This is a genomic window from Clostridium perfringens (assembly GCF_016027375.1).
In the GTDB taxonomy this organism is placed as follows: domain Bacteria; phylum Bacillota; class Clostridia; order Clostridiales; family Clostridiaceae; genus Sarcina; species Sarcina perfringens.
This window is the reverse complement of the sequence record NZ_CP065681.1, coordinates 2,277,646-2,335,316: the sequence shown is the minus strand read 5'-3', so window position 1 is coordinate 2,335,316 and position 57,671 is coordinate 2,277,646. Positions and strand designations below refer to the sequence as shown.

The window sequence follows — 57,671 nt, the reverse complement described above, 5'->3', positions numbered from 1 at the left end:
GAATTATATGTATATGGAGAAAAAGTTTATCTTAAAAATTTAAGTGAAATAATAAAAATACCAGCTAAATAATAGTTTAGCTATTTAAAAATAAAACTTTTAATCTGCTTTGTTTAAATTTATTATTAATAAGAAAAAAGGGAGAGTGTTTTATGAATAAGGGGTATAGAGCTATCTTTTTTGATTGGGATGGTACTGCTGTAACTTCTAGGAAGGTACCAGTAGATGAAATAGTTTCGAGAATGAAGGGTTTACTTAATAAGGGAATAAAACTAGCAATAATTAGTGGAACTACTATTGAAAATATTGCTGGTGGAAGATTACAAGATTACTTTACTGAAAAAGAATTAGAAAATTTATTTTTAGGCTTAGGTAGAGGGGCATACAATTATAAATTTAATAAAAATAAAAATTTAGAGTTATTCAATAATATGATACCAGAAAAATCAGTTCTTTTAGATGTTCATAAGGCTTGTTTTGATATTCATATGAAGCTTTTAGAAGACTATGATTATAAGACGGATATAGTTTTTAGCAGACCTAATTATTGTAAAATAGATCTTATGGTCGATAATAATAGAGGAGAGCAACTATTTCTTCAAGAAAATGAGGTTGATATATTAAAAGAAAATTTAACTAGGCATGGATTTAATGAGGGGATTTTAGGACTTATTAAAATCTCTGAGGAAATAGGAGAGAAATACGGCTTAGATTTAGTAGTAACAACAGATGCTAAATACTTAGAAGTTGGAGTTTCTAGCAAAAGTGATAATGTAAATACAATTTTAAGGTATTTTAAAGATGAATTTGGAATATTACCAGAAGAATGTAGCTTTTGGGGAGATGAATACATAGGAATTGATGAGGGATTATATGGTAGTGATAGTTTTATGATTACTGATTCATCAAAAAGTGGAGATTTCTTTGATGTTTCTAATTTAAAAGGAAAAAGACCAGAAGAAGTAATAATTTTATCAGGGGGCGTTGAAAGATTCTTGGAATTTTTAAGTTCACAAGAAAATTTATAAAGTTTTGATATTTATAATTTTTTTATAAATATATTTTATAGGTCAAACTTTTAAATGGAGGGGTATTTTTGAATAGAAAAGGTGTATTAAGATTTATGTTTGTCTTTATGTTACTATTGTTGCTACCGTTTACTATTTCAAAAGCAAAGGATTTTCCAGCAAATCCAATTGAAAAAGCTGGATATAAACTAGATTTTTCTGATGAGTTCAATGGTCCTACATTAGATAGAGAAAAATGGACTGATTATTATTTACCACATTGGTGCAAGGATCCTGAAAGTGCTAAGGCTAATTATCGCTTTGAAAATGGATCACTTGTTGAATATATAACTGAAGATCAGAAACCATGGTGCCCAGAGCATGATGGAACTGTTAGATCATCTGCCATAATGTCTTTTGATAAAAGTTGGATACATAATTTTAGTGGAACAACTGATAATCATGAAAGAAATGAGTGGAGAGGTTATACAACTAAATATGGATACTTTGAAATTCGTGCTAAGTTATCTAACACAGGTGGTGGAGGCCATCAAGCTTGGTGGATGGTTGGTATGCAGGATGATACTAATGATTGGTTCAATTCAAAACAAACAGGTGAAATTGATATATTAGAAACTTTCTTTAGTAAAAAAGATACATGGAGAATCGCTGCATATGGATGGAATGATCCAAACTTCCAAACATCTTGGACTATTTCAGAAGATAAAGTTCCATCAGGAGATCCAACTTCTGAATATCATATTTATGCAATGGAATGGACTCCTACTGCTTTGAAATTTTATTATGATAATGAATTATTTAAGGTTATATATGGTTCACCAGACTATGAAATGGGGACAATTTTAAATATATACACAGATGCAGGTTCAGGTGTTCATAATGATGTTTGGCCTAAGGAATGGGCAATTGATTATATGAGAGTTTGGAAACCAGTAGATGGATATAAAGAGAGTGAAAGTTTAAATAATTACTTAATAAGAAATAGACAAACAGGAAAATTCCTTTATATTGAAGAAAATAATGATAAAGTGTCTTATGGGGACATAACTTTAAAAAATGAAAAAAATGCAAAATGGAGTAAAGAATATAGAGATGGATACACTTTATTAAAGAATAATGAAACAGGAGAATATTTAAATATAGAAAACCAAACTGGATATATAGAACATGGTAAGGTTCCAAAAACTTGGTGGAGTGCTCAATGGAGTGAAGTACCAGTAGATGGATATACAAGGTTTGTTAACAGATGGAAGCCTAATATGTCAATACATACAGAAAGTTATGAAGGCGTTTTACAGTATGGAAATGTTCCAAATACTTATTGGACAAGTCAATGGCAACTTATTCCTGTAGAATAAAAATAAAATTTTAAAAGTGTTTTATTAAAAAATTAAGTTTGACCTATATATTAATCAAAAGAGGGAGTTTTATTTTAAGTAAAGCTCTCTCTTTTGTTATTTTATACTCTCTTTGTAAGTATTTAATGTTAAAAATAAGAATATTTAATTTTTATAAGTTTCTAACTTTTCTGTGGCCACATGCTGGACATTTAAAGACAAGTTTATTTTCTGAATCATAGTCATATGCAAAAGGATTTTCATCCATCTCTTCTCCACAGATTTCGCAGATTTCTTTTATTTCAATTTTTTTATTATTTGGTGAATTACTTCTTTTCAATTTAATTTCTCCTTTTAAATATAAAGTTTAAAATTATAGGGTTAAATTAACCTATATAAAAACAATACATCTTTTTTATTTTTACTTCAATTGTAATTTTTTTAATAAAAGATATATAAAATATTGTGGGAAAAATATCAATATATATAATTAAATGTATATATGAAATAAGGGGGAGAGTCAATGACTATTAAAAAATTAAGGGAGTATTTAAAGAAAAATAAAGTAGTTGTTTTATCAGTATTATTAATAGCAAGTATGTTCTTTGGTATTTATAAAAGTACAAAGGTATATTTATATGAAAAAAGATTAGAGGAACAACTTAAGTACAATATTAGTAAATTTGCATATGCAACCTTAAATTCTAGTGGAGAAGAAAGGAATGAGGATGTTTATGCTAGTATGAAAGCCTGTAAGGAGATTGTTGGCCTTTGGGATGGAAGAGGGGGTTACACTGATAATGAAATAACCCTGTTAAGAGCTTTTTGTAATTTAGAGTATTATTGGAAAGTGGAGCGTGAAAGAATAGAGTTGTTATTGTCTAATAATGATTTTGGATGGCTTATATATGATATATCCATGAATTTAGAGAATAATAAGCATATTAAAGATTTTATTGATTTAATAAATGGAGATGTTAAACCAAAATTTTGATGTTTTTCATAAATAAAAATTATGTAGTGATTTCAGTTAACTGGTAAAGTTTTACTGTTTATGTTATTATATAAAATATAATAACAAAATGTTAACAAAAGTCATTTTATTATTGTGTTTTAAGCTTTTATTAAGGATAAGTATTAGTTTATATAATAGGAAAATTTGGTTATGGATAATAATATTATATAGTGAAATAAAAATTTTGATTAATAAACTATAAAACTTAATATTACTAAAGATTAAATATATTTAAAGAAATAGTATTTCTAGATGAAGGAGAGCAATAATGGGAGTTACTACATATAAGACAAAGAATGGAAATTTTATAATTGATTCTAAAAAACTAAATGAAAAAGTTACTGAGGTTTATAAAACTTATGGATTTGATCTTAATTTATATGAATTTGAAGATGAAGTAGATAAGGTTTTTTATCTTAGATATGCAGTTATGAAACTTAAGGAAGAATTAGTTGGAAGAAAGAATAAGTCTGAAAAGCAAAAACTAGCTGAAAATTGGTATGATATTATGTCAGAAAAATTTGGTGCTGACTGGGATAAAGAAAATGCTTGGTGTAAATATATTTCAGAGAAATATATATTAGCAGAAGTTACTCCTAATGGTAAAGAAGTTCCAGAAGCTTATTATGATACAAAGGTAGAGGCTATTATGGAGTTCTTAAAAATGGGAGCTTGTGATAACCTTAAGGTTTTTAGAGGTACAGTGGTATGCAAAGATATCTGTGGAGAAGAAGTATTAATTTCACTTAGAAAAAAAGATGATTATGTATTCCCTCCATTTCGTAAGGGATTTTAAAAATTATAAAGAGAGATAAGTTTAAAATAAGCTCATTAGGTGTAATGAAATATTATACCTAATGAGTTTATTTTTATTACTATAATTAACGTTATCAATGATTTATTAATAAACTATTAATAATGTTAATTATAATTTATGAAACAGCAAAATTGATATTTTTTAAAAAAATTAATATATAAGTAGGTGGGGGAATCAAAGTAATACTGCCTTTTAAAGGGATTTAATAGAATTTATTTACAAAAAGTTAATAAAAAGAACACTTTCAAAAAATTAACTAATAATGTATAATCTATTAAAATATAAATAAAGTGTTAAGAGAAATTAAAAGATTAAGGAATTAATGTAATAATTAAAATTCATTAGTTTCTATATAAAGCTTAAAATTTTTTTATAATATAAATATTTGGTAGGGGCAACTAAGTATTTATTATAAAAATTTTTATAAATAACATAATAAAAAGGGGGACAAATTTAATGAAGGAACAGAAAAAACAGATGAAGAGGTTTTTATCCTCAACGCTCAATGGTTTGGTGGTATTGGCTCTTATAATGCCTAGTAGTGTAGGAACTAATGTAATGGCAGAGGAAATTCAAAATGGGACAAGCCATACAGTAAGAAATTTAGAGAATATTGCTAGGGATGAACTTTATTTTAAGTATCAAAATCCAAATGAAGTAGTAAGAGTTATAGTTGAACTTGAAAAGCCAGCAGCTATAGAGGAAGCTAAGGCTGAAGGTGAGAAAAAACCATCTGAAGCAAAAATTCAAGAAGTAAAAGAAGAACAAAAAGATGCTAAGGATGAAGCAGAAGAAATTACAGGAGAAAAGATAAATAAAAGCTTTGGAACCTTAATAAATGGATTCAGTATCGATACAAAAGTAAAAGATATAGAGGAATTAAAGAAAATCGATGGTGTAAAAAGCGTAAAAGTTGTAAAGACTTATTATCCAGCTATGAATTCTGCTAAAGATTTAACACAGGCAGTAGAAACTTGGAAAGAGTTAGGCTTAAAAGGTGAAGGAATGGTTGTTTCTATTATAGATTCAGGAATAGATCCAAATCATAAAGATATGAAAATAACAGATTCATCAAAAGCTAAGCTTAAAAAAGAAAATTTAAAAGATGGACCAGGAAAATATTTTACAGAAAAAATTCCATATGGATATAATTTTGCTGATGAAAATGAAAATATTATAGATACACATCCAAAAGTAGATATGCATGGAATGCATGTAGCAGGAATAGTTGCTGCCAATGGAAGTGATGAAGAGGTTGCTAAAAATGAGGCAATAAAAGGAGTAGCACCAGAAGCACAATTATTAGCTATGAAAGTTTTTTCAAACAATCCTAATAGACAAGGAGCTGCTGAGGATGATATAGTAGCAGCCATTGAGGAATCTGTTAATCAAGGAGCAGACATAATAAATATGAGTTTAGGATCTTCTGCTGGATTCCAAAAAGAAGATGATCCAGAACAAATAGCAGTTAAAAAGGCTGTGGATGCTGGGGTAGTCGTTGTTGTGGCTGCTGGAAATTCACAATATTCAACGGCTCCATACAAGGTTCCAGATATAAAGGATACTGGTTTAGTAGGAGCTCCTGGAACTGCAAAGGATGCACTTACAGTAGCAAACTATCATAATAGTAAGATGTTATTACCAACAATAAGCTTTGAAGATAATGGTGAAGCAGTTAATATACCATTTATGTTATCAGGAGAAGAAAATAGTCTTAATTTAGATAAAGACTTTGATTTAGTAGATTGTGGACTTGGAAAGGTACAAGATTTTAAAGGAAAAGATTTAAAGGGAAAAGTTGCCTTAATAAAAAGAGGGGAAATTACTTTTATAGATAAAAATTTAAATGCACAGGCAGCTGGTGCTGAAGGGGTAATAATATACAATGGAGATGGTGATGAGTCATTTATAAATATGGCAACAGATCCAAAGGTTAAAATTCCATCAGTATTTGTTAAAAATTCAGATGGGGAAAAATTTAAAAATGCTATTAATAAAAGTTTAAAAATAAAGTTTACAAACAATAAAATATTAGTTGCAAGTAGTGATGCTGGTGATTTTGTTGAATCATCATCATGGGGACCTACTCCAAGCTTAGACTTTAAACCACAAATATCTGCACCAGGTGGAAATATATATTCAACTATAAATGATAATAAATATGGTATTAAGACTGGTACATCAATGGCAGCGCCACATGTTGCTGGAGGAGAAACATTAATAGTTGAAGGGCTTAAAAAGGAAAATCCAAATCTTAAGGGAAGAGATTTAGTAGAATTAGCAAAAAATACAGCAATAAGTACTTCTAAGATAGAGATGGATAAAAATAATCCTAAGATACCTTATTCACCTAGAAGACAAGGAGCTGGTCTTATGCAAATAGAGGAAGCTCTTAAAAATAAGGTTGTAGTATTAGATGAAAATAATAATTCTACTGTGGCATTAAAGCAAATAGGAAATGAGAAAGAATTTACATTAACATTAAAAAATTATGGAGATAAAGAAGCTGAGTATGATGTTGAAAATTTAGGTGGAGTTTTAACAGAAACTAGTGATATTTTAAAGACTATGTCTCATGATGTAAGAATTGAGGGGGCAAATCTTAAGTTTGATAAAAATAAAGTTATTGTTCCAGCTAAGGGTACAGAAACTTTAAAAGTGAAATTAACAATACCTAAAGTCGTTTCAGAGGATAGATTTGTTGAAGGATTTATTAAACTTACAGGAAAAGATGTTCCATCATTATCAGTTCCTTTCATAGGATATTATGGAGACTGGGGAAAAGATCAAATAATAGAAGCTATGAATTGGGATAGTAACAATCAAAAGTTCATAGTTCCATCAGAAGTATTAACAAATTTAAATGGAGCAATTGGGTACAAGCTAGGTTTAGGAGCAAAGGATGAAAAGGGAAATCTTAAAGTAGATCCTAGTAAAATAGCAATATCTCCAGATGGAAATGGAAATGGTGATATCATAGCTCCATATTTATATTATTTAAGAAATGCTAAGGTAACTGAATTAGAGTTATTAGATAAAGATAAAAAATCCTTAGGAGTTATAGGACATGAAGATTATATAAGAAAAGAGGAATATAGTGAACCAAGTGGAAGTGGAAAAGCTCCAAACTTATTTGAGAACTTAACTTGGGATGGAAAGCTATATAACCAAAGTACAGGAGAAAAGGAAGTTGTACCAGAAGGACAATATTATTTAAATATAAAATCAAAAGTTGATTATGATAATGCTAAAGATCAAGAGGTAGTTGTTCCAGTACAAGTTGACCTTACTGCACCTAATATTGAAATAACTTCAGGAGACAAAGTATTAGGTAATAAGGATGATAATGAAGTAGATTATAAATTAGAATGGACTGCTAAGGACAATGTTTCTATTATACCAGATATAGCTACAGTATATGTAAATGGTAAAAGTGTAAGAGCTAATATAAGTGAAAATAATGGCACTTATAGTTGTGACATAAAGTTAAAAAATAATGCTTTAAACGAAGTTAAGATAGCTATGAATGATACAGCATTTAACTTAGGGGAAGTATCTAAGAATATAAAGGTTGAATCTTCAGATCCATTAATAAAATTTGAAGGTAACTTTGGAACTGCTACTTTAAGTGTTGATAATTCTTTAGAATATCTAGTAAAGGGAGTAGTTTTAGGTCCAGTAAAAGAATTTAAGTTAAATAATGAAGATGTTAAGGTAAATGAAGATGGAACTTTTATACATAAAGTTTCTTTAAAAGAAGGTATGAATAAAGTTAATATTTATGCTAAAGATGAAAATGGAAATGTATTATATAATTATGCTAGTAATATATTATGTGATACTAAAGCACCTATAATAAACTTATCATCTCCAAAGATAGAATCAGATGGTATAGTTATAACTAATGAAGATAAAATAAATATAAAAGGTACTGTTGAGGATAACACATTAGGATATAAGTTCTATAAAAATGATACTATTCAATTAGAAGTTGAAGAGAGAGCTAAGCCAGGAAATGATAGCACAAGAAGAGAGTTTTCATATGAAGTTCCTGTAAAAGATGGAGATATTATAGTATTAAAGGCCGTTGATGTATTAGGTCATGAAACTCTTAGAAAGCTTACTGTTAAGGTTGATAAAAATGCTCCAGAAGTGACAATTGGAGGAGTATCAGATCAAGGAATATATAATAGTGATGTAACTCCGAAGGTAGTTTCTAATGAAGATGTAGAAATTAGTTACTTATTAAATGGAAAAGATTATGATGGAAAAACTCCTATTTCAGAGGATGGAAACTATGAGTTAATTGTAAAGGCTACAGATAAAGCTGGAAATAAAACAGAAGTAAAAACTAACTTTACTATAGATAAAACACCAGCAAATATTTCCGTTAATAATATTGAAGAGGGAAAAGTATATAATGAAGAAATTATTCCTGAAATAGCTAGTAATGAAGAAGCTACTTTTAAATATACTTTAAACGGAAAAGAATATGATGGTAAATCTAGTATAAAAGAAGATGGTGACTATGTTTTAAATGTACAAGCAACAGATAAAGCTGGAAATGTATCAAATAAAGAAGTTAAGTTTTCTATAGATAGAACACCTACTAATATATTTGTAACTGGAGTTGAAGAGGGTAAAGTTTATAATGAACCTGTTACTCCAATAATTGAGATTGATGATAAGGATGCAACTTTAAAATATACTTTAAATGGAAAAGAATATGACGGAAAATCAAGAATAGATGAAGATGGTAAGTATATCTTAAAGGTTGAAGCTTTAGATAAAGCAGGAAACCCATCAGAAAAAGTTATTAACTTTGCTATAGACAGAAGTTCCTTAAAAAATTCAGAAAAGGATGATCCAAATAACAATAAGAAATATAATGAACCTATTGATGAGGAAATAGTACAAAAGCCTGAAGTTAAAACTGATTCAAAAGAGGAATTAAATGCTAATAAGCTTAAAGAAGAGAATAAAGTTAGTGAAGAAAATAAAAGTAATGAAGAGAACTCAGTTAAAGATGAAAAACTTCTTAAGAAAGAAGGAACATTGCCAACAACAGGACAAGTTCTTGGAGGATCTATGCTATCTTTATTAGGAGCTATAATGGCTTCAGTTGGAGCTGTTTTCTTAAAAAGAAAAAATAAAAACAAGGAAGAATAGTTAATAGAAAGTATTTAAAATAAATTAATAAATTTAGGATATTTTAAGGGGATTATTTAAAAATATAAAGTAGATAAAGAGTTTTCTTATAGGGTAAACAAAGAAATTTGTTTATACTTAGGAAGGCTCTTTATTTTCTTACTAATAAAGATGATTATCTTATAAAAAATAGATTATATTAATAACTTTAGACTTTATTTTAGTGTAATAATAAATTTCTTTTTGCAATTTTAAGTATATATTTTTTATAAAAATGATGCTTTTTAAATAAGGAAAAAATACCATATTTATTCAATAGAAAATGTTTACATTAATAGGGTGGAGTAGTATAATAAAAGTGTAAAGAGAAAGAGGTATTACTACAAAATAAGGTTTAAAAATTTTAGAATATAAACCTAAAATGGATTATTTTAAAACTTGTAAACGTTTATAGAGTCCTGGATTTTGAATTTTGCTTTTTAATTAACAGTGATCTAATTCTCTTTTCATAAGATATAGCTTTAATGAAAATTTATGTGTTTTTAGGACTTTACATACTAATATGATTCATTTTATAAGGAATTTATGATTATTAAAAGGGGTGTTGTAATATGTTACACAAAGGCAATGAAAAAATAAAAATAACTTTTAATGAACATTTTTTAAGTAGAGTCGATTTTATGAGAGCTGTTGTTAGATACTTAATGAAAAATGATAGGGACTGTAAAGTAATAGATTTTTATCATTTAATAGTTGATGACAAAAAATATTATTTAAGAGATCAAAATTTAACACCTGAAGGTGCAAAATGTATTCAAAATGCAATTTTAATTCCAGTAGATGAGTAAAATTTTATATTTATATATAAATTAAAAAGATTAAGAGATTTAAAAATAATTCTCTTAATCTTTTTGATTTTTTATTTAGTTAATCTCATATAAGGTTAGTAGTATATAAGCAAATAGAGGGGTTTAAAAAAGAATATTTTCTAAGTTTATATATAATATTTTAAATTGAAAGAACCAAGAGACTATTGGAAGGAGATCTCTTGGTTCTTATAATAATTATAACTAAAATAAATAATTATAATTAGAAGGCATATTTAATTTATTGAAAACCTAGCAATAATCCAACTTGATATACAAGTGTTGATAAAACTAAGGCAATTACAAATGTATATACAGCAGAGAATATAGTCCATTTCATAGAATTAGTTTCCCTTTTTATTGCCCCTAAGGCTGCTAAGCAAGGAGTATATAAAAGAGTCATAACTAAGAATGAAATTGCTGAAAGTGGAGTAAATACCTGTTGAATTACATTTATTAAGGCTTCCCCTTCTTCAACTCCAGCATAAACCATACCCATTGTTGCAACTACTGATTCTTTAGCTAATATACCAGTTATTAATGATACACCAGCTTGCCATGTTCCATATCCAGCTAGTACAAATAATGGAGCAACAAAGCTACCAATCATACCTAAAATAGAGTGTTCACTATTTGGTTCAACTCCTAGTGGTAATACAGATAAGGCCCAAAGAACTATCATCATTGGGAATATAATCATTCCAGCTTTCTTGAAGAAAGCACCTGCTTTTTCCCACATTAATAGGAATACATTCTTTATAGATGGCATTCTATAAGCAGGAAGCTCCATTACAAAATATGAAGATTCACCTTTAAATAGAGTTTTGCTAAATATTTTTCCACTTATTAAGGCAACTATAATACCTAGCACATATAAACTAAATAATACTAAACCTTGATGAGTAGGGAAGAATGCTTCAACGAATACAGCATATATAGGCATTCTAGCACCACAGGATATAAATGGATTAATAAGTATAGCTATCATTCTATCCTTTTTGTTTTCTAAGGTTCTAGTAGACATTATTCCAGGAACATTACATCCAACGGAAACTATCATAGAGACGAAGGTTTTTCCATGTAATCCTAAACCTCTCATAAGTCTATCCATAACGTAAGCAGCTCTTGCCATGTATCCACTGTCTTCTAAAAGTCCTAATAAGAAGTACATAACCATAATTAATGGTAAGAAAGAAAGAACAGCACCTACACCACCAAATAGTCCATCATTTATAAATCCTACTAGTAATTCAGGAGCACCCATATTAGAAAACCATTCAGATACAATTACACCTGCTTTAGCTATAAGATCTCCAAACCATTCTTGAATTCCAGCACCAATAATAAAGGTTAATTCATATAAACAATACATAATAAGTGCGAAAATAGGGATTCCTAAATATTTGTTTGTAACTATTTTATCTATTTTTTCAGTAGTTGTTACTTTCTTTTCACTAGGTTTCTTTATTACATCTTCAGTAATTGATGATATAAAAGAATATCTTTTATCAACAATAGACATATCTGCTTCAAAGCCTATATTTTTTTCTATGGTCTTATTACTTTCTTCAAGCTTATTAAATATACTTGGAGAATTTAATTGTTTTACTTTATCTTTTATATATTCATCATTTTCTAAAAGTTTTAAAGCTGTCCAATTAACAGGGAACTCCAATTTATTTTTATATGCTTCTAGCAAAGAAGAAAGGTTTTTTATTTCATTTTCAATATCTTCACCATAATTTATATTAATAAGTTTTTCATTCTTTTTTGAATGTATAGAAGTTTCTATTAATTCTTCTATTCCTCTATTTTTTAAAGCTGATGTTTTTATAATAGGAACACCTAATCTTTTAGAAAGTTTATTTGTATCAATTTCTATATTTAAAGCCTCAGCTTGGTCAATCATATTAAGGGCAATAACCACATTTGCTCCCATTTCTATAAGCTGAGTAGTAAGGTAAAGGTTTCTTTCTAGATTAGTTGCATCCACAACATTTATAACCACATCAGGTTTGTCCTTTAATATGTAATTTCTAGCAACAATCTCATCTTCTGAGTATGCTCCTAAGCTATAAGTTCCTGGTAAATCAATTACCTTGTAGCTTTCACCTTTAAACTTTAAAGTACCTTCTTTTTTTTCCACAGTAACACCGGGCCAGTTTCCTATATGTTGTCTTGATTTAGTAAGCAAGTTAAAAAGGCTTGTCTTACCACAGTTAGGATTACCAGCTAACGCAATAGTTAACATTAATTTTCCCCCTTAATAAAGTTTTAAATTTAGTAAAATACCCAATACCAACTCTAAAAGATTTTTATTTAGTCTTTTAGATAAACCATTTATATATTAATTAAAAAATAAATTATTATATTAAAGTATGTTTCTTATTAATACATAAAACATCTCAATACACCATTTAAAATATAATAATATTCATTATCAATTAAAAACAAAAATATATAGCTTAGATTTCTTTAACAAAGATTTTATTTGCTAAAGTTTTATCTAAAGCAAGACGTGATCCGCTTATACTAATTATTAGTCCTGTAGTATCATTTTTAATTACATCTATAATATTTCCCTTTGAAATTCCTATTTCCATAAGTCTTTTTCCTAGGGAATCATTAATAAGCATTCTTTCTATCTGAATAGAACTGCCTTCTTTAGTCAAAGACATAGGTATCATAAAAAGTTCCTCCTTTTAAGATATTAAGTACTAAACTAAAATGCTTTTAGCCTCGTTTTTTCTTAGAGTTAACTTATATCCTCTTACAATAACTTCAATAGGATCACCAAGAGGAGCCTTACCTGTGATTTCTAAAGTAACGCCAGGGGTAATTCCCATATCTAATAATCTTCTTTTTACAATACTGTCTTTTTGAATTCCTTTAACAATAAGTTTTTCACCTACTTGTTTTTTTTCTAAAGTATCCATTTTGCATATCCCTCCTAATTATAAAAAACTTAATTTTATCTAATTAAAATTATTTTTGTAAAACTAGTAACCCTTTTTCAGTTATTTCCCAGCCTGAAATAGAATTTAAACTTTTAGAACTCCCACAACCACATCCACATGATGAGCATTGGTCTTGAGAGCAGCCAGATAAAGAGATTTTCTTTATATATCCCTTTTGTTCTAGTTGTTCTTTGTAAATCTCAACCATTGTTTCACTTATATTAAGCTCTTTAGCAATAGTAGAGGATGAGAATTCATTTGAAATTTTCATTATTTTTAAGATAGCTTTTAACATTATATCACCTCTTTACATATCTAAGAAACAAATGATAATTAATCTCAATTGCTATTATAAGGAATTTGATAATTGTTTTCAATTGAGTTTTGCTATAGAATATTTCTATTAGAGCAAAATAACTCCTTTAGAAATAGATATCCTAGTAAATACTGGTATTAACTTAGATTTTTATTTTAAAGGAATAAAATAAGTAGGAAATTAAGTTATTTAGGGATGATATAAAATAAAAGATATTAGTTTATGAGTGAAACTATTTAAATAAATTTTATTTGAAGTGAAAATAAAAAAAGTGAGAAATATATTCTCACATAATAGTAAAATAAATTAATTTAAAAATAAGTTTTGAAATGAGGTTACTAAAATAGCAATATAAGGTTTATACATAATTTTATTAAAGTGAATTTGCTGTGTAAGTAAATTTGTATGGAATTTAAATAAAGGAGATGTGGATAGTAAAAAAGTTTTTAGGTAAAACCATACTGTACAAAAGTAAGGAGGTGTTTATGTATAAACCTATATGATTATTTATATGTAATTTCTAGGTTTTGGTGAATAATTTTAAATATACTATTATATTTAAAATTTTGAATTAAGTTTAACATTATTTCGCATAATAACAAATAATATTTATAATTTATAGATTTAATTATATTAAGCAATAATCTTTATAGAAGGATTTAATTTTAAATCTAACAATTTGATTTTATGTTAATTATAATAAATAAAGTTTAAAGGAGGAATTAAGTTGGAAAATTCATTAATGTTTTGTTATCAATGTGAGCAAACAGTTGGAGGAAAGGGATGTACTAAAAGAGGGGTGTGTGGTAAGACGCCAGAAATAGCAAATCTTCAGGATTTATTAATTTACCAATTGAAGGGAATATCATGTTATGCAAAAGAAATCCTTGATAAAGGAGGAAATATTGATCAAGAGGTGGTAAAGTTTGTAGAAAATGGGCTATTTACAACCTTAACCAATGTAAACTTTGATCCAGAAGTTCATATCAATCTTCTGAAAAAATCTCAAAAAATAAAAGAAAAACTTAGAAAGATTGCTCCAAAAGGAGAATATCCAGAGCACGCTATATATAATTTAAGTGATAGTAAAGATGAGATGTTAAAAGATGCTATTAAAGCTGGAATAATGTATGATGATAGCTTAGATCAAGATATAAGATCTTTAAGATCAACAATTTTATATGGATTGAAGGGAATAGCAGCATATGGACATCAAGCTAGGTTTATTAACTTTATAGATAAGGAAGTAGATAATTTTTATTTTAAAGCCTTAGAAGCCACTACTAATAATAAACTAAGTTCAGAAGATTTAATAGAATTAACTATGAAAACTGGAAATATAGCTATTGCAGTAATGAAGTTATTAGATGATGCTAATACAAGTAAATATAAGAATCCGACTCCTCATAAGGTAAATATAACTTTAAAAAAAGGACCTTTTATAATAGTATCAGGACATGATTTGAGAGATTTAGAAATGCTTTTAGAGCAAAGTGAAGGAAAAGGAATAAATATATATACACATGGTGAGATGTTACCAGCTCATGGTTATGATGGATTAAAAAAATATAAGCATTTAGTTGGGAATTTTGGATCTGCATGGCAAAACCAACAGAAGGAGTTTGATGACATTCCAGGATGTATTTTAATGACAACAAATTGTTTAATGCAACCTAGGGAAAGCTACAAGGATAGAATATATAGTACCAGTGTAGTTGGTTGGGAAGGAATAAAACATATAAAAGCTGATGAAGATGGATATAAAGATTTTTCAGAGATTATAAACAAGGCTCTTGAACTTGGTGGTTATGATGAGGATGAAGAATATAAAGAAATTTTAGTTGGTTTTGGACACAAAACGACTTTAAGTAATGCAGAAAAAATAGTCTCTGCAGTTAATGATGGAAATATAAAACATTTCTTTGTAATAGGAGGATGTGATGGAGCAAGACCTGGAAGAAATTATTATACAGACTTTGCAAAATTAGTACCTAAGGATTGTATAATTTTAACTTTGGCTTGTGGAAAATATAGATTTAATAAATTAGAGTTTGGAGAGGTTGCAGGGTTACCAAGATTATTAGACATAGGACAATGTAATGATTTGTATTCAGCAGTTAAAATAGCAACAAGCTTAGCTGATGCTTTTGATACCAATGTAAATTCATTGCCTCTTAGCATAATACTTTCATGGTATGAACAAAAAGCCGTGGCTGATTTATTAGCACTATTAGCTCTTGGAATAAGAGGAATATATTTAGGACCATCATTACCAGCTTTTTTATCACCAAATGTACTTCAATATTTAGTTGATAATTTTGACCTTAAACCAATAAGCACTCCAGATGAAGATCTTAAAAGTTGTTTAAGACAAAATTTATAATAAAATATTAAGAAGTCATATCAAAAAGGAAGAAATGAGTTTTATTTAAATTATAACATTAAAAAATAAGAGAAAGTTAATTCTTTCTCTTATTAAGAGTGATTTTAAAAAGCAAGACCTAAGTCTATAGGTTTATACTTTTTATTTTGATTAAGATTTAGATTAGTTTAAAGGAGATTTTAGGGTAATATTATTATAGGAGTCTTTAGTTTATTATGTTTATACTTTGGTTAATTTCTTTTAAGCAATTCTTAGGTACTGGATAAATAAGATTACTTAAATATAAAGTTCTTTGGTTTCTTATTATTTAAATAGTTTATTCTATCATAAACTTTATGTAATTATGTAAAATGGATTAAATCCATAATTGAGCTTGTAAAATAAATGCGTAGCTAATTAGCAAAAAAGAATTAGAGGAGAGCATTAACATAGCTACACATTTAATTAACTATATTTTTAGTTGTGTTATTTTACATGTCTATATAAAATCAACACTATTTTGAAAATTGTCTATTAATAAAAATATAAACTATTTAGGTTTAATCTTTATAATATATAACTTTTATATCTTCATTAAGGATTATAGACATAGTTTTAGATTTCTATACAATTTACATAAAATAATTTTAAAATTTAAAAAGGATTATTATTACCTTAGTTTTTTTATTAATAAGGTTCTACCATCTTGCAAAAAGATTCTAGTGTTAGAAAAGCCATTGTATTTCCAAAAAAGTTCATTTCTTTTGTTAGTAGGGGTAAGTTCTATAGTTTTAGCACCTTCTTTTATCATTTTTTCTTGAAGCTTACTATATGCAATTTTACCTAAGCCTTTATTTCTAAATTCTTTGTTTATACAATACTCTAATATTATAGATTTCCCACTTTCATCAATGTATATAATGTAAGTTGCAAAACCTATTATTTTATCTTTCTCCTTAAAAAATATTATTTTTAGGGGGTTAAAATCTCTTTCAGAAAGTTCTAAAACAGAATCTTTATATTCTTTAGATAAAAAATATTCAAAGGTTTCTTTAGAGATTGGACTTGTTTTAAAAATATAGTTTATATAATCATGGAACATATTCCAAAATAGATTTAAATCTTTAAAGCTTTCAATTTCATAAATTTTAATACTCATAATTAAATATGTAAAGTTTATATTTAAATATAAACTTTATCAAAATCCTCCTTTCAAAATTATAAACCTATATATTAAGTAAAATAAATTAAGTAAAAAGTAGGGTTCTCTTAAATATAGAAGGAGATTTTAAAATGAGAACCCTTAATAAGTATGAGTTTTAAATTATATATTTATATATATGATTTTATATAAGGATATATTAATATATGGATTAAATTAAATAATTTTCAATTGGTTTGATTTACCATGACGAAAAATGGAGGTTTTATGGTATAATAAGGGAATAGGGGAAAGTTATTTCATAAACCTTATATTTCTATATAAGGTTTATATTTATGTGCCTAGAATTTCATTAAAAAGTTATTAATGAGAAGTATAGTGAGTTGTTATTTGGTATTATATTTGAATTTTATCTATAATTTAAAACAAATGGGGAGGTGAATGTCACTAATATTATAAAGTAAGTATTTAGAATACTTTATATTTAATGTATTTTAAGACATACTAGGATAAGTTGTAGTGAATTTTAATTAAATTACAATCTTATTTAAAGATTTTATTAGATTAGTGGCTAAATTTTTGAAGTTAATTTGGAAAGGGAAGTTTAACGGTGTAGAGGATCTTCCAATAGGTGAATTGCCTGAAAACGCTGTAAGGTTTGAAGAACCAGAATCAGCTGAGGAGCTAGCTAAAGAAACTAGAAGATTTTTAATACCCGTTGTAATATTTTTGCTTATAGTTATTTTTCTTAGAATAAAAACTAATGGATTTTTTGGAGTGAGTGATGTACTAAATATTTTTGGAATTATCTTAATACCATTTAGTATATTACCACATGAATATTTGCATGCTATATTTTTCCCAAAAGATGCAGAGGTTGAAATGTGGTATTCTATTAAGCAAAGGTTGGCTCTAGTTACATCTAATACAGCCATAACAAAGAAAAGATTTATATTTTTAAGTCTTTTTCCAAACATAGTATTTGGGTTTTTACCTCTTATAATATGGATTTTTATACCTAGTGATATGAGTTTTATATCAGGAATTTTATTTACTTTTGGTTTTATAAGTTTAACCATAGGGTCTGGAGATTTTATGAATATTTATAATACCATAAAACAAGTTCCTAAAGATGCTATGGTTCAAATTTCTGGGTTAAATTCTTATTGGTTTTTTAAAGAAAAATAAATTAAATGTATATATAATAAGTTTAGGCATATATAATTAAGAAAAAATTTAATATAAAAAGCAAGTAATTTTACTTGCTTTTTATTATTTTTTAAAGAAAAAATAATAAAAAAAATGATATAATAAGTTAAAGTTTTATTTTACTCAATGGATAAAAATTAGAATTAGGAGGAATTCACCATGAATTTTTTTAATAAAAATGAAGAAGAAAATAGTGCTGTAGAAGAGAAAAGTGCTGTAGAAGTTGCTGTAAATGAAAAGGGTAATGTAGAAAATGTTACTTTTGACAAAAGCGAAGCTGTGGCATATGGTGTTGATTTAGAAGCAGAATTAGAAGATGATAAAAAAGATGAAAAAAATAATGAAGTAGATGAACAAGGAGAACTTTTAAATCCAATACCTACACCAGTTAAGCAAGGTGAAAATATGTTAGACTATGTTGTTACTCTTTCAGATGAACAAAAAATTAAGTTAAATGAGCTTATACAAGCTAATGATTTTTCAGGAGTAAGTAGATTGCTTTCAGAGCATAAAAGAATAATTTCAACTCCTAAAGAGTTATTTAACATAGTTTTAAACTTTAATGATAGCAAAATAATTCCTTTTAAATCTGCTATGGTACTAGGATTAGATGAAATAGATGCATTTAATGTTTTAGCAAGACAATATCCTATATTAAAAGAACTTGAAAGAAATAAAATATCCATAAAGAAAATTAATAGGGTTCAACAATCGCAAATTATTCTTGTAGATGGAGAAATGAAATTATCTTAAGTTAATATTAGAAGATTAAATAATCTTTTATTAAGATATTAGATTATTTTTAATAGACAATCTTTAAAGGTTTAAAAAAGAGATTTTATGATTAGAGTTAAATCATAAAATCTCTTTTAACTTATATTAAATAATATAAGATTTTAATATTTAGTTTCTAAATATGTTTTTTATTTTGGCATGAAAGGATAATCTTAAAGATTACTCCTAGTATAAAAAAGCCAAAAAATATACTTAAAAGACTTAATGTGTATATGTGAGTTGATAACAATAAGTCAAAAAATAGACCCATGAACAATCCAAATATAACATAGGCTAAAATAAAAATTTTGTTTTGTTTATAAGTAGAATTTCTCATAAAACAACACCCCTTTAATCCCCTTTTATACTTTCATTATACAACAAAATATAGAATAATAGGTTATGTATGGAAGTTAAGTATTAAATATATAAGTATTTAGATATTTAATACTTTTATTTATAAGAAAGTCATTTTAATGTGCTTTATTTTGATAATTATGTAAAATTTATGGTGTTTTTTTAAGGGGTATAATAGGCTATTAAATAATGCCTTTTAAAAATAAGAGTATAATTTTATTAATAAAGTTATGTAAGTTAATTTCTGTAATATAGTACATAAATTCATACTAAATATTAGTTGTATTACAGTAGTTAATTTGCACTTATTTATAATTATTTTTTTGAAAAAGAAAGGATGATTATTATGATTAGCGAAAGGGTAGATTTATTAATTAATAACGGTGAGATTTTAGATGAGATTGAAGGGACTTCTGAGAGAAATATTGATAGAAAATATAGTGCCTTAAACCTAACATTAAGAAATGAAATTGCTAACATAGATAGAATAGAAAAAGCAATAAAACTTATAAAAGAAAATACTTCAGCTTTTTCAGAATATAGAAGCAGAAATTTATTGAACTTATCTGTAAATATATCCTTAGAAGAGGATATGGACAAAGCTTTAAGTGAAATAGAAAACATTTATATTAATCTTAAAAGTGAATTTTCACAAAGTAGATATTTAATGTTAGCAGCAGAAGAAATATTCTTCTCAAGAAATTTTATTAATGTTGAAGAAGTGATAATGAATACAAAAACTGCGTACAAGTATATGAAGAAAAATCATAGATTTGAGACTAAAAGAGAAGATCTTTGCTCAGCAGCAATGATTGCTATGACTTCAGAAAATCTTGAAGAAACCTTTGATGAAATCAATGAATGTTATGATATTTTAACAGATTGCGGTTTTTCAAAAAATAATGATTTAGAATTATTAAGCAATGTGTTATCAATAATAAATATGCCTGTTGATATAAAATGTGCACAAGTAAGGGATTTAGCAACCAATTTAAAAGAAAATAAGGTTGAGTTTAAGAAATCTTATCTTCCAATACTAGGAATAGCAGCCTTTGTAACTGATGATTACAATAAGTTAAGTAAAAATGTTTTAGATGTTTCAGAGACTTTAAAAGAAAATGAAGGATTTAGATCAGTTACTGTGGATGAAAAAGCTAGAAATATTATGGCTTTAATTTTAGTGGTTAAGGAATATTTGGATAATTTAAAGGATGATTCTAAGCTAAAGATTATAAAGAAATCTTCAGATAAATCCTTAGAGGATGTATTTGCAATTGCTTCATCTGGTAGTGTTACCATTGAAGAAGTTGATATAACTGTTACAGAATAATTAGCTTAAAATTTATTATATAATTAATTTATAAAGTAAAAAGTATTTTTAACAAAAATGGAATGGAAGTTTGTATTTGTGATTAAGGGCGATATTAAAATATGAAATTATTTTGATACACGCTCTTTTTCTTTTAAAATAAATTTTAGAATAAAAGTTATAAAATATTTAGCAATAAATGGTATAATTAACTGATGGAATAATTGGGATTTTGATTTAATAAGGAGGGAGAAAATGTATAGATATGAATATGTAGAAGCACAAGCAGAAGGGTTCTTTAATAGTGCTAATCATAGAGAAATTATTGATGAATATGCTGAGAGAGGATTTAAATTTATCACTGCAATACCTACTAGTTTTAGTAGCTATGGAAGTATAAAAACCTTTGATTTAGTTTTTGAAATAGAAATAGAATAATTATATTATTAAAATTATTGATAGCATAAGTAAGATAAAGGAATCTATAATAAACACTTTAATATAGATTCCTTTATTTGTATAACTACATCCAAGTTATTTTAGCTTCTTTTCTTGGTACAGTTCTTTTATATTTAACTTTAGGATAACCAATAACCATACAGTTTACTAAGGATTCATTCTCTTTTAAGCCTAAGAATTCATTTATTTTAGGGTTTACTTCAGAGGCTCTTTGTAAAAATCCACTAAAATATGTTCCAAGTCCTAAAGCATTGGTCATAAGCTCCATATTAGATGCTGCAAGAGAAGCATTTACAGTAGATTCTGATTTAACAATTATAAGTGCAGGAGCTTTAAAGAATAGTTTATCTTCACCATTTGGATCTTCTAAGAAATCATTATACATTTTAATCCACATATAACAATATCTCTTTATATTTTCAGGAGTAGTTTCTTTATTTAATAAATTTTCTCCTAGAGATTTTAAGGTTTCTAGGACTATTTTTCTAAGTTCTTGAATCTTATCTTTTACAACAACATAAGAAACATTTTGAAGATTACTACCTGTTTGAGTAAATCTTCCTGCTTCTATTATTTTTTCAAGTTTTTCATCTTCAACATCTCTGTTTTGGAAAAGTCTTGTACTTCTTCTGAACTTAATAAAATTTAAAAGTCTATCTGAATCAATATCAAAACTTTCTTTGTTATATTCTTGAATTTTACTCATATCGTAATCTGAATCTGAAACAGCCTCCTTAGGACAAATAGCAATACAGTGCCCACATTCTATACAACTTTTATTTTTTATATGGGCCTTACCATCTACCATTTCTATATCACTAACTATACAGTCTTGCATACAAAGAGTACAGCCTATACATTTACTAGTATCTACATTCATCATAATAAATCAACCTACCTATCTAATAATTTATATATCTAAATAAAATTATAGTAATCATGAATTTTTAAGACAAGTACGCAATATTTATTTAGTTACTTACAAAAAGTTAAGTATTGAAGTTAATTTTATTTAATTTAATATTATATAATTTATAATGGATTTAAAGTAAATAAGACTTTAGAAAAAAGTGGAAGATATTTGTATAAATGCTTTATTTAAGAAGAAGTAAAATAGACTATTAAGAAATATTATTATGTGATATCATTAAGCAGTAAAATAAATTTTAGGACCGGTGTTATATGAAAAAACATAATAAAAGGAAGATTAATGAAAAGCATATAGAACACGCTTTAAAGGTTTTAAGTGGTAAATGGAGATTAAAAGTTTTATGGGAAGTTTCTAGCTATGAAAGCATAAGATTTAATCAGCTACAGAAAAACGTTGAAGGAATATCTAGTCTTATGCTAACAAGAGTTTTAAAGGATCTTATAGACAATAATCTTATTATAAGAACTCAATTTAATGAAGTGCCTCCCCATGTTGAATATTCTTTAACTGATTTAGGGAGAAGTCTATGTCCTATAATAAGGCTTTTAGAGGATTTTGGCAAAAAGACATTAGAATAAAAAATATAAAAAGTCAAAATTTACTTAAAATACAGTTTAAAATTAAGGTTTAAAAGAGGAGTTTTAATATCCAAATTAGGTAGGAATATTAAAACTTCTTATTTTTTTATTTAATTTTCAATCTTTAAAATTTACTTATAAAATATAATTTGAATAAGAAATAAAATATGAACAAATTGTAACTAAATGTGGTACAATTTTTATAGAAGTATATTTAAAATAAGCAAATAAGAGTTTGAAAGAAGGAGAAAGCCTTGGAAGTAAATAGTATAAGAAAAACTTTAAAAAAGGCATTACCACCAACTATTTTATCTATGGTTTTACTTTTAGTAAATTTAAAGTTTTTTGGATTAAGTAATATAATTATTGCAACTTATATGACTTTAACATTTATAAGAATGAGGACATATCTAATAATTGAAAATAATATTTTTAAGCCCTTATTTATACAATTAGCCATAGGGGTATTAGCCTCTGTTGCAAGTATGGGAGGACTTTTAGAAGTATTAATAAACTTTTTTGGAATAATAATATTGGTTTATTTACTTACAGATGAGTATAATCCAGATAGTTATTTTCCTTACTTAATGGCCTTCGTTCTTCTTCAAATGTTTCCAGTAAAATTTGATCAAATTTCTAATAGGCTTTTAGGAATTTTTGTATCATACATAATAGTTTATTTAGCTTTAATGATTGTATCACCTAAGGGAGAAGATAATAAAATTCAAGAACTAATAAAAAGTGGATTTGAAAATATTCATTCTCAATTTAAAAATCTTTATTATGATGATATAGATAAAGTTAAAAGTGAACAGATAGAGCTTTTTGATATTTGCAGAGAGCTTAATAGATTTGTGTATTCAGGTGGAAGAAGAAAGTACTATCAAATTATGATTGCTTTTCAACATATAAATAATATTATACATGATCTAAAAAGTTCAAAGGAAATAATTGAGGAAAATAAAAAGGAATTTAAAAGGTTTTATAAGTTATTTAAATATCTTGAAAATAATTTTAATGATTATAAATTATGTGATGAAAAGTTAGAGGGATTTAAAAAAGAATTTAAATTTCACAATAAAAATCTCACTTTTTATACAAGTTTAGTTTTAAGATATTTATCAGAATCTATAGAACATTTGAATTATCATAGATTTAACTTAAGGAAGTTTTTAAACTTTAAAAATAACAAGGATTATTTTCAAGTTTATAGTAAATATAACTTTAAACTTAATGAATTTAAACTTAGATTTGCCATAAGAATGTCAGTTATAGTAACTTTAGCTTTTTTCGTAATTAGAAGATTTTCCTTACCAAAGGGATATTGGTTGCCAATGACAGTCTTTATTTTAGCTCTTCCTTTTTATGAAGATAGTAAAGCAAGGGTTTACGCTAGATTTAGAGGAACTATTTTAGGAGTTATAGTAGCATTTTTACTATTTTCTGTTTTTAAAGGACAAGAGATGCATTTTGTTATAATTTTAGTTACAACATTTTTTATGTATGCTTTTAAAGATTATGCAACAATGAGTATATATGTAACTTGCTATGCTTTGGCCATAACTACCATATCTATGAGTGATGGGGAAGCGGTTATATTAAGACTATTATACACAGGAATCGCTGCTATAGTAGTATTATTTGCTAATAAATTTATTCTTCCTAATAAAAATCATGTTGAACTTATAAATATGGTGAAAAGGTTAATTGATTTAGATAAGGTTATGATCACTAAAGTAAGAGAAGCACTAGAAAAAGATTTTGATGAAATGGAATTAAGAAGAATTATTTATTCTTCATATTTAATTAGTGGGAGAATACAAATGCATACAAATCCTAGTGATGAAAAAGAAGATAAAGAAATTAAAAAGTTTATGCTTTCAAATAGTGAATTTACAACTTCAATTATAAACTATGCAGTTGTTTTAAGTAATTCAAATAAAGGAGCCTTAGATTATGAGTATATAAATGAGGGTATAAGTTTGATTGAAGAAAAATTAAGGAGTTTTAAGGAAGAATTTTTTTATAATCCTAATTACATAGGAAGCTTTTGTAAAAACATTCAATTAATAGACCATGAGGATAATTATAAGAATTATTGTTTAATTAAGTGTGTAGACAGGGTTTATAACCTTGAAAAGAATTTAAATGTATTAAAGAAAACAATAATAAATTAAGATAATAATTTTAATATTCAATTTAAAAAATCCTTTATTTTAAAAATAAAATTAACTTTTTACTTAACTTAACATATTTAATCATTTATATGCATATATAAATAATAGTTGCTTAAATTTTATCTTTAGGTAAGACTTAAAGGAGGAGATGCTCTTTAGTTACTAAAAATGCAATCAAATATATTCTAATATTGTATAATATAATCACAAAAGTATGTCATTATATTAGTAAACACTATATACCAAAAGAGTTTGCGGAATTATTATTTATACACGAGTTTTAACTTCTGACCTAAAAGGTGATTTAAAAAATTAAATTGAATTTCTTAGATAATATTATAATGATAAAGGAATAATATTAGATGAAGTTATTGAGGCTTTAATAAAAGATTAGAGAGGATGAAGAAGTTGAAAAGAGCATATAAGATGGAGATTAATCCTACTGATGAACAAAAGTCTAAAATACACCGAACTATTGGCGTATCAAGATTTGTGTATAATTTTTATATTGCTCGTAATAAAGAAATTTACGAAAGAAAAGGAAAGTTTATTAGTGGGATGGATTTTTCAAAATGGTTAAATAATGAATATATCCCTAATAATCAAGAGGTAAAATGGATTAAAGAAGTATCTTCAAAAGCTACTAAACAAGCTATTATGAATGGAGATAAAGCTTTTAGAGATTTCTTTAAAAAAGCTAAAGGTTTTCCAAAATTTAAGAAAAAGAAAAACCAAGATGTAAAAGCTTATTTTCCTAAGAATAATAAGACCGATTGGACTTTAGAAAGACATAGAGTAAAAATACCAACACTTGGATGGGTAAGATTAAAAGAGTTTGGATATATTCCTATAAATTCAGTAGTTAAAAGTGGTACAGTTAGTCAAAAAGCAGATAGATATTATGTATCTATACTTGTTGAAGAAGATGATAAAAAAGTATATAAATCTACTAATGAAGGTTTAGGTATAGATTTAGGAGTAAAAGAATTTGCTGTATGTAGTGATGGAAGTAAGTTTAAAAACATAAATAAAACTTCAACAGTTAAGAAAATCGAAAAGAAACTAAAAAGAGAGCAAAGAAAACTTTCAAGGAAATATGAAAGCTTAAAAATAAGAAATAAAAATATAAAAGAAGGGAGAGCTACTGGTCAAAATATTCAAAAACAAATAGTCAAAGTACAAAAACTTCATCAGAGATTAACAAATATAAGAACTGATTATATAAATAAAACAGTATTTTCAATAGTTAATCAAAAACCAAGCTATGTAACTATTGAATATTTAAATGTTAAAGGAATGATGAAGAATAAGCATTTATCTAAAGCTATTGCAAGTCAGAAGTTTTTTGAATTTAAAACTAAGTTAACAGTTAAATGTAAAGAAAATCATATAGAACTTAGAATAGTTGATAGATTTTATCCATCATCAAAGACTTGTAGTAATTGTGGAAAGATTAAGAAAGATTTAAAACTATCAGACAGAATTTATAAATGTGATTGTGGATTAGCTATTGATAGAGATTTAAACGCAAGTATTAATCTTAAAAATGCTAAAGAATATAAGATAGCTTAAAATCAAAAGCACTTATATATGTACGGAGGGCTAACTTCGGAATTTAAGCCTTTGGAGAGCCATACAAAATCGTAGTAGCTTAATGCAAGGCGAGGTTCTATGAAGAAGGAAAATTCTCAATATGGATATGTTTGACCATATTTTGAGTAGCAGTAGAGATGGAGTTAAAGTTAAGATGCAATTATAAGGAAAGTAATGATGAATTAAAGCAAGTTGAAGAAAAAAATCAAAGTGCAGATGCTTTTTGTTTTAATTGTGAAAAAGGTTTTAGTGTAAATGATGGAGGATACTTCATGGTAGATGAACCATATTGCTCTTTAGAATGTGTTATAGAGGCAATAATAAAAGAAATAAATAGTGATCTAATGATTAAAAAGATGGATAGAGATAATATTGATCTAAAATATTTATATAATAGTTCAGCTAAGAAAAATTTACTTCACTTAAAAAATCATTATAATTTAGACTCTACTCAAAAGGAAAGAATAATAGAATTTACCAAAGAAAAGGGAGCAATATATTTAGTAGAATTTTTAGAAAAAGTTTTATATGATGATTAAATTTAAAATAATATATTGGTTTAAAGTAATGTTTTAAATTAGAGATAAGATAATATATGTATATAAAATATATGGATTAGAAAAGTGCGTAACTATTAGTTATGCATTTTTTTTATTAATTTTAAATTTTAAGGTGAAAATTAAACTAACAGGATATTTAATTAATTTAAAATCGTTAAGCTTGTGTAAAGGAAGTGGTGGTATAATAATTGGAATGCTAAACAACGGATGAAGATTTTGAAAATATAATTGAAATGATGAAAAGTTTAGAAAATGGTAGAGATATATAGAAATGTTTATATATAGAAATATTTATTTGTAACAAAGTATAAAAGAAAAAGATACTAAGTATATTAAAAAGCTACACATAAATGTGTAGCTTTTTCTTTTAGGAACATATAAAAATAAAATTACATATTATATAACTAAAGTATTTTTATAATAATTAATTATCAATTGATAATATAAATTATATATGTGCCTTGATTTTATATGTTTTATTTAAGTTTTAATATATTAATTGATAATATTAGGGGGATAAATATGGAGTCAAGATATTGTGAAGCTAATAAAGTAACAATTATATCTATATTATGGAATATAGTTTTAGCTATAATCAAAATATCAGCAGGTATAATAGGAAAGTCTAATGCTATGATAGCAGATGGTGCACATTCAGCATCAGATATTATAAGCTCTGTAGGAGTATTAATTGGAAATAAAATAGCAAGCATACCAAAGGATAAGGGACATAATTATGGACATGAAAAAGCTGAAACTTTAGTCTCTTTTTTATTAGCTATCCTACTAGTAATTTTATCTATAAAGATTGGGTATAATGGGGTTTATTCACTTTTTCATTTAAATGAAGTGCAAATTCCAACAACTTTTCCTTTAGTTGTATCAGTTATATCTATTCTTATAAAGGAATATCAGTATAGAATTACTATTAAGGTAGCTAAGAAGACAAATTCACCAGCATTAAAGGCTGATGCATGGCATCATAGGTCAGATGCATTATCATCAGTTGCAGCTTTTATAGGAATAGGTGGAGCTATTTTAGGGTTTAAATCACTAGATTCCATAGCATCAATAGTTGTTGCTCTTTTTATAGCAAAGGTAGGAATTGAAATTTTAATAGGTTCAGCAAATGAGCTTATGGATATTTCTATTGATGAGGAGAAGGAAAAGGAAATAAAAACTATAGTAGATGAAGTTGAAGGAATTAAGTCTTTAAGAGAGATTAGAACAAGAAAGTATGGGGCTATGGCTTATGTAGATTTAGTAATATGTGTTGATAAAGATATTTCAGTTTTTGAGGGACATAGGATTGCTAGTGATTTAGAGAATCTAATATTAAAAAAAATGAAATTTATTAAAGGTGTTACTGTTCATGTTGAACCTTTAATATAACTTTAAGATTTATATTTATAAAGTAATTTTAATAAGGATAGTTAAACTATCCTTATTTTTTATATTTATTTAATATGTGGTAACTAAAAAGTGCCTAATTGTTTAAACTAATACAAGTTGCTAAAATTAAATTAACTTAAGAGAGAATAATGTATTTTAAAAGAGATTTTAGGATGAATTTATATAAAAATTAATATTAAAAGTTTGGAGTGAGAAAAATGAATAAATATGAATATATTATAATAGGATTTGGAAAAGGTGGGAAAACACTTGCTGGTTACTTAGGAAAACTAGGTAAAAAGGTTGCTATAATAGAAAAATCAGATAAGATGTATGGTGGAACATGTATAAATGTTGGATGTATTCCTACAAAAACTTTAGTACATAAAGCAAAAGTGTCCTTATACAAAGGGTTAAATACCTTTGAAGAAAAGGCAAGAGAGTATAGAAAAGCTATAGAAGAAAAAAATTCTTTAATAGAAGCTTTAAGAAATAAAAATTATAATATGCTAAATAATAATGAAAATGTAGATGTATTTAACGGAACAGCTTCATTTATTTCAAATACAGAAGTCCTTATTAATAGTGAAAAAGAAGATATAATTTTAGAGGGAGAAAAAATCTTTATAAATACAGGGGCTACTACTATAATTCCTAATATACAAGGAATAAAAAGTAGCAGTAAAATATATAACAGTACTACCATAATGGAATTAAAAGAATTACCAAAACATTTAGTTATAGTTGGCGGTGGATATATTGGATTAGAATTTGCATCAATTTATGCAAGTTTTGGCTCAAAAGTAACAGTAATAGAGGATTTTGATAGAATTGCTGGTAGAGAAGATGAGGATATTTCTAAAAGTATAAAAGAGATTCTAGAGAAAAAAGGAATTGAATTCTTATTAGGATCAAAAGTTAAATCTTTTGAAGAAATACATGGAGAAGTTGAAGTTTCTTATGAAAATAGCTTAGGTAAGTTAAATAAAATTAAAGGAGATGCAGTTTTAATAGCTATAGGTAGAAAACCAAATACTGAAGAATTAAATTTAGAGGCTGCAGGTGTTAAAGTAACAGATAGAGGTGCTGTAGCAGTTAATAATAAACTAAAAACAAATGTCCCTAATATCTGGGCTATTGGAGATGTTAATGGTGGTCCTCAATTTACATATATATCTTTAGATGATTTTAGAATTATAAAAGACAATTTATTTGGAGAAGGAAAGAGAAGTACTGATGATAGAAAATTTATTCCATACTCAGTATTTATTGAACCAAACTTATCTAGAGTTGGATTAAGTGAAAAAGAAGCTTTAGAAAAAGGCTTTGAAATAAAAACTGCTAAATTAGATGTTAATACTATTCCAAGGGCAAAAGTTATTGGAGAAACTGAAGGAATGATGAAAGCTATAGTAGATGTAAAGACAAATAAGATATTAGGTTGCACACTTTTATGTGCAGAATCAGCTGAAATAATAAATATAGTTACCTTAGCCATGAAAGCTGATGAAGACTATACTTTCTTAAGAGATAATATATTTACTCATCCAACTATGAGTGAAGCTTTAAATGATTTATTTTCATTAATTTAGTAAAAAATAATAATTAAAATTTTAAGTTTGGTATTTAAAAAAGTGGATTCTTAAGGAATCCACTTTTAATTTTTTATAATTTCATACTAACTTAAAGATGTTCTTCCAATAGAAGTATTATCAGATTTTCTATCTCTTAAAGCAACAATTGGATTTTCTTTTGTTTCAAATCTATAATCTTCATTATTTTTTGAAATAAAGTCAACTATGACCTTATGACTTGGAACATCTTCAACATTTTTATTAACTTTATTTTGGAATTCATGGAATGATGAATCAGGACCTAATTTACTTACATCAACGTAATCATCTTTTATAGTTGTATTATTAACAGTATTATCTAATATATCTCTAACGTAAGATATATTTTCTCCAAGTGTTAGAAGTTCTGGAAATTCACCATTTGGAATAACTTCTTGCCATTCTTTATTTTCATATTTTTTAAGAAGATCACAAGCTTTATGTAATTGAGCAACTTCCTGAACGAAGCATTGTTCCCATAGTCCTTTAATATATGGATCAACTTCAGAGTTATAGCAAGAATAATATAAATATGCTTCAGTGTATTTATGCATAAGTAGATTTTCAAGCCATGTACAATTAGGATCTAAAAGACTTCCATAGTGAGAAACGTGTTGTTCTTCTATTAAGCCTATTTCTTGATAAAGATTTCTTCCAATATCACTAGTATAGAAACCTGCTATATTCATGTAATAATTCATAGTTTGTTGTTCTGCCGCAGTTATTATTGATATATCTAGTTTAGTAATAAGATCTGCTGTTTTAAAATCAACAAAGTTTCTTATGTTATCATTAGGGCATCTATGATGAGCGATAGTTGGTCTACCTGGCATAATTTCTGTATAATGTCCAACTAGATTTTCTGCTTTTGTTCCTTCTTCCATAAATAATAAATCTGAATATCTATATAAATGGTCAAAATCCTCAAGTAATGCAAAATCTAAAGCTTTTTTAACATGTTCATTAGGTTCACGCTTTGCAAGTCTAGCAGTTAAATCTACAGCTAGTTGTTCATAACTTATGGTAGTCTCTAAAATACTTTCATTAGCAGGTCTTAGTGAACTAATTAGCATTTGTTGCTGTTTATCTAATCTTCTAGCAAGGGCAAGTTCTCTTCTAAGTTCATTGTTATTACAATTTCTAGAGAATTGATGAGAAAACCAGTTTGCTTCAAATTCAGCTCCATTCATTAAAATTATTCTAGTTTTTGTATAAGGATCAACTTCGTTTTTATTATAAGGTTTTGCGTAAATATTTCTCCAGTCTGTGAAATGGTCTTGAATTTTTGAGCTTTTTTCTAAAAATGGATTCATAATAAATAAATCACTACCTTTCCAAATTTTAATATAATTTTAGTATTACAAAATCCTTTTTTAGTATTCATTAATTATGAAAATAATCATTTATTTGTAATCATATGGTACAATTAACTTAAGAAAAGACTATTTGGAAAGAAATATATATTATTAAGGGGGGACTTATTTGAGAATAATCGATATTATATTAAGCATAACTATATTGATTAGTAGTGCAGTTAATACAATTATTGGCAAAGATAATAAACTAATGAACTATTCAGAAGATAAATTAAATGAATTAGAAATATATAATTCTGCTAGTTTAGAAAAATTTATTTTAGAAAGAAATTTTGAAAGTTTATTAGATAAATCTAATAAAGAATTTAGCCATAATATTGAGAAAGACTTAATAGATAATAGTTCAAATGTGGAAGAAGATAATGCATATTTAGAAACTAATAGATTTAATAGAGAAAATCATTTAAAGGATTCTGTTATTAGAGATGGATATGGTGCTTATATTGAAGATGGTTACATAAAATTTGGAGAAAAAAATAAGAGCTTAAGAATTTTTACTAAAGGTAATTATGAAAATGGTGGAGTTAAATTAGAGGTAGCTGTCAATGATTATGATGATACTAGAGAGCTTGAAAATACTTATGGTTATTTAGTTGGAGAAGAACCAATTAGTCTAGGTGGTTTAGATAGTGGTTATTACTTTGAAACGGTAATAATAAAAGGGGTGATGGTTGAATATCCTAATATAGTTGTTTTAGATAAAAACTATCAATTAGATGATAAATCGGCACTTTCTTTTAAAAGTAAGGATGGACTAATCGAATTTTCTTTAATTAACCTTAAAAATTATAATGATGATGACAGTAAGTTTCTTTATAAAAAAGAAACTAGCTATGGAGAGGTATTAGAATCTATGTGTGGTGATGATTGGTTTTACTCATATACTAAAAAAAATGGTGAGATTATATATAGTTTAAAAGTTTTAGATGGAGATAGATTAAAAGGATTTTCTTATAAGTTTCCAGTTCAATATAAAGATGAATTTAAGCCTATTATAGAACGAAGTAGAAAAACCTTTGAAATGTTTAATGGTTTTCCAAAGAGTATAAATTAAAAATATATTTTAATAACAGTATAATTAAATATAAGTTTAATGTATTAAAAAGTTTAAGAAGATAGGGGTAATTTCATGTATTTATCTCTATCTTTAAATTTTTTATAATAAGGTTTAGGTAAAATAGTAATTAACTTTTTAGTTGAATTATTTTATAATATAGATTTAAAAGTAGAGTAGATAGTAGGTATAAGTAGGTTAGAATAATTTTATTGAAAATAAGGAGGGATATGCCTTTGAACTTAGATATTTTTATGAAGAACTTAGTAAGGCGAACTTCCAGTTTTACTAGAGAACAAGGTAAAAAGTTAATTAAGGAAGCATATGTTAAAGATGTTAAGGGTAAGAGCATAGATGGAATTTATCATATTTATGGGAATGTATTAAATGATGATAAAAACTGGGACTATAATACACATATAAAAATAAATATGAAAAATAGTGATATTATTGGTACTAATTGTAGTTGTGAAACCTTTAAAGAGAATAGTAAACATATAAAAAATTATGTATGTAAGCACATTTCAGCAACTAATGATATTTTTTATTCTTTAGTAAGGAAAAAGGTACAAAAGAATAAATTAAAAAGTAATAATAAAACTCAATTGGTTAAAGAGAAAAATGAGGAACATAAAGGAGAAGAAAAGAGATTTTTATCCTTAGATATAAATATTAAGCACATGGTAAAAGAGGGAATTACTTTATTTAACTGTGAGTTTAGAATTGGTGCAGGAAATTTAAATTTAATACTGGATTTAAAAGATTTTTTATATAAAAATATCTTGAAAAAGCCTTTGAAATTTAATGATGGGTTTACTTATAATCCATTAAGAGATGAATTTTTAGAAGAAGATAAAAGAGTTCTTCAATTTGTAGCAAGCCATAAGGATATGATAAGTGGAAGATATTTAAGGCTTAAACAAAATAATTTAAAGGATTTTCTAAAATTAATTGATGAAAAAAAGAAAATAAATTTTAATTTTAACTCAATTAATTATGAGGTTAAGATTAAAAAAGAAAATGTTCCAGTAGCTCTCACTTTAAAGGAAGGTAAAGAGGGATTTATATTAAGTCACCATAAGAAATTCCCTGTTCTTTTAAATAACTTAGGAGATGTGATGTTTTTTGATAGAAATTTATATCTTCCAAGGAAGAGGCAGTTAGAATACTACATTCCAATTCATAAGTTATTTTTGAAAAATAACACAATCACATATAAGAAGAGCTTAGAGAGTCTAAGAAACCTATTAGAAGAACTTAAAAACATAAGCAAGAATATAGTTCTAGATGAAAATATTAGAGTTTTTAAAGAAAAGCTTATGAAAACAACCTTTAATTTATATAAAATTGAGGGAAAAATTTATTGTAATGTAAAAATTGATTATTGTGGATACATAATTGATTTAATAAGAGATGAAAAAGATAATAGCTTTTTAAGAGATTTAAAAAGTGAGAAATATATAGAATTTCAACTTGAAAGATTTAAGTTCATAAAGAGAGAAGAAGATTTTTGTTTTATAGGAAATGAAGAGGAAATATATGAGCTTTTCTCTAAGGGAATTAAGAGGCTTAGAGAACTTGGAGAAGTTTTATTATCAGAGGAACTTAAGGAGTTTAAGGTTTTAGATTCATCCCTTATTTCATCAGAACTTAAAGAGCTTAGTAATTTCTATAAGCTTAAGTTTGACTTTGGAGATTTTGAATTAAGAGAACTTAGAGAAAGCATAGAGGCTATGAAAAGGGGAGACCGCTTTTATAGAACTAAGAAGGTTTATTTAGATTTAGAGGATCCTGGTATAGTAAACTTTTTAAATCTTCTAGAGGATTTAGGACTAGAAAATATAAAAGATAATGAAGTCTATATAGATAAGAGCAAGGTTTTATATATTCAAGAAAAATTAAAGGATAGAAATCTCTCCTTTATAAAAGGGGGAAATGTTCTTCAAGAAATAGTAGGAAAGCTTCTAAATAAAGAATTTAAGAGAAAGCTTGTTCCAAGGGCTTTAAATGCAGAGCTTAGACCTTATCAAAAAGAGGGCTTTAAATGGATTAATGAAATTACTGATTTAGGTTTTGGTGGAGTTTTAGCAGATGATATGGGACTTGGTAAAACCCTTCAAATAATAGCTTTTTTATTATCTCAGAAAAAAAGCAAAAGCATAGTAGTTGTTCCAACCTCTGTTATATATAACTGGATGGATGAGTTTGAAAAGTTTGCTCCAAGTATAAGGGTTGGATTAGTTCACGGTAGTAAATCTAAGAGGGATAAGGTTTTAAGAGATTTTAAAAGAGGACTTGGTATTAAGATAGAAGAGGAGAATTTAAAAGAAAAATCCTATGAAAAATATGATGTTTTATTAACTACCTATGGAACCTTAAAGAATGATGAAAAAGCTTATGAAAACTTAAGTTTTGATTATTGCATAATAGATGAGGCTCAGAACATAAAGAATCCATCAGCACAAGCAACTTTATCTGTTAAAAATATTAAATCAAGATGCAATATTGCCTTAACAGGAACTCCTATAGAGAATAATTTAATGGAGCTTTGGTCAATATTTGATTTTGTTATGCCTGGATATTTATTTACTAAGGAGAGATTTAGAGAAAGATTTATTTTAGATGAAAGCAATTTAAGTGAATTAAAATCTTTAATAACTCCTTTTATTTTAAGAAGACTTAAGGAAGATGTTTTAAGTGAACTTCCAGAAAAACTTGAGAAAAAATACTTAGTAGAAATGAAAGGAAAACAAAAACAGTTATATAGTTTCTATGTAAAGGCAATAAAGAATCAATTAAATGAAAATAAAAGTTCTGAAAAGAGTGGAAGAGATAAAATTAATCTATTTGCCTATTTGACAAAATTAAGAGAAATTTGTTTAGATCCTTCACTAGTTGTACCAGATTATACTGGAGAAAGTAGTAAGCTTACTGTGGTAAAAGAAATTGTAAAAGATGCTAGTGAATCAGGAAAGAAGATTTTACTATTTTCTCAATTTACTTCAGTACTACAAAAAATAGAAGAGGACTTTAAAAAAGAGGATATTTCTTATTTATACTTAGATGGAGGAACTTCTGCTAAGGATAGAGTAGAGAGAGTTAAAAAATTCAATGAGGATAGTAATATTAAAGTGTTTTTAATATCTCTAAAGGCTGGGGGAGTTGGACTAAATTTAACCTCTGCCAGTGTGGTTATACATTTTGATCCTTGGTGGAATCCAGCCGTAGAAGACCAAGCTACAGATAGAGCACATAGATTTGGACAAGAAAATAAAGTTGAAGTTATAAAGTTAGTTGCAAAGGATACTATTGAGGAAAAAATAGTATTAATGCAGGAGGATAAAAGAGAACTTATTCAAAGTTTAATGGATGGAAAAACTATGGATGGTAAGGGATTAAAACGCCTTACGGAAGAAGAAATTAGTAAATTATTTGAGTAAGAATTTAATAAAAGAAAAAAAGCTAAGATATTTAAACATCTTAGCTTTTTTTCTAATCTTACCATTATCTGTAGTTGGTGGCAAACCAAGTTAGAGAGTTTAAAGAAATAAGACTAAAATTAATCTTATTTATACATAAAAATCATCCAAGTTATTTTTAAAGCAAAGAAGGTTGTTTACTCTAAAAATACAATATAAAAAACAGGCTAACAGAAAATCCGAAAAGTTTATAGTATAACCATACGTTCCTAAAGTATGTTATTAAAATTTAAATATACTATAATTACATTATAAACTACTATTTGCAATATATAAACTAATTTTTAAAATTTGGTTAAAATAAATATTTTTACTAAAGAAAAAAAGGATAATTTTATCTTAGAAAGAAACTATTATTTAGGGAATTCTAAGGGATTTATAGATAACAGAATTTTAATAGTAGTAAGAGGGAAATAGTACTATTAAAATTATAGTTGAATATGAAAAGGGGAAATTTATGAAATTAGAAAGAAAAAATAGTGGGATAATATTTCTTATATTTGGAGTTGTTTTTGTTTTAAACGCCTTAAATCCAGTAATGGAGTTACTGTATATTAAAGCTAAGGGAGAAATTGCAGAGGCAAAAATAGTTGCATATGATTTTATTCAAAGAAGTAGCAGAAGTGGACGAGGGAGTTCTTATAAGTATATCCCTATAATTGAATTTTTTGATGGAAAGGAAATTGTACAGGTTCCTGTAACAATGAATTCCTTAAATGAAGAATTAGATATAATAGGATTAGATGTTAAGGTTAGTTACTTGAAAAATACTCCATCTAAGGTAATAATAGATGATAAACTATTTTGGTTATATGAGATATCTAATTCTTTAGTAGTTGTTGGCTTTTTTTTATTAATGGTTATGCTAAGTCAAATGTCTGTAGAAACATATAGAGGAAGAGAATTAACCTTTAATGTTCCTACAAAGAATAAAGTAATATTTTTGATTTCAGGATTGCCAGGAGTTATAGGGACATTTCTTAGTTTTTACTATGGCTTTATTACATTAAAATATAATGGGCTAGGTTTTACTTCGGGAACCTTAATATTATCTTTGTTGATAATAGGAGTATATCTATTGGGAATAGTTAATTTTCTTAAAATAAAAAATAATTATTGGGGTTAGATTTTATTATAAATTCTTTGAATAGTTAATTTAAAATTAATGTTAACTAACTTGATTTTAGGAACTAATAAATTATGTTAGTTCCTTTAATTTTTACATATTTTTTCTGGTATATTAGTTTTGAAAGTTATTCAGTAATTCTGTTATAATTAAGCAGATGAATTTAGAACTAATATAAATAAGAATTTAACTTTAGGAAGGAATGTTTATAATTACTAATGAGAATAAACAAGCTTTTTAGCAATTTTGGGATATGCTCTAGAAAAGAAACTAATAAAATTATTAGAGAGGGAAGGGTTATTGTTAATGGCAAGCCATGTATTGAGGGGCAATGGGTTGAATTAAGTGATGAAATACTTTTAGATGGAAAACCCTTAGTTCCAAAGGAAAAGATTTATATAGCACTTAATAAGCCTGTAGGAGTTGTATGTACTGCTGCAGAAGAAGTTAAGGATAATATAATAGATTACTTAGGGATAGATGATTATGTTTTTCCAATAGGAAGACTAGATAAGGACTCTCAAGGATTAATAATTTTAACTAATGATGGAGATTTAGCAAATGAAGTTTTAGCAGCAGAAAATAACCATGAAAAGGAATATATAGTAACCTTAGATCAACCTTTTTATGATGATTTTATTGAAAAGATGGAGCGTGGTGTTGAAATATTAGGACAAGTAACAAAACCTTGTAAACTAAAGAGAATAAATGAAAATACCTATTCAATAATATTAACTCAAGGGTTAAATAGACAAATAAGAAGAATGAGTAAGGTTTTTGGCTTTAATGTAGTTAAGTTAGAGAGAATTAGAATTCTTAATATAACTCTTGAAGACATAGAATATGGAAAGTGGAGATATATAAATAGGGAAGAAATTGAGATTTTAAAAAAACTTATAAAATAATTAAGGGGATAACAATGGAAAATAATAAGGTTAAAGTGTGGTTTTTAAAGTTAGTTGTAAGTTTAGTGTCTGTACTAATTATTTATACAATTGCATCTGATTTGTATAAAATAGCTTATCTTGAATTTAAAGGAGTAGAAACAACAGGAAAGTTAATAACTTTTAATGAAAAGATTAATTCGGGAAAGTTTAAGTCAAAATCATATACTCCCGTTGTAAGGATAAAGGTTTACGGACAAGAGATTGATGTTCCTGCAAAGTTAAATAAAATTGATAAAGACTTAGTTGACTTTGTTGGAGATGAAGTGAAAGTTAAATATTCTTCTAAGGATTATAATCTTTTAATTATAAATGATAAAAAATATCTTTTAAATAGAATTAATTACATGCTACTAACAGTTCAAATTTTAATATTTGCTTTATTATCTGTTTGTATGAAGGCTACTTGTGGAGAAGATGGTAAAGTAAAGTGGATTATGAAAAAGAAAAATCCATTTTTAAATTTAATTTTTCTTATTCCTGGAGTAATATTTTCATTTTCATGGATTTATTATCAAATAATATTAGGGAAGTATGCCATGGAACAGTTTGACTTTATAGGTGCATTAGGTACATTTATGTTTTTATTAGTTTATATTATTATTGCTTCTAGTTTTATTAAAAGTAATAAGAAGTTTCATAAAGTTTAAATAAAACAATGAAAAGCTCAAAATAAACTAGAAAATTATATTTATTAAAATAGTTTGTAGGGTTGACACTTTGAAATTTATTGCATAGAATAAAATTAACAATAGAATATTAATCGGTAGGTGAGGTTACCACCGGGATACGGATTGCTGTCGCAAAATAGTGGAGACACTATGAGAAGGTTAGCAGGCTATGTCGAGAAACAAGGCATAATCTAATGCAATTTCATTGCCCAGTGAAGCTAAAACTTGAACGATATTATACTTAAGCAAATTTTTTGCTTATAGTTTTATTTTGTTTGAATTTAATCCTTACCTAATTTTAGGTGAGGATTTTTATATTTAAATCAAAAATTATTTGAAATTATTTTAAGAAAGTTGAGGTGGTAGTAATGGATACGGAGAGTAGTAGAGGCATAAAAGTCACAGGCGAAGTACTTTTTATAAAAAATGCTTTAAGAATATTTTATTTCATATTCTTACTGCCATTTTTTACTTAGCTTAATATAATTAAATAAGGTAAAAGTATACTTTTGTCCTGTACAATGTCTTTACTTCCTAAAAATTATTTAGAAAATTAGGAGGTAAGAAGGATGAAAAAGAGAACAGAACAAAAAGTTATAAGTGAAGTTTTAATCAATGAAAGATTAATAAAAGCAAGCAAGATGAGCAAAGAAAATTTATTAAAGGAAATGAAAAATACTTTAAATGGATATAGCAAAGAAGAAGTTGAAAGAAGAATTCGTAAATATGGTAAAAATGTAATTTCACATGAAAAGGGTGATTCAGTTTTAAAAAGACTTATTGAATCCTTTGTTAATCCATTTACAGTTGTACTTTTTATTCTTGCAATAATATCAGCATTTACAGATATTATTTTACAAGCTCCAAAGGATAGGTCCTATAGCACAGTAGTAATAATAATCACAATGGTTACTATTAGTGGGATATTAAAGTTTGTTCAAGAAAGCAAATCTAATAATTCAGCTGAAAAATTAAAGGATATGATAAAAGTAGCAGCTACAGTTGAAAGAATAGGTAAAAAAGAAATTGAGCTTTCACAAATTGTACCAGGAGATATAGTTTATTTATCTGCAGGAGATATGATTCCAGCAGATGTAAGAATAATATCTTCTAAGGATTTATTTGTTAGTCAAGCTTCATTAACAGGTGAAAGTGAACCAGTTGAAAAGTTTAGTAAAGAAATAAATTCTAATATAAATAGTCCTTTAGAAAGTGCAAATCTAGGCTTTATGGGAAGTAATGTAATAAGTGGCTCTGCTATTTGTATTGTAATTTCAACTGGAGATTATACTTACTTTGGTTCTATGGCAAATAAAATTACTAATGACAAAGTTGTCACTAGTTTTGAAAAAGGAGTAAATTCAGTTTCTTGGTTATTAATTAAATTCATGATGTGCATGGTGCCAGTTGTATTTTTTGCAAATGGATTAACTAAAGGAGATTGGGGTGAATCATTTTTATTTGCATTATCAGTTGCAGTGGGTTTGACTCCAGAAATGTTACCTATGATAGTTACAACAAACCTTGCAAAGGGTGCTGTTAAAATGGCAAAGAAAAAGACTGTTGTAAAGAGTTTAAATTCAATGCAAAATTTTGGAGCTATGGATGTGCTTTGTACTGATAAAACAGGAACATTAACTGAGGATAAAATTGTATTACAATATCATCTTGATGTTCAAGGAAATGAAAATGAAAGAGTTCTTAGACATGCTTTTTTAAATAGCTTTTTCCAAACAGGATTAAAAAATCTTATGGACTTAGCAATAATAGATGAAGCTAACAAATTAAATCTTAGTTATTTAAAAGAAAAATATACTAAGGTTGATGAAATACCTTTTGATTTTAATAGAAGAAGAATGAGCGTTGTAATAAAAGATAAGAAGGGTAAAACTCAACTAATTACTAAAGGGGCAGTTGAAGAAATGCTAAAAATTTCTTCAAAGGTTGAATATAGAGGAAAAGTTGAAAGTTTAACAGAGGAAATAAAAAAAGAGATATTAGAAATAGTTGAGAGATTAAATAGTCAAGGTATGCGTGTCATTGCAGTTTCACAAAAAACTAATCCTTCTGTAGAGAGTGTTTTTTCAGCAGTTGATGAATCTAATATGGTTTTAATGGGATATCTTGCTTTTTTAGATCCACCAAAGGAATCTACATTATCTGCAATTAAAGCTCTTAATGAAAATGGAGTATCAGTAAAAGTTTTAACAGGAGATAATGATGGGGTTACAAAATGCATTTGCAAACAAGTTGGAATAGAAGTAGAAAATATTCTTTTAGGATCACAAATAAGTGAAATGGATGATGAGGAATTAAAGAAAAAAGTTGAAAAAATTAATGTTTTTGCAAAGCTTAGTCCAAGTCAAAAGGCTAGAATAGTTAGAATACTTCGTGAAAATGGACATACTGTTGGTTTTATGGGAGATGGAATTAATGATGCAGCAGCAATGTGTGAAGCAGATGTAGGAATTTCAGTGGATACAGCGGTTGATATTGCTAAAGAATCTGCAGATATAATACTTTTACAAAAGGATCTTATGGTATTAGAACAAGGGGTTATTGAAGGAAGAAGAACCTTTGGAAATATAATTAAATACATTAAAATGACTGCAAGTTCTAACTTTGGAAATATGTTATCTGTAGTTATAGCAAGTGTATTCTTACCATTCTTGCCAATGTTACCTATTCAAATACTAGCATTAAATTTAATCTATGATATTTCTTGTATTTCAATTCCATGGGATAATATGGACGAGGATTATTTAAGAAAGCCTAGAAAATGGGATGCTTCCTCAATAGGTAAGTTTATGATATGGATAGGTCCTACAAGTTCAGTTTTTGATATATTAACTTATATTATTATGTTTTTTATAATTTGTCCAAGCGTTGCAGGAGGACATTATGGTGCACCTGGCGTAGATAATTTATTATTTATTTCAGTATTTAATACAGGATGGTTTGTTGAGAGTTTATGGTCTCAAACCCTTGTTATACACATGATTCGTACTCCTAAACTTCCATTTATAGAAAGTATTGCATCATTACCAGTATTAGCAATTACAACCTTATCAATAATTATTGGAACAATTATTCCTTACACTTTTTTAGGAAATTCATTAGGCATGAGTAGATTGCCATATACTTATTTTCCTTGGTTGTTAGGAATAGTAGTATGCTATATGGTTCTTGCAACAATAATGAAGAGTGTATTTAGAAAACATTATGGAGAGTTACTATAAAAATGTATGTAAATTTATCTACTTATTTAGAATAATATTTATATATATTGTATTATTATATAAATAAGAAAATTATTAAATGTATAGTATTTATAAGAGGTGATGAGAATGGATATTTTATCAAAAAGCATAAAAAATAAGGTGGTTATAGTAACAGGTGGTACTAGAGGAATAGGATTTGCTACTGTGAAAAAATTTCTAGACCATGGTGCTAAGGTTGCTTTATGTGGTTCAAGAAAGGAAACTGTGGATAAAGCATTAGAAGAATTAAATCATATTAATCCTAATTATGATGCAATTGGATTTTATCCTAACTTATTAGATAGTAATGAAGTAAAAGAAATGGTAGATAAGGTTTTAGAAAAATGGGGAACTATAGATATACTTATAAATAATGCAGGAGTTAGTGATAATAAGTCAATATATACCCAAAGTGATGAGGATTTTTCAAAGATAATTGATATTAATGTGAAGGCTATTTTTAATTGCACAAAAGCTGTTTCAGAAATAATGAAAAATAAAAAATATGGAGTAATTTTAAATACTAGTTCTGTTGTAAGTTTATATGGACAAAAAACAGGAGTAGGATATCCTACATCTAAGTTTGCAGTAAATGGATTAACAAAGTCTTTAGCAAGGGAACTTGGAAGGGATGGAATAAGAGTAAATGCTGTAGCACCTGGAATTATTGCTACAGATATGGTTGCCGCTTTAGATAAGAAATTAGTAGATCAAATAGCTCAAAATGTACCTTTAGGAAGAGTTGGAGAGCCAGAAGACATAGCAAATGCTTTCTTATTCCTAGCCTCTGATATGGCAAGTTATATAAGTGGAGAAATATTATCTGTAGATGGTTCTGTAGTACTTTAATATTTTAAATTTAACACACAAAGTATATAGATTTAAATCTTAAGTAATAAATATTTCATGGCAATAAAGTTATTTAAAATCAATTAAATTATATGTTAAGGATACTTAATTTAAAATAAGTATCCTTAATTTTTTATATTTAAAGTATAATATGTTAAAATTTGATTTATTTAGCTGCTAGGTATAAACTTAAAATATATATTACAAGTTTTTACATAATAAACATTATTTTATTTATAATTATATTTTTAACAAAGGAAGTTGGGGAGGAAATGAACATAAGTCAAGTAATAATAAGGATAATATTATCTATAATTATAGGAGGGCTTGTTGGGTATAATAGAGAGTATAAAAATAGGCCAGCGGGATTTAGAACTCATATGTTAGTATGTTTAGGAGCCACTATTGCAGCCTTAATTCAGGTACAAGTTGGTTATTTTGTACTTGAAGAAATAGCCAAGAATCAAGCTATGTCAAGTATATTACATGTTGATGTAGGAAGAGTTATATGCCAAGTTATATCAGGGGTAGGATTTTTAGGAGCAGGAGCTATAATTCAAACTAAAGGTACTGTAAAGGGTTTAACAACAGCTGCCTCTATGTGGGCAGTAGCAGGGGTTGGTATTGCTATAGGAATGGGATTCTATGTTATAAGCATTTTAAGTGGTGTTAGTATATTAATAGTTTTAATTTCTCTAAAGAAATTTGAAGATAGATTTATAATAAACACTAGAAACTTAAGTATAGAAATAAGGTGTAAAGATCTTAAAGCATTAAATGAAATAAATGATTTTTTTGAGGAATATCAAATAAAAATAAGTAATATTGAGTCAATTAGTGAAGAGGTTTATCAATATAAAATAGAAGCACCACAATTTGTAACAATAAATGAGATTATAAGTGGCCTTATAGCTAATGAAAATATAAGTAGAGTAAAGGAAATAAACTATAGTTGCTGAATGAATTTATATCATTTGGATAACTTTTCTAATTTTAGATAATACTGTACCTTATTTAATAAAAAATTTTATAAAATAATTAAAGTGTATTAAAAAATAAATTGTATTTAATTGTACTTTTCTTTTTAATACACTTTATTTATTATTATATGAAGTAATTATATTTTAAATATTATAATTTAGAATATCTTTAAATACTTTATTATGTTCTAGATCCTTACTTAAAGCTTGAATTATATATATTATATTTTTTTCTGAAATTTCATTTTGTGATGAGATGTTCCAAAGTATTAAATAGCTTTTTATTAGTTTATAAGTATTTATAAGTTTATGAATACTTTCATTTAAATTACCACCTGTATTAAAGGGTATTATATCCTTAAAAATTTGATTTACTAAGTAATTTTCAAATATGTATGAATACTTCTTAAAGTAAGTATCAAAGGATTTTAAGTCATATTTATGTATATTGTTAAATAAATTTTGATCCTTATTTAAATCTGATAACAATTTCTTTAGCCTAGTACCAATGACTTTTCTTAAAAGATTTTCATCTAAGATAATCTTAAAAAAGTTATTGGTAATACTAAGTGGAATAATTTTTTTAGAATCAATAAATTCAGTTATATTTGATGGATATTCAGTTATTTTTTCAAGTAAATCTTCAATTTCATAAAAGTTTTCTTCAGTTTTTAGATCTTCTAGACTTTTATAAAAGGCTTTTAATAGACTTAGTCTCTCCTCAATAGAGAAATTTCTGTTTTGCATAATATTTATTGATATAATTCTTATATCCCAAAAATATTGAATTAAATTATCTGAACCTATAAAAGCTTCAGTATCTATTACTCTGCGTATTTCTAGGAAATCTTCAGGAAGTTCTTCTTCTATTTCTATAAATTCCATTTTTTCTTTATTTAAAAAAGCTTTAGAACAAATTTCTTCACAGGAAGGAAGTCCGCTTTTCTCATATATATCATCTATAATATTAAAAACTCTAGGATATCTTCTACAGGTTATAGATAAGTTTTCTTCGCCACATTTACCGTGAATTTCACAAAGTAAGTTTTCATTTAAAAAGGGGCATTTATTATCTTCTGTTATTTTCATAAATCCATAATTAAAAGAATCATCTGATTGAGAGTTTTTTATGTATTTTCCAGTTATTAATTCTTTTAGATTTCCTTTATCATTTTCATACTTTTTAAAAGTATTTTCATCTATGTTAATGTCCCAACCAGCACAACAAGTATCAGTGCAATTAGGACCTATGCATTTAAATGTCTTCATATATTTTGGAATAAAAAAATTTGTTTTCAAAACAACACCATCTTTCGTGTAAAATTATACTGCCTTAATATTTTATCACTTAGTTTTATAAATAGTTAGTAATTTTTTTAGAAAGTAAAATTAGTAAAGAAATAAATTAATATATTAAATTTTCATTTGTAAAATTAATGAAAAAGTATAGTTTTTTTAGGGGTTCATGATTAAAATAATGTTATTATTTAGTTAGTTGGAAATTTTTATAAATAAATTCTTTTGATTTATATGACAGGGGGAATAGTTTTGAATATTCAAATTAGAAATATGATAAAATCAGATATTATTAACTTTAATAAAGAGTTTAAATTACAAGGGTGGGAAAAACCTATTTCATTATTTGAAAAGTATTATGAAGAGCAAGAAAATGGAATTAGAAGAGTTTTTGTAGCATGTAATGATACGCAAGTCCTTGGCTATGCAACACTAATTCCAAATGATGAAAATGGACCTTTTGCCAATAAGAAAATTCCTACTCTTCGTGATTTTAATGTTCTTGAGAAATATCAGAATAAAGGTATAGGTACAGCTTTACTTGATAAAATTGAAGATACTGTTAAAGAATATTCTAAAAGCATTTGTTTAGGGGTTGGGCTTCATTCAGGATATGGTTCTGCTCAGAGAATGTATGTAAAAAGAGGGTACATTCCTGATGGTAGTGGAGTTTGGTATAATAATATGCTTTTAGAGCAGAATGCTCAGTGCAGAAATGATGATGATTTAGTATTGTATTTAATTAAAGAATTTATTTAATATAAACAAGATATAAAAAACAGTTAAGCTTTGATGCTTGACTGTTTTTTATTACATCAAGTACCTTTGATTTTTAATGTTTTATAAATAAAATTATTTGCTATAATAAATATTTGATAATCAAAATAATTCATGATATAATAATGACTTACAAAATTCTTTTATGAAGGAGAGTATATGAATACAACACATATAAAACAAGAAAATAAAACTAAGAAAAGATCGAGTAAGCTTAAAAAATGGATTTGTGGAATATTAGTAGGAATAATAATATGTATTATTTTAGCTTTAGGATTTGGAGGAAACTATTTATATAATTTAGCTATAAATCCAGATACACCAAAAGATATAGTCTTTGAATCAACTGAAAGTAGTAAAGATGTGGTTACAATAAATAGTACAAGTGGACCAGTAAGTATTTCAAGTGAAGAATGGCTTTTAAAGGAAAGTGGTTATGAAGATTTATATATGACTTCAAGAGATGGGCTAAAATTACACAATTATCTTATAAAAAAACCAAACTCTAATAAGTGGGTTATTACAGTACATGGCTATACATCTCAAGGAAAATTAACATCATACTATGCAAAAAACTTTTCTGACATGGGATATAATGTTATAATCCCTGATTTAAGAGGTCATGGCACTAGTGAAGGTGATTATATAGGAATGGGATGGGACGAGCGTTTAGATATAATAGATTTAATTAATTATATAATAAAAGAAGATAAAGAGGCAGAGATAGTTTTATATGGTATATCAATGGGGGCAGCTACAGTTCTTAATACATCAGGAGAAGAACTTCCAGAGAATGTTAAGGCCGTTGTAGCAGACTGTGGATATACTAGTGCATGGGATGAATTTGCTTATCAGTTAAATAAACTTTTTGGTCTTCCAGCTTTCCCTATGATGCATATAGCAAATTTAATAACAAAAATTAGAGCTGGCTATTGGATAAATGAATCGTCACCTATTGATCAAACTGCAAAATCAAAAACACCAACACTATTTATTCAAGGAGATGAAGACACCTTTGTTCCTTCCTTTATGGTAGAAGAACTTTTTAATGCCTCTTCTGCTGAAAAGGAAAAATTAATAATAAAAGGAGCTGGACATGCTAAGGCAAGTAAGGTTAATCCTAAACTTTATTGGGAAACAATAGATGGTTTCTTAAATAAATATGTTAGTTATTAGAAGCAAGAATATACTTGCTTCTTTTTATATTTGAGAAAATATATTAAATATGTATTATAGATATTTATAACTGAGATTTAACTGTTTAAAAAATATTTGACTAATAATTTATAGAAAATATTTACATAAAAGTAAAATTATGTTAAGATAGAGTTGATAATTAATTTAATATTTAAGGGGGAGTTTATGAAAGTTTTGAAGAGAATAGGAATTATCGTGCTAATTTTAAGTATTATGATATTAATTCTTTTTAAGAAAGATAGTGTTAGTAATAATGTTATAACTAAATATGAACTAAAAGAAGAAAATATATCATTAGAAAAAAATACATCATCAAAAGAAAATATATCAGTTGATGAAGAAAATATAATCAATAACTTAAATGAGATAGGATCAAATATAAGAAATTTTGGTAGTGATGGTAGTCAAATTACAGCAAATTTTTTTAAGAATAAACTTAATGAATATGGTTATGATGTTGAATTTCAAGAATTTGATATATATAAGCAAAATATTGATTCAACTCTATATGTAAAACATAGTAGTGATTATTTTGATTTTAATCCATATAATTCAGATTCTTTAGGTAAAGGAAGAAATATAATTGCAAAGAAGAATAATAATAGCAATAACAAAAAAACTTTATATTTAAGTGCTCACTATGATTCAACAGATTACACAACTGGAGTTATTGATAATGCGACTGGATGTGTTGTTTTACTTGAGTTAGCAAAAGTATTACAAAATTTTGAGGGAGATATAAATATTAAATTTTTATTCTTAGATGCAGAAGAATATTTTAGATATGGATCTAAATATTTTGTTTCAAAATTATCTGATGAAGAAAAAAACAATATTATTGGTTGTATAAATGTTGATATGGTTGGAGAAAAAAATGCTGGAAATATAGTAATGCAAACAACTAGTGGTAACAAAAACATAATTTCTTCTCTAATAAGTAAAAGTTTAGGTGATAAATTTTTATTAAGTGAAGGTGGTTTTTCAGATGATCTTTCTTTTTATATGGGAGAAATTCCAGTTGTGACTTTTGCAAATGAGAAATCTAATTTTAATTTAGATTTAGAAGATAAGAATACACAAATTAATAATGTTGACACAAAAATTATAAAAGATTTTTGTGAAATAATTACTAATTTTCTTAGTAATTTAGAGTTAAATAATTATAATGAAGGGTTAAAAGCAATTGAAAAAGTAGAAAGTAGTGAAAAAGATATAAGAATTATAAATGGATTTGAATTAAAAAAAATTGAAGAAAGTTATATAAATAATGGTTTTGATGTTAAATTTAGATATATCTATGAAAAAGATAAATTAAATTTTTCTTTTAGCGAATTCCCAGTAAAATTTATTTCTAAAGAAGTATATAAAAACTATATACAATCTAATTCTGATAATACATGGTTTTACGAAATAAATGAAAATAAAATTTTGGTTAAAAATGATTCTGCTTTTTATGAATTTTCAGGAAATATACCAATTAATGAATTAGTTGAAGTTGTTGAAGTATTTTTTAAAGAAGAATACTATTCTTTATTTGAAAAATATCCATTATCAAGATTAATTAATTAATATTAATAAACATATTAAAAAGTTTAAAATAAGAATAATAATTTAAATTTCTCTCTGAAAAGTATATGAAAAATATTCGTTAAAATCTACTTTTTAGGGAGTATTTTTATATAAATTACTTAGGATAATATTCAAAGATTTAAGGTTAAATTAAACAACCGCACACTAATTAAAGTGTACGGATTATAAATTTTATAATATCTATTAAATTAAGATAAATTTTTTATTACATAGCAGCTTTAGGTGAAAATCTAGCTTTAAGTATTCCTACTATAGCAGGTAAAATAGAAACAACTATTATACCTATAATAACTATTGAGAAATTTTCAGCAACAATTTTTATATTACCAAAGAAATATCCTAAACTTGATACAAGTATAACCCAAATAAATCCACCAACTGCATTGTAAGTTAAAAAGTTTTTATACTTCATTGTTCCTATACCTGCAACAAAGGGTGCAAAGGTACGAATTATAGGAATAAATCTAGCTATTATTAAGGTTTTTCCACCATATTTATCATAATAAGTATTAGTTTTCTCAATATACTCTTTTTTTATAAGTTTAGAATTAGCAAGTAATTTGCTACCTAAAAATTTACCAATACTATAGTTTAAAGTATCTCCAAGTATGGCTGCAATTAATAGTAATGGTACTAATATATAAATATTAATCATACCTAAAGCGCAGAAAGTAGCTGATGCAAATATTACTGAATCTCCAGGAAGAAAAGGAGTTACTACTAATCCTGTTTCCGCAAGGATTATTAAAAATAAAACCAAGTAAGTCAAGGTTCCATAATTATTGATAAAAACACCTAGATATTTATCTAAATGTAATATTAAATCAAAAAAATTGCTTATTAAGTTCATAAAAAATCTCCTAACTAAAATGAATAAATCTATTTTTTATTATATTACTAATTTAAATATTATTCATTAATTTTTTGAATAAAATGTTAATTGAATCCAGTAATTGGTTTGATTCTACTAATATTTAGATATTTATATAAGTTATTGCTTATTAATATTCTAAATAAAAAGTATGTTAGTTATTAATGTTTAAATATTATAATAAATATATAGAATAGTTGTTCATGATTTTACATGATTTAAGAGGAGAATATAAATGGAGAAATTAACAGTAGAAGAAAAGCAAATATTAAAAGCTAAGGGTATATTAAACCAAAAGCAAGAAGAATTCTATGCTATAAGGTTTTTAAGTAAAGTTGGATATTTTAAGGCAGAAGAGATGATTGCTTTATCTGAGATTGCTAAAGAATATGGAAATGGAGAATTAAGTTTAACTAGTAGATTAACTGTGGAAATACCTTATATAAAGGAAGAAAATATAGATAAAGTAGTAGAAATATCAAGAAAAAAAGGTCTTAGAATTGGAGGAGCAGGAAAAACTGTTAGGGCTATAGTTACATGTAAGGGAACTGTTTGTAAGCATGGACTTATTGATACAAGAAAAATTGGAGAATTATTTGAGGAGAAGTTTTTAGGAAGAAAGGTTCCATCAAAATTTAAAATAGGAGTTTTCGGATGTATAAATAGTTATGGTAAAGCTCAAAGCAATGATTTTGGTATTGTACCAATTGTGAATTCAGAAAGTAAGGAAGTAGAGTTTTTAGTTTTTATAGGTGGAAGAGCTGGGAGAAAAGCTAGGAAGGCAGAGCCGATGAAGAGAAGATTTAAGGAAGAAGAATTATTAAAACTTCTAGAATGCACTATAGATTATTATAATGAGCTTGCAGATGAAAAAAAAAGGTTAGCAGAGATTATTGAAAGAATTGGAGAAGAAGAATTTGAAAAAAATATAATAAAAAGATTTAATGCTTAAATATTACTATAAGTATTTTGAAAAGAGATGATATGCTTGATTGATAAGAAAATAGTCATTGAAGAGAACAGTTATTTAGAAAAGTTTTTTGAACACAATAGAAAACATGAAGATTATATAAGAAATAGAATATATAAGTGTACATTAGATTTAATAAATAATAATCCTCATAAGATTAAGAAGGTAAGAGGATATAAGTATAAGGGTAAAACCATATATGAATATAAGATTCCATTAGAAGCTGGATTGGACTGTAGGGTTGCATATATTTTTCATAAAGAAGAGATAATTATATTTTTTATTTCAAATATAATTATAAAAAATGAATTCACAAAATTAGTTTCAAAATTAAAGGATGTAAAGAAAATATAAAAGGGGATATATAAATTGGTAAGTATAGCAGATTTTGTAGATGTTGCTTTATATACAGTAAAAAGAATAGAAATAAATGATAAAGTTAATTTTAAAACATTTAAAAAAGATAGAGAAGTTGAAATAGAAAAAATAGATAAGGGGTTATTCAATGTAAGTGAAAATGGGTTTAATAGGGAAGTGTTTTTAAATCTTCATGAAAAGGACTTAAAGAGAACTTTGAAATATTTACAAAAGAAAGAGTTTCCTAAAAGCAATAAACTTTGGTATAAAATAATAAGAACAAAGAAATAGAAATATGATTTAAATATTATATAAACTTTTTATCTGTTTTAAAATAGAATATAGTGTAATTAATAATATTAAGGAAGAATTTACATGATTAATTCAAATGATAAAATAATTTTAGATTCTAAATTAGGAAATGTTATATCAAAAGAGGATAGAGATGAGGAATTAAAAGAAAAATCTCCTATAGAGTTAAGTGGATTAAGGTGTATAAAAACCATGAATTCTTCATTTATAGATTTTTATAAAACTTATGAAGAAGAGGATCTTTTATTAAATAAAGAAGATAATTTAATAAAAAATTCTAATCTTATTGAAAGTAGAAAGGCAAGTTCCTTTAGTAGAAATGAAAAAAAGAATAATATTCCACTTAATATAGCAAATAAGTTCCCAATTGAAACTGAATTTTTAACCTTAGAGAATTTAGAGCATAGTAATCTTCTTAGAATAGTAGATGAAGAAAAAGAAAGTATCTTAATACCTTATTTATTAGATAAAACTCCATATTTAGCCTTATTAAATAAAAATTATGAATCTTATATGCTAAAACATAATTTTAGGGGTGAGGGTTTTACTATAAAGGATTTATTTGTTTTGAATTTAGGAAAAGAAGTATTGGTATTCATAGGTTTTCAAGTAGACACTAAACTAAACAAACTTCATATTTTGAAAGTAAAAGATGGAAAGTTTGTTAAGGCTTTTAATGAAAATGAGTACTATTATAGTAAGGTATTTTTGGAAAATTTAAATAAGGATAAGGAAGCTGAACTTATTATTTGGATAAATGAAATAGAGGAAGCTTACAAAATAGAGATTTACTCTATTAAAGAAAATGGATTAAAGAAAACTAATAAATTTGATAAAGAATATTATGGAAAAGTAGTAGATTATTATAAAAATCTTATAGAGAGTTATGGTAATAAGAGGATATATTCTTATTATTTAGCCTTAGCTTATGAAAAAAGGAGAGAATATAGAAAGGCTATAGCTGTAATTGATGATGCATTAGAGGAAGAATTTCCAGATCCATCTGTAGAAAAATTAAAGGAATTAAGAAAGAAGCTAAAAAAATTAATTAAATAGTTTGAGTATAAAAAATAACTATATCTAAGTGTTAGAATTTAATTAGATATAGTTATTTTTTATATTTTATATAATTAAATTTGTACATATATATAAATGTTGTTTTTATAAATTTATATATTTAATATAGATAATAATTTTAATTTAATCATACACTTGTTTTTTATGATAAAATTAAATTCTAATAGTATATAAGTAAAGAAGGATGAAGTTTATGAATTCAAATTTATTAGAGGTATTATTAGATAACATACCTTATTCAGTATGGTTAATAGGAATAGATAGTAGATTTATTTTTGTAAATAAATATTACTCAAATGCTTTAAAGTTGAGTAAAGAAGAGATAATTGGAAAGAGTTTAAGTGAAATTTATACTAAAGAAGTGGCAGATGAATATATTGGAAGTTATAAGTTAGTAATAGAAGAAGGAAAGCCAAAACTTTTTTCAGGATATGAAAATGGATTAGGATATCCAAATGGAGCTTTTCTAGAATGTTATTTAGCACCTATAAAAGAAAATGGAGAGATAAAGTGTTTTTTAGGAATTCTTCAAGATCAAAGTGAAAGAAAAAAGTATGAAGAAGAGCTCATAAATCAAAAGGAACTTTTAAATACTATTGTGGAATCTATTCCAGATGGGATTTATCATAAAGATAAGAATGGAAAATATTTAAAATGTAATGATACTTTAGTTAATGAATATTATAAAAAAAATAGAGAAGAAATAATTGGGAAAGACATAAAGAGTATTTCTAAAAAATCTTCTAATAGAAATAGCCTTTTTAAGGGAGAAAAAATACTAGATGATTTTATAGCTCAAGATAAAGAAGTTATAAATACAAAAAAGAAAGTCAAGGAAAAAATACGAGTAAAGCTTAATAGAAAAGTAAAGTATATAGAATCTATTAAAGTGCCTGTTATAGATAACAATGGCAGTGTAACAGGTATTGTAGGTGTAGTGAGAGATGTAACTGAGAATGTTGTTTTAGAAAATAAATTAAAAAAAATGAGTTACAGAGATAAACTTACAGGACTTTATAATAGAGCTTATTTTGATGAAAAGCTAGAAGAATTAAATAATGAAGAGTTTTTCCCTTTAAGCTTTGTAATGGGAGATTTAAATGGACTTAAGGTTATAAATGATGCTATTGGACATTTAGAGGGAGATAAAATTTTAAAAGAAATTTCAGGGGTAATAAAAAATTCTTGTAGAAAAGATGATCTTATATTTAGATGGGGTGGAGATGAGTTTTGTATTCTTTTGCCTAAAACAACAGAGGAAGAAGCAGAGGCTATATGTAATAGAATAAGGAAAAATTGCAAGCTCAATCATAAAACTATAATTCCTTTAAGTATAGCACTTGGAGTATCTAGTAAAAAAGAGGCTAAAAAACCAATAGATGAAGTTTTAGTAGAAGCTGAAGATAAAGTTTATAGAGAAAAATTAGTCAATGAAAAACGTATAAAAAAGAATATAATAGACTCATTAAATAAAGAGCTTTTTTTAAGACATGATGATATTAAAGATCATATAAATAGAGTTAAAAAGTATGCTGTTGAACTAGGTAAGAAGATGAACTTATCAGAAAAGGAATTAAAAAAATTAAAAATGCTAGCTAAACTTCATGATATAGGCAAAGTAGGAATTCCTGAGGAAATACTATCTAAGCCAGGTGAGTTAACAAAAGAAGAGTATGAAATAATAAAAACTCATGCTGAAAAAGGATATAGAATTGCTATGTTTAATCCAGAGTTAAAAAAAATAGCACCATGCATATTAGCTCACCATGAGAGATATGATGGTACTGGATATCCATTAGGACTAAAAGGTAATGATATTCCACTACTTGCTAGAATTATAAATGTAGTAGATTCTTATGATGCTATGACAAATAAAAGGGTCTATAAAGGAAGCCTTAGTGCTGAAGAAGCTAAAAAGGAGCTTAAAAAGAATTCTGGTACTCAATTTGATCCTATGATTGTAGAGGAATTTTTAGAGTTAAAAAGAATTTAAATATATCTTATAATTTTGTAATATTGTTTAAAGATAAATATGAAATTTATAATTAATGGGAGTGGAACAATGAATTTTTTTGATTTAGTTAATAAAAGAGAAAGTGTAAGAGGGTATTTAGATAAAGAAGTTGAAAAAGAAAAGATAATAAAAATAATAGAAGCAGCAAGGGTAGCACCATCAGCTTGCAATGCACAACCTTGGAAATTTGTTGTTGTTAATGATAAAAATTTAGTTAGAAAAATTGCAGAGAATTTATATGATCCTATGATAGGGATTAATAAATTTGCTATTACCTCACCAGCATTTATAGTTGTGGTTGGAGAAAAGAGAAATTTAACATCTAAAATGGGAGAGCTTATAAAGAAGAAGGATTATACTTCTATGGATATAGGAATAGCATCAGAACATTTATGTTTGGCAGCCACCGAGCTAGGACTTGGAACCTGTATGATGGGATGGTTTAAAGAAAAAAAATCAAAAAGCTTATTGATATTCCTACAAATAAAGAAATCCATTTAGTAATTTCATTAGGATACTATGATGAAAAAGTTGCAAGAAGAAAAATAAGAAAAAATATTGATGAAATTTATTCTTTTAATAAATATAAATAAGTAAAGAGCAAACTAGCAAATAAGAAGCTAGTTTGCTTTTTTAAAAAGATAATTCACTTAATCTTTAATTTGATTGAAACATAATAGTATTTAAGTCAGCTTGTATTATTAATTTTATTACTAGATTTTTAAAATTGAGAATAAAGAGCTACTTTACAATTTTAAGAAATTAGATGTTTTTATATGGTATGTAAATGTGTACAAAAGGTTAATAGAATGATATAATTAAAATGTAATTATTTGGTTTTGTTTTTATATTTAATGACTAGGGGTGAGGATATGGTTTTTACAATTAATGCTTATAAAATACCTTTAGAGTCAGTTTATAGACTGAAGAAAAATAATAATTGGGAGCCACAAGAGCACTTTTTAACTATTGATTTTGAAAATGATATGATATTTAACACACATGAAGAAGCTGAAAAATGGCTTGCTGATAATAATATTCTTTTTATAAATGATGAAAAGGTCAATACTTCAGAATTTCAGTTAAATTGCTATGGTGTTGAGAACTTTAATATTGAAATAGTAGTACATAGAAAAACAAAGCCTAATATTTTTACTGAAAAAGACGTAAGGAAAGTTTTAAACGAGGGCGATGATAGATATAATAATTCCTTAATAATAGACTTTGAAGGCAATTTGAAGTTAATACAAAGCAATCCAGAAGATATAATATATCATTCTAACTATGCTGTTAGCAATGAAGTTTATAATAGCGGAAATGGATTTGTTGGAAGAGAATTTAGCGACTTGTATATTAAATATATTTATTTAAACTTGTTAGATAATTGGGTTTTACATTTAGAATCAGGAAGAAGTATTTATGTAACTTGTTATGAAGATAACATCAATGAAGAAAATACAATTTATAAAATAAATAAATTGTTAGCTGATATGAATTGATTATAAACAAAGGAGATGTAAATATTATGGAAAAGTCAAATGTATTTTCCAATGATGAAATAATAAGATGTACCGTGTGTGGTAAAGATTTAATGGAAGATATAAAAATGTCTATGGTACAAATAATAACTGATGAGAATGATGAAATAGTAAGGGTTATTCCTTGTTGCAAGGGAAAATGCGATCAGATTTTACAAGATGAGATTAAAGAGTCAGAAGGAAATGGATTTAGAGACTTAATAACCTTTGTAAATCCATATTTATATATAAATAATATTATGCAGATGATGGATAGGATGTTTGAAGGAAAAGGCTTTGCAAATCAAGAAGCTTTTAATGCATATTCAGATTTAATTTTAAATTGTTATCAATATGTATCAAGAAATTTAAGTGAAGAGGAAAAGGAATTTTCTAAGAATATAAGCTTATTACCATTATAATATTTTTAATATTTTTATAGTTTATTTTAGTTGTTTTTAGTATAAAGGCAATTTGAGATACAAGAGGAGTGAGTAAATTGAGAATAACTACATTAGTAGAAAACACAAAGATATCAGATGAATATGAAAATAAGCATGGCTTATCATTTCATATAGAAACAGAAAAACATAACATACTTTTTGATTTAGGACCTAAAAATACATTTTTGACAAATGCAAAGAAGTTAAATATAAACTTAGAAGAAGTTGATATTGTAGTAATATCTCATGGTCATAATGATCATGGTGGTGGGTTAGAAGAATTTTTAAAAATAAATAATAAAGCTAAGGTTTATATACACAAGGATGCTTTCAATGAGTATTATAGTATGGCAGGAATTTTCAAAAAGTATATAGGATTAGATAAAGAATTAAAGAAAAATCCAAGAATAATATTGACAGAGGGAGATATGAAAATAGATGATGAGTTATATTTATTTTCAGTAGTAGAAAATAGACATAAAGTATCTAAATTTAATAAAGTCCTTTATAAAAGAGTAGATGGTATGTACTTAGAAGATGATTTTGTACATGAACAAAGTCTTATAATAACAGAAAATAATAAGAATGTACTAATGGGTGGTTGTGCTCATAATGATATAAGAAATATAATTGATAAGGCAGAGGTTATAATAGGAAAAGACTTAGACTATGTTATAAGTGGTTTCCATATTTTTAATCCTAGCACAGGAATAAGTGAAAGTGATTTATTTATAAATACTTTAGGAGATAACTTAAATAAAAGAAATACTAAGTTTTATACTTGCCACTGCACAGGAATGAGAGCATTTAAAATGTTAGAAGAAAAATTACAAGATAAGATAGAATATATTTCTACTGGACAAATTTTAAATATATAAAATACAAGGGATTATATTAAAAGGATTTAAAATTTTTAAATTAAGAATTTGATATAATCCCTTGTTTATTTATTAAATAATATTTTTATTGTGGTATAAAATTTCTAAATTTGAAAAAAGTATGAAATTTAATTACAATATTAATATAAATAAAAGAGTAAAATGGAGGAGTGAAATGGAATTAGATTTTTTAAGAATGTTTTTTACCTTATTAAATATAGCTTTAATAATTTTAATTGCATATGTAGTAGTTAAAATAGTAAGACACATCATAAAGTCATTCAATAGGTTAGAGAGAATAGAAAATAAGTTAAATGAGATTTCAGAAAGTTTAAAAGAAAAAGAACATTAAAATGTTGAAAATTTAACTAATTTAAAATATTTACATGGATAAATTTTCTTGTAATAGAAAGTGTTTTTTAGTCAAATTAACAAAATTATTAAAAATAAAAGAAATTTTCAATTATAAGCTTGACTATTTTTTAACATGTGTATTATAGTATAATTGTTGTTAAAAGAATATTAAATGTTTATTAAAAAGAATTGTATTTGTGTCATAAATATAGAGGGAGTATAATTTATGGCATCATTATTAGCAGAATTAATAGGAACAATGCTACTTATCATACTTGGTGATGGTGTTGTTGCAAACGTAGTTTTAAAGAAAACAAAG

General features: G+C 26.1%; 49 protein-coding genes, 1 pseudogene and 1 riboswitch (2 of these 51 only partly in view). Of the genes and pseudogenes, 40 read left to right on the top strand and 10 right to left on the bottom strand.

Annotation, left to right across the window (positions count from 1 at the left end):
• From I6G60_RS11060 to I6G60_RS11050, 3 genes are all read left to right on the top strand, one after another.
• A protein-coding gene (locus I6G60_RS11060; protein WP_057231272.1) for a glycoside hydrolase family 65 protein crosses the window boundary here: on the top strand, nt 1-72 show its 3' portion. Its footprint begins 2,271 nt before the window's first position; only the last 72 of its 2,343 coding nucleotides appear in the window; its start codon lies off the left edge, out of view; it ends in the stop codon at nt 70-72.
• Nucleotides 73-152: 80 nt separating this feature from the next.
• Nucleotides 153-1,028, top strand: coding sequence for an HAD family hydrolase (locus I6G60_RS11055; RefSeq protein WP_003456288.1), 876 nt, complete (start codon nt 153-155; stop codon nt 1,026-1,028).
• Nucleotides 1,029-1,096: 68 nt separating this feature from the next.
• Nucleotides 1,097-2,386 (top strand): glycoside hydrolase family 16 protein, encoded by a 1,290-nt coding sequence (locus tag I6G60_RS11050; protein ID WP_003456415.1) that lies wholly within the window; start codon nt 1,097-1,099, stop codon nt 2,384-2,386.
• A 151-nt stretch (nt 2,387-2,537) separates the two neighbouring features.
• On the opposite strand, the gene I6G60_RS11045 is transcribed toward I6G60_RS11050, so the two are convergent.
• On the bottom strand, nt 2,538-2,705 hold the full coding sequence (locus I6G60_RS11045; RefSeq protein ID WP_003456228.1) for a hypothetical protein: 168 nt from the start codon (nt 2,703-2,705) through the stop codon (nt 2,538-2,540).
• A 183-nt stretch (nt 2,706-2,888) separates the two neighbouring features.
• Between I6G60_RS11045 and I6G60_RS11040 the strand changes: the two genes are divergently transcribed.
• The 4 genes from I6G60_RS11040 to I6G60_RS11025 all read left to right on the top strand — a co-directional run bounded on the left by I6G60_RS11040 (nt 2,889) and on the right by I6G60_RS11025 (nt 10,193).
• Nucleotides 2,889-3,359 (top strand): hypothetical protein, encoded by a 471-nt coding sequence (locus tag I6G60_RS11040; RefSeq protein WP_003456199.1) that lies wholly within the window; start codon nt 2,889-2,891, stop codon nt 3,357-3,359.
• Between the two features lie 289 nt (nt 3,360-3,648).
• On the top strand, nt 3,649-4,176 hold the full coding sequence (locus tag I6G60_RS11035) for a hypothetical protein (protein ID WP_003456144.1): 528 nt from the start codon (nt 3,649-3,651) through the stop codon (nt 4,174-4,176).
• A 477-nt stretch (nt 4,177-4,653) separates the two neighbouring features.
• Nucleotides 4,654-9,366, top strand: coding sequence for a S8 family serine peptidase (locus I6G60_RS15405; protein WP_110077891.1), 4,713 nt, complete (start codon nt 4,654-4,656; stop codon nt 9,364-9,366).
• Nucleotides 9,367-9,956: 590 nt separating this feature from the next.
• On the top strand, nt 9,957-10,193 hold the full coding sequence (locus I6G60_RS11025; protein ID WP_003451889.1) for a hypothetical protein: 237 nt from the start codon (nt 9,957-9,959) through the stop codon (nt 10,191-10,193).
• Nucleotides 10,194-10,452: 259 nt separating this feature from the next.
• Here the strand turns inward: I6G60_RS11025 and feoB are convergent, their stop codons facing one another.
• The 4 genes from feoB to I6G60_RS11005 form a co-directional block, all read right to left on the bottom strand.
• The gene (gene feoB / locus I6G60_RS11020; protein ID WP_195390572.1) at nt 10,453-12,462 is read right to left on the bottom strand and encodes a ferrous iron transport protein B; all 2,010 of its coding nucleotides are present in this window, start codon (nt 12,460-12,462) and stop codon (nt 10,453-10,455) included.
• Between the two features lie 214 nt (nt 12,463-12,676).
• Nucleotides 12,677-12,898, bottom strand: coding sequence for a FeoA family protein (locus I6G60_RS11015; protein ID WP_003456171.1), 222 nt, complete (start codon nt 12,896-12,898; stop codon nt 12,677-12,679).
• A gap of 30 nt (nt 12,899-12,928) precedes the next feature.
• Complete coding sequence (locus I6G60_RS11010; RefSeq protein ID WP_003463636.1) at nt 12,929-13,147, bottom strand: FeoA family protein; 219 nt, start codon at nt 13,145-13,147, stop codon at nt 12,929-12,931.
• A gap of 49 nt (nt 13,148-13,196) precedes the next feature.
• On the bottom strand, nt 13,197-13,463 hold the full coding sequence (locus I6G60_RS11005; protein WP_004457350.1) for a FeoC-like transcriptional regulator: 267 nt from the start codon (nt 13,461-13,463) through the stop codon (nt 13,197-13,199).
• Between the two features lie 748 nt (nt 13,464-14,211).
• Between I6G60_RS11005 and hcp the strand changes: the two genes are divergently transcribed.
• Nucleotides 14,212-15,867: a hydroxylamine reductase gene (gene hcp, locus I6G60_RS11000; protein WP_004457143.1), complete on the top strand. Its 1,656-nt coding sequence runs from the start codon at nt 14,212-14,214 to the stop codon at nt 15,865-15,867.
• 649 nt (nt 15,868-16,516) lie between these two features.
• Here the strand turns inward: hcp and I6G60_RS10995 are convergent.
• On the bottom strand, nt 16,517-17,005 hold the full coding sequence (locus tag I6G60_RS10995) for a GNAT family N-acetyltransferase (RefSeq protein WP_197925323.1): 489 nt from the start codon (nt 17,003-17,005) through the stop codon (nt 16,517-16,519).
• Between the two features lie 582 nt (nt 17,006-17,587).
• On the opposite strand from I6G60_RS10995, the gene I6G60_RS10990 reads away from it, so the two are divergent.
• From I6G60_RS10990 to I6G60_RS10975, 4 genes are all read left to right on the top strand, one after another.
• A complete protein-coding gene (locus I6G60_RS10990; RefSeq protein ID WP_003474530.1) occupies nt 17,588-18,196 on the top strand; it encodes a DUF3267 domain-containing protein in 609 nt (202 codons plus the stop codon).
• A 180-nt stretch (nt 18,197-18,376) separates the two neighbouring features.
• The gene (locus I6G60_RS10985; protein ID WP_197925321.1) at nt 18,377-18,970 is read left to right on the top strand and encodes a hypothetical protein; all 594 of its coding nucleotides are present in this window, start codon (nt 18,377-18,379) and stop codon (nt 18,968-18,970) included.
• Nucleotides 18,971-19,694: 724 nt separating this feature from the next.
• Complete coding sequence (locus I6G60_RS10980; protein ID WP_195934968.1) at nt 19,695-20,678, top strand: DUF4003 family protein; 984 nt, start codon at nt 19,695-19,697, stop codon at nt 20,676-20,678.
• Nucleotides 20,679-20,912: 234 nt separating this feature from the next.
• Nucleotides 20,913-21,095 carry a DUF4177 domain-containing protein gene (locus tag I6G60_RS10975; RefSeq protein ID WP_057231299.1) on the top strand — a complete coding sequence of 61 codons (183 nt, stop codon included), beginning with the start codon at nt 20,913-20,915 and terminating at the stop codon, nt 21,093-21,095.
• Between the two features lie 85 nt (nt 21,096-21,180).
• Here the strand turns inward: I6G60_RS10975 and I6G60_RS10970 are convergent, their stop codons facing one another.
• Nucleotides 21,181-21,999 (bottom strand): nitroreductase family protein, encoded by an 819-nt coding sequence (locus tag I6G60_RS10970; protein ID WP_195390570.1) that lies wholly within the window; start codon nt 21,997-21,999, stop codon nt 21,181-21,183.
• Nucleotides 22,000-22,298: 299 nt separating this feature from the next.
• On the opposite strand from I6G60_RS10970, the gene I6G60_RS10965 reads away from it, so the two are divergent.
• The 6 genes from I6G60_RS10965 (at nt 22,299) to I6G60_RS10940 (ending at nt 29,939) form a co-directional block, all read left to right on the top strand.
• Entirely contained in the window at nt 22,299-22,625 is a 327-nt protein-coding gene (locus I6G60_RS10965) for a winged helix-turn-helix transcriptional regulator (protein ID WP_142712145.1), read from the top strand.
• Between the two features lie 254 nt (nt 22,626-22,879).
• Nucleotides 22,880-24,802: an FUSC family protein gene (locus tag I6G60_RS10960; protein WP_142712146.1), complete on the top strand. Its 1,923-nt coding sequence runs from the start codon at nt 22,880-22,882 to the stop codon at nt 24,800-24,802.
• A gap of 408 nt (nt 24,803-25,210) precedes the next feature.
• Nucleotides 25,211-26,374, top strand: coding sequence for an RNA-guided endonuclease InsQ/TnpB family protein (locus I6G60_RS10955; protein ID WP_337250393.1), 1,164 nt, complete (start codon nt 25,211-25,213; stop codon nt 26,372-26,374).
• A 158-nt stretch (nt 26,375-26,532) separates the two neighbouring features.
• Nucleotides 26,533-26,934, top strand: coding sequence for a hypothetical protein (locus I6G60_RS10950; protein WP_197925319.1), 402 nt, complete (start codon nt 26,533-26,535; stop codon nt 26,932-26,934).
• Between the two features lie 543 nt (nt 26,935-27,477).
• On the top strand, nt 27,478-28,347 hold the full coding sequence (locus I6G60_RS10945) for a cation diffusion facilitator family transporter (protein ID WP_004457248.1): 870 nt from the start codon (nt 27,478-27,480) through the stop codon (nt 28,345-28,347).
• A gap of 218 nt (nt 28,348-28,565) precedes the next feature.
• Complete coding sequence (locus tag I6G60_RS10940) at nt 28,566-29,939, top strand: FAD-dependent oxidoreductase (protein WP_197925317.1); 1,374 nt, start codon at nt 28,566-28,568, stop codon at nt 29,937-29,939.
• An 86-nt stretch (nt 29,940-30,025) separates the two neighbouring features.
• On the opposite strand, the gene I6G60_RS10935 is transcribed toward I6G60_RS10940, so the two are convergent.
• A complete protein-coding gene (locus I6G60_RS10935) occupies nt 30,026-31,273 on the bottom strand; it encodes a hypothetical protein (RefSeq protein ID WP_197925315.1) in 1,248 nt (415 codons plus the stop codon).
• A 169-nt stretch (nt 31,274-31,442) separates the two neighbouring features.
• Between I6G60_RS10935 and I6G60_RS10930 the strand changes: the two genes are divergently transcribed.
• The 8 genes from I6G60_RS10930 to I6G60_RS10895 all read left to right on the top strand — a co-directional run bounded on the left by I6G60_RS10930 (nt 31,443) and on the right by I6G60_RS10895 (nt 43,678).
• Complete coding sequence (locus I6G60_RS10930; RefSeq protein ID WP_142420494.1) at nt 31,443-32,390, top strand: hypothetical protein; 948 nt, start codon at nt 31,443-31,445, stop codon at nt 32,388-32,390.
• A gap of 236 nt (nt 32,391-32,626) precedes the next feature.
• Complete coding sequence (locus tag I6G60_RS10925) at nt 32,627-35,830, top strand: DEAD/DEAH box helicase (RefSeq protein WP_197925313.1); 3,204 nt, start codon at nt 32,627-32,629, stop codon at nt 35,828-35,830.
• A 496-nt stretch (nt 35,831-36,326) separates the two neighbouring features.
• Entirely contained in the window at nt 36,327-36,995 is a 669-nt protein-coding gene (locus I6G60_RS10920; RefSeq protein WP_197925312.1) for a DUF3592 domain-containing protein, read from the top strand.
• Between the two features lie 218 nt (nt 36,996-37,213).
• Nucleotides 37,214-37,900, top strand: coding sequence for a pseudouridine synthase (locus tag I6G60_RS10915; RefSeq protein WP_003456143.1), 687 nt, complete (start codon nt 37,214-37,216; stop codon nt 37,898-37,900).
• A gap of 14 nt (nt 37,901-37,914) precedes the next feature.
• Nucleotides 37,915-38,589: a hypothetical protein gene (locus I6G60_RS10910; RefSeq protein WP_003474515.1), complete on the top strand. Its 675-nt coding sequence runs from the start codon at nt 37,915-37,917 to the stop codon at nt 38,587-38,589.
• Nucleotides 38,590-38,694: 105 nt separating this feature from the next.
• Nucleotides 38,695-38,853: riboswitch (M-box (ykoK) riboswitch) on the top strand.
• Between the two features lie 326 nt (nt 38,854-39,179).
• Nucleotides 39,180-41,849, top strand: a complete 2,670-nt coding sequence (gene mgtA, locus I6G60_RS10905) for a magnesium-translocating P-type ATPase (RefSeq protein ID WP_197925310.1) — start codon at nt 39,180-39,182, stop codon at nt 41,847-41,849.
• A gap of 108 nt (nt 41,850-41,957) precedes the next feature.
• Nucleotides 41,958-42,719: an SDR family NAD(P)-dependent oxidoreductase gene (locus tag I6G60_RS10900; protein ID WP_003456359.1), complete on the top strand. Its 762-nt coding sequence runs from the start codon at nt 41,958-41,960 to the stop codon at nt 42,717-42,719.
• A gap of 272 nt (nt 42,720-42,991) precedes the next feature.
• Nucleotides 42,992-43,678 (top strand): MgtC/SapB family protein, encoded by a 687-nt coding sequence (locus I6G60_RS10895; RefSeq protein WP_003451902.1) that lies wholly within the window; start codon nt 42,992-42,994, stop codon nt 43,676-43,678.
• A 165-nt stretch (nt 43,679-43,843) separates the two neighbouring features.
• On the opposite strand, the gene fliB is transcribed toward I6G60_RS10895, so the two are convergent.
• On the bottom strand, nt 43,844-44,998 hold the full coding sequence (gene fliB / locus I6G60_RS10890) for a flagellin lysine-N-methylase (RefSeq protein WP_185954594.1): 1,155 nt from the start codon (nt 44,996-44,998) through the stop codon (nt 43,844-43,846).
• Nucleotides 44,999-45,247: 249 nt separating this feature from the next.
• Here fliB and I6G60_RS10885 point away from each other — a divergent pair, with 249 nt between their 5' ends.
• The 3 genes from I6G60_RS10885 (at nt 45,248) to I6G60_RS10875 (ending at nt 48,538) form a co-directional block, all read left to right on the top strand.
• A complete protein-coding gene (locus I6G60_RS10885) occupies nt 45,248-45,754 on the top strand; it encodes a GNAT family N-acetyltransferase (protein ID WP_110084246.1) in 507 nt (168 codons plus the stop codon).
• 177 nt (nt 45,755-45,931) lie between these two features.
• Nucleotides 45,932-46,948 (top strand): alpha/beta hydrolase, encoded by a 1,017-nt coding sequence (locus I6G60_RS10880; protein ID WP_110084245.1) that lies wholly within the window; start codon nt 45,932-45,934, stop codon nt 46,946-46,948.
• A 186-nt stretch (nt 46,949-47,134) separates the two neighbouring features.
• Nucleotides 47,135-48,538, top strand: a complete 1,404-nt coding sequence (locus I6G60_RS10875; protein ID WP_110084244.1) for a M28 family peptidase — start codon at nt 47,135-47,137, stop codon at nt 48,536-48,538.
• A 226-nt stretch (nt 48,539-48,764) separates the two neighbouring features.
• On the opposite strand, the gene I6G60_RS10870 is transcribed toward I6G60_RS10875, so the two are convergent.
• The gene (locus I6G60_RS10870) at nt 48,765-49,409 is read right to left on the bottom strand and encodes a DedA family protein (RefSeq protein WP_164805219.1); all 645 of its coding nucleotides are present in this window, start codon (nt 49,407-49,409) and stop codon (nt 48,765-48,767) included.
• 256 nt (nt 49,410-49,665) lie between these two features.
• On the opposite strand from I6G60_RS10870, the gene I6G60_RS10865 reads away from it, so the two are divergent.
• The 11 genes and pseudogenes from I6G60_RS10865 to I6G60_RS10815 all read left to right on the top strand — a co-directional run.
• Nucleotides 49,666-50,382 (top strand): nitrite reductase, encoded by a 717-nt coding sequence (locus I6G60_RS10865; RefSeq protein ID WP_087413753.1) that lies wholly within the window; start codon nt 49,666-49,668, stop codon nt 50,380-50,382.
• 36 nt (nt 50,383-50,418) lie between these two features.
• A complete protein-coding gene (locus I6G60_RS10860; protein WP_004458933.1) occupies nt 50,419-50,754 on the top strand; it encodes a hypothetical protein in 336 nt (111 codons plus the stop codon).
• 15 nt (nt 50,755-50,769) lie between these two features.
• Complete coding sequence (locus tag I6G60_RS10855; protein WP_003456354.1) at nt 50,770-51,048, top strand: hypothetical protein; 279 nt, start codon at nt 50,770-50,772, stop codon at nt 51,046-51,048.
• 84 nt (nt 51,049-51,132) lie between these two features.
• On the top strand, nt 51,133-52,125 hold the full coding sequence (locus tag I6G60_RS10850) for a hypothetical protein (protein ID WP_195402655.1): 993 nt from the start codon (nt 51,133-51,135) through the stop codon (nt 52,123-52,125).
• Nucleotides 52,126-52,339: 214 nt separating this feature from the next.
• Nucleotides 52,340-54,139: an HD domain-containing phosphohydrolase gene (locus I6G60_RS10845; RefSeq protein WP_110026427.1), complete on the top strand. Its 1,800-nt coding sequence runs from the start codon at nt 52,340-52,342 to the stop codon at nt 54,137-54,139.
• A gap of 69 nt (nt 54,140-54,208) precedes the next feature.
• Nucleotides 54,209-54,753, top strand: a pseudogene (locus I6G60_RS10840) (nitroreductase family protein).
• Between the two features lie 279 nt (nt 54,754-55,032).
• The gene (locus tag I6G60_RS10835; protein WP_003451994.1) at nt 55,033-55,659 is read left to right on the top strand and encodes a hypothetical protein; all 627 of its coding nucleotides are present in this window, start codon (nt 55,033-55,035) and stop codon (nt 55,657-55,659) included.
• A gap of 26 nt (nt 55,660-55,685) precedes the next feature.
• On the top strand, nt 55,686-56,099 hold the full coding sequence (locus I6G60_RS10830) for a hypothetical protein (RefSeq protein ID WP_003451990.1): 414 nt from the start codon (nt 55,686-55,688) through the stop codon (nt 56,097-56,099).
• Between the two features lie 77 nt (nt 56,100-56,176).
• Nucleotides 56,177-56,998: an MBL fold metallo-hydrolase gene (locus tag I6G60_RS10825; RefSeq protein WP_110026422.1), complete on the top strand. Its 822-nt coding sequence runs from the start codon at nt 56,177-56,179 to the stop codon at nt 56,996-56,998.
• Nucleotides 56,999-57,173: 175 nt separating this feature from the next.
• Nucleotides 57,174-57,350 carry a hypothetical protein gene (locus I6G60_RS10820; RefSeq protein ID WP_164792747.1) on the top strand — a complete coding sequence of 59 codons (177 nt, stop codon included), beginning with the start codon at nt 57,174-57,176 and terminating at the stop codon, nt 57,348-57,350.
• Between the two features lie 228 nt (nt 57,351-57,578).
• Nucleotides 57,579-57,671, top strand: partial view of an MIP/aquaporin family protein gene (locus I6G60_RS10815; protein WP_003463638.1) — the 5' portion only. The gene runs 612 nt beyond the window's last position; only the first 93 of its 705 coding nucleotides appear in the window; it begins with the start codon at nt 57,579-57,581; its stop codon lies off the right edge, out of view.

What these genes read in the sequence shown, in the direction of transcription:
- I6G60_RS10935 (WP_197925315.1), bottom strand. Translation starts at nt 31,273, where the DNA reads ATGAATCCATTTTTAGAAAAAAGCTCAAAAATTCAAGACCATTTCACA.
- I6G60_RS11055 (WP_003456288.1), top strand. Translation starts at nt 153, where the DNA reads ATGAATAAGGGGTATAGAGCTATCTTTTTTGATTGGGATGGTACTGCT.
- I6G60_RS10865 (WP_087413753.1), top strand. Translation starts at nt 49,666, where the DNA reads ATGGAGAAATTAACAGTAGAAGAAAAGCAAATATTAAAAGCTAAGGGT.
- I6G60_RS10835 (WP_003451994.1), top strand. Translation starts at nt 55,033, where the DNA reads ATGGTTTTTACAATTAATGCTTATAAAATACCTTTAGAGTCAGTTTAT.
- I6G60_RS11040 (WP_003456199.1), top strand. Translation starts at nt 2,889, where the DNA reads ATGACTATTAAAAAATTAAGGGAGTATTTAAAGAAAAATAAAGTAGTT.
- I6G60_RS10875 (WP_110084244.1), top strand. Translation starts at nt 47,135, where the DNA reads ATGAAAGTTTTGAAGAGAATAGGAATTATCGTGCTAATTTTAAGTATT.
- I6G60_RS10940 (WP_197925317.1), top strand. Translation starts at nt 28,566, where the DNA reads ATGAATAAATATGAATATATTATAATAGGATTTGGAAAAGGTGGGAAA.
- I6G60_RS10920 (WP_197925312.1), top strand. Translation starts at nt 36,327, where the DNA reads ATGAAATTAGAAAGAAAAAATAGTGGGATAATATTTCTTATATTTGGA.
- mgtA (WP_197925310.1), top strand. Translation starts at nt 39,180, where the DNA reads ATGAAAAAGAGAACAGAACAAAAAGTTATAAGTGAAGTTTTAATCAAT.
- I6G60_RS10970 (WP_195390570.1), bottom strand. Translation starts at nt 21,999, where the DNA reads ATGATGAATGTAGATACTAGTAAATGTATAGGCTGTACTCTTTGTATG.
- feoB (WP_195390572.1), bottom strand. Translation starts at nt 12,462, where the DNA reads ATGTTAACTATTGCGTTAGCTGGTAATCCTAACTGTGGTAAGACAAGC.
- I6G60_RS10880 (WP_110084245.1), top strand. Translation starts at nt 45,932, where the DNA reads ATGAATACAACACATATAAAACAAGAAAATAAAACTAAGAAAAGATCG.
- I6G60_RS11005 (WP_004457350.1), bottom strand. Translation starts at nt 13,463, where the DNA reads ATGTTAAAAGCTATCTTAAAAATAATGAAAATTTCAAATGAATTCTCA.
- I6G60_RS10910 (WP_003474515.1), top strand. Translation starts at nt 37,915, where the DNA reads ATGGAAAATAATAAGGTTAAAGTGTGGTTTTTAAAGTTAGTTGTAAGT.
- I6G60_RS10980 (WP_195934968.1), top strand. Translation starts at nt 19,695, where the DNA reads ATGATTAGCGAAAGGGTAGATTTATTAATTAATAACGGTGAGATTTTA.
- I6G60_RS15405 (WP_110077891.1), top strand. Translation starts at nt 4,654, where the DNA reads ATGAAGGAACAGAAAAAACAGATGAAGAGGTTTTTATCCTCAACGCTC.
- I6G60_RS10975 (WP_057231299.1), top strand. Translation starts at nt 20,913, where the DNA reads ATGTATAGATATGAATATGTAGAAGCACAAGCAGAAGGGTTCTTTAAT.
- I6G60_RS11015 (WP_003456171.1), bottom strand. Translation starts at nt 12,898, where the DNA reads ATGATACCTATGTCTTTGACTAAAGAAGGCAGTTCTATTCAGATAGAA.
- I6G60_RS10845 (WP_110026427.1), top strand. Translation starts at nt 52,340, where the DNA reads ATGAATTCAAATTTATTAGAGGTATTATTAGATAACATACCTTATTCA.
- I6G60_RS10850 (WP_195402655.1), top strand. Translation starts at nt 51,133, where the DNA reads ATGATTAATTCAAATGATAAAATAATTTTAGATTCTAAATTAGGAAAT.
- I6G60_RS10900 (WP_003456359.1), top strand. Translation starts at nt 41,958, where the DNA reads ATGGATATTTTATCAAAAAGCATAAAAAATAAGGTGGTTATAGTAACA.
- I6G60_RS10995 (WP_197925323.1), bottom strand. Translation starts at nt 17,005, where the DNA reads ATGAGTATTAAAATTTATGAAATTGAAAGCTTTAAAGATTTAAATCTA.
- I6G60_RS10985 (WP_197925321.1), top strand. Translation starts at nt 18,377, where the DNA reads ATGAATTTTTTTAATAAAAATGAAGAAGAAAATAGTGCTGTAGAAGAG.
- I6G60_RS11025 (WP_003451889.1), top strand. Translation starts at nt 9,957, where the DNA reads ATGTTACACAAAGGCAATGAAAAAATAAAAATAACTTTTAATGAACAT.
- I6G60_RS10820 (WP_164792747.1), top strand. Translation starts at nt 57,174, where the DNA reads ATGGAATTAGATTTTTTAAGAATGTTTTTTACCTTATTAAATATAGCT.
- I6G60_RS10895 (WP_003451902.1), top strand. Translation starts at nt 42,992, where the DNA reads ATGAACATAAGTCAAGTAATAATAAGGATAATATTATCTATAATTATA.
- I6G60_RS10950 (WP_197925319.1), top strand. Translation starts at nt 26,533, where the DNA reads ATGGAGTTAAAGTTAAGATGCAATTATAAGGAAAGTAATGATGAATTA.
- I6G60_RS10965 (WP_142712145.1), top strand. Translation starts at nt 22,299, where the DNA reads ATGAAAAAACATAATAAAAGGAAGATTAATGAAAAGCATATAGAACAC.
- I6G60_RS10915 (WP_003456143.1), top strand. Translation starts at nt 37,214, where the DNA reads ATGAGAATAAACAAGCTTTTTAGCAATTTTGGGATATGCTCTAGAAAA.
- I6G60_RS11035 (WP_003456144.1), top strand. Translation starts at nt 3,649, where the DNA reads ATGGGAGTTACTACATATAAGACAAAGAATGGAAATTTTATAATTGAT.
- I6G60_RS10870 (WP_164805219.1), bottom strand. Translation starts at nt 49,409, where the DNA reads ATGAACTTAATAAGCAATTTTTTTGATTTAATATTACATTTAGATAAA.
- I6G60_RS10830 (WP_003451990.1), top strand. Translation starts at nt 55,686, where the DNA reads ATGGAAAAGTCAAATGTATTTTCCAATGATGAAATAATAAGATGTACC.
- I6G60_RS11010 (WP_003463636.1), bottom strand. Translation starts at nt 13,147, where the DNA reads ATGGATACTTTAGAAAAAAAACAAGTAGGTGAAAAACTTATTGTTAAA.
- I6G60_RS10945 (WP_004457248.1), top strand. Translation starts at nt 27,478, where the DNA reads ATGGAGTCAAGATATTGTGAAGCTAATAAAGTAACAATTATATCTATA.